The sequence below is a fragment of the Mesorhizobium newzealandense genome, assembly GCF_042682145.1.
GTDB lineage: Bacteria > Pseudomonadota > Alphaproteobacteria > Rhizobiales > Rhizobiaceae > Mesorhizobium > Mesorhizobium newzealandense.
This window is the reverse complement of the sequence record NZ_JBHUGZ010000031.1, coordinates 56083-110696: the sequence shown is the minus strand read 5'-3', so window position 1 is coordinate 110696 and position 54614 is coordinate 56083. Positions and strand designations below refer to the sequence as shown.

Annotated in this window: 54 protein-coding genes, 1 other RNA gene and 1 pseudogene (2 of these 56 only partly in view); 27 read left to right on the top strand and 29 right to left on the bottom strand. The window is 64.0% G+C overall.

Features of this window, described 5'->3' with window-relative positions; translation table 11 throughout:
• The 3 genes in view from modC to modA are tightly spaced (at most 25 nt apart) and all read right to left on the bottom strand, a layout consistent with a single transcriptional unit that may run on beyond the window.
• On the bottom strand, positions 1 to 806 hold the 5' portion of the coding sequence (gene modC / locus ACFSOZ_RS37765) for a molybdenum ABC transporter ATP-binding protein (protein WP_379106846.1). 307 nt of this gene lie to the left of the window's left edge; only the first 806 of its 1113 coding nucleotides appear in the window; the start codon lies at positions 804 to 806; its stop codon lies beyond the left edge, outside the window.
• Positions 803 to 1507: a molybdate ABC transporter permease subunit gene (gene modB / locus ACFSOZ_RS37760; RefSeq protein WP_379106844.1), complete on the bottom strand. Its 705-nt coding sequence runs from the start codon at positions 1505 to 1507 to the stop codon at positions 803 to 805. The genes modC and modB overlap by 4 nt, the downstream gene beginning before the upstream one ends.
• A 25-nt stretch (positions 1508 to 1532) precedes the next feature.
• A complete protein-coding gene (modA, locus tag ACFSOZ_RS37755; protein ID WP_379106842.1) occupies positions 1533 to 2327 on the bottom strand; it encodes a molybdate ABC transporter substrate-binding protein in 795 nt (264 codons plus the stop codon).
• Between the two features lie 160 nt (positions 2328 to 2487).
• On the opposite strand from modA, the gene ACFSOZ_RS37750 reads away from it, so the two are divergent.
• Complete coding sequence (locus ACFSOZ_RS37750) at positions 2488 to 2697, top strand: TOBE domain-containing protein (protein ID WP_379106840.1); 210 nt, start codon at positions 2488 to 2490, stop codon at positions 2695 to 2697.
• 41 nt (positions 2698 to 2738) lie between these two features.
• Here the strand turns inward: ACFSOZ_RS37750 and ACFSOZ_RS37745 are convergent, their stop codons facing one another.
• Complete coding sequence (locus ACFSOZ_RS37745) at positions 2739 to 3533, bottom strand: thymidylate synthase (RefSeq protein ID WP_379106868.1); 795 nt, start codon at positions 3531 to 3533, stop codon at positions 2739 to 2741.
• 229 nt (positions 3534 to 3762) lie between these two features.
• A complete protein-coding gene (locus ACFSOZ_RS37740) occupies positions 3763 to 4074 on the bottom strand; it encodes a DUF2853 family protein (protein ID WP_379106838.1) in 312 nt (103 codons plus the stop codon).
• Between the two features lie 168 nt (positions 4075 to 4242).
• On the opposite strand from ACFSOZ_RS37740, the gene ssrA reads away from it, so the two are divergent.
• Both ssrA and ACFSOZ_RS37730 read left to right on the top strand, forming a co-directional pair.
• Positions 4243 to 4602, top strand: a transfer-messenger RNA (tmRNA) gene (gene ssrA, locus ACFSOZ_RS37735).
• Between the two features lie 110 nt (positions 4603 to 4712).
• Positions 4713 to 5270 carry an AAA family ATPase gene (locus ACFSOZ_RS37730; RefSeq protein WP_379106836.1) on the top strand — a complete coding sequence of 186 codons (558 nt, stop codon included), beginning with the start codon at positions 4713 to 4715 and terminating at the stop codon, positions 5268 to 5270.
• A 42-nt stretch (positions 5271 to 5312) separates the two neighbouring features.
• Here ACFSOZ_RS37730 and ACFSOZ_RS37725 read toward each other — a convergent pair whose 3' ends face one another.
• Positions 5313 to 6518: a multidrug effflux MFS transporter gene (locus ACFSOZ_RS37725; protein WP_379106834.1), complete on the bottom strand. Its 1206-nt coding sequence runs from the start codon at positions 6516 to 6518 to the stop codon at positions 5313 to 5315.
• 185 nt (positions 6519 to 6703) lie between these two features.
• Between ACFSOZ_RS37725 and ACFSOZ_RS37720 the strand changes: the two genes are divergently transcribed.
• From ACFSOZ_RS37720 to ACFSOZ_RS37705, 4 genes are all read left to right on the top strand, one after another.
• Positions 6704 to 7393 (top strand): TetR/AcrR family transcriptional regulator, encoded by a 690-nt coding sequence (locus ACFSOZ_RS37720; protein ID WP_379106832.1) that lies wholly within the window; start codon positions 6704 to 6706, stop codon positions 7391 to 7393.
• Positions 7394 to 7511: 118 nt separating this feature from the next.
• The gene (locus ACFSOZ_RS37715; protein ID WP_379106830.1) at positions 7512 to 8051 is read left to right on the top strand and encodes an SspB family protein; all 540 of its coding nucleotides are present in this window, start codon (positions 7512 to 7514) and stop codon (positions 8049 to 8051) included.
• A gap of 15 nt (positions 8052 to 8066) precedes the next feature.
• A complete protein-coding gene (locus ACFSOZ_RS37710) occupies positions 8067 to 8312 on the top strand; it encodes a DUF4169 family protein (RefSeq protein WP_379106828.1) in 246 nt (81 codons plus the stop codon).
• Between the two features lie 20 nt (positions 8313 to 8332).
• A complete protein-coding gene (locus ACFSOZ_RS37705) occupies positions 8333 to 8551 on the top strand; it encodes a ribbon-helix-helix domain-containing protein (RefSeq protein WP_379106826.1) in 219 nt (72 codons plus the stop codon).
• Here ACFSOZ_RS37705 and ACFSOZ_RS37700 read toward each other — a convergent pair.
• On the bottom strand, positions 8548 to 10350 hold the full coding sequence (locus ACFSOZ_RS37700) for a chloride channel protein (RefSeq protein WP_379106824.1): 1803 nt from the start codon (positions 10348 to 10350) through the stop codon (positions 8548 to 8550). The genes ACFSOZ_RS37705 and ACFSOZ_RS37700 overlap by 4 nt on opposite strands.
• Before the next feature lie 158 nt (positions 10351 to 10508).
• On the opposite strand from ACFSOZ_RS37700, the gene ACFSOZ_RS37695 reads away from it, so the two are divergent.
• The 3 genes from ACFSOZ_RS37695 (at position 10509) to ACFSOZ_RS37685 (ending at position 12283) form a co-directional block, all read left to right on the top strand.
• Positions 10509 to 10940, top strand: coding sequence for a MarR family winged helix-turn-helix transcriptional regulator (locus ACFSOZ_RS37695; protein WP_379106823.1), 432 nt, complete (start codon positions 10509 to 10511; stop codon positions 10938 to 10940).
• A gap of 123 nt (positions 10941 to 11063) precedes the next feature.
• Complete coding sequence (locus tag ACFSOZ_RS37690) at positions 11064 to 11369, top strand: hypothetical protein (RefSeq protein ID WP_379106821.1); 306 nt, start codon at positions 11064 to 11066, stop codon at positions 11367 to 11369.
• A 26-nt stretch (positions 11370 to 11395) separates the two neighbouring features.
• On the top strand, positions 11396 to 12283 hold the full coding sequence (locus ACFSOZ_RS37685) for a sigma-70 family RNA polymerase sigma factor (protein WP_379106819.1): 888 nt from the start codon (positions 11396 to 11398) through the stop codon (positions 12281 to 12283).
• A 40-nt stretch (positions 12284 to 12323) separates the two neighbouring features.
• On the opposite strand, the gene ACFSOZ_RS37680 is transcribed toward ACFSOZ_RS37685, so the two are convergent.
• The gene (locus ACFSOZ_RS37680) at positions 12324 to 16277 is read right to left on the bottom strand and encodes an AsmA family protein (RefSeq protein WP_379106818.1); all 3954 of its coding nucleotides are present in this window, start codon (positions 16275 to 16277) and stop codon (positions 12324 to 12326) included.
• A gap of 133 nt (positions 16278 to 16410) precedes the next feature.
• On the opposite strand from ACFSOZ_RS37680, the gene ACFSOZ_RS37675 reads away from it, so the two are divergent.
• The gene (locus tag ACFSOZ_RS37675; protein WP_379106815.1) at positions 16411 to 17400 is read left to right on the top strand and encodes a Dyp-type peroxidase; all 990 of its coding nucleotides are present in this window, start codon (positions 16411 to 16413) and stop codon (positions 17398 to 17400) included.
• 147 nt (positions 17401 to 17547) lie between these two features.
• On the opposite strand, the gene ACFSOZ_RS37670 is transcribed toward ACFSOZ_RS37675, so the two are convergent.
• Complete coding sequence (locus tag ACFSOZ_RS37670; RefSeq protein WP_379106813.1) at positions 17548 to 17943, bottom strand: hypothetical protein; 396 nt, start codon at positions 17941 to 17943, stop codon at positions 17548 to 17550.
• Positions 17944 to 19362, bottom strand: coding sequence for an FAD-binding oxidoreductase (locus tag ACFSOZ_RS37665; protein WP_379106811.1), 1419 nt, complete (start codon positions 19360 to 19362; stop codon positions 17944 to 17946).
• Positions 19363 to 19484: 122 nt separating this feature from the next.
• On the opposite strand from ACFSOZ_RS37665, the gene ACFSOZ_RS37660 reads away from it, so the two are divergent.
• Both ACFSOZ_RS37660 and ACFSOZ_RS37655 read left to right on the top strand, forming a co-directional pair.
• On the top strand, positions 19485 to 19970 hold the full coding sequence (locus tag ACFSOZ_RS37660) for a thioesterase family protein (RefSeq protein ID WP_379106809.1): 486 nt from the start codon (positions 19485 to 19487) through the stop codon (positions 19968 to 19970).
• 144 nt (positions 19971 to 20114) lie between these two features.
• Positions 20115 to 20312: a hypothetical protein gene (locus ACFSOZ_RS37655; RefSeq protein WP_095087062.1), complete on the top strand. Its 198-nt coding sequence runs from the start codon at positions 20115 to 20117 to the stop codon at positions 20310 to 20312.
• A 27-nt stretch (positions 20313 to 20339) separates the two neighbouring features.
• Here ACFSOZ_RS37655 and ACFSOZ_RS37650 read toward each other — a convergent pair whose 3' ends face one another.
• Positions 20340 to 20819, bottom strand: coding sequence for an Lrp/AsnC family transcriptional regulator (locus tag ACFSOZ_RS37650; RefSeq protein WP_379106807.1), 480 nt, complete (start codon positions 20817 to 20819; stop codon positions 20340 to 20342).
• A gap of 89 nt (positions 20820 to 20908) precedes the next feature.
• Between ACFSOZ_RS37650 and ACFSOZ_RS37645 the strand changes: the two genes are divergently transcribed.
• Positions 20909 to 21811: an EamA family transporter gene (locus ACFSOZ_RS37645; RefSeq protein WP_379106806.1), complete on the top strand. Its 903-nt coding sequence runs from the start codon at positions 20909 to 20911 to the stop codon at positions 21809 to 21811.
• 5 nt (positions 21812 to 21816) lie between these two features.
• Here the strand turns inward: ACFSOZ_RS37645 and ACFSOZ_RS37640 are convergent, their stop codons facing one another.
• Positions 21817 to 22704, bottom strand: coding sequence for a dienelactone hydrolase family protein (locus ACFSOZ_RS37640; RefSeq protein WP_379106804.1), 888 nt, complete (start codon positions 22702 to 22704; stop codon positions 21817 to 21819).
• A 253-nt stretch (positions 22705 to 22957) separates the two neighbouring features.
• Between ACFSOZ_RS37640 and ACFSOZ_RS37635 the strand changes: the two genes are divergently transcribed.
• Both ACFSOZ_RS37635 and ACFSOZ_RS37630 read left to right on the top strand, forming a co-directional pair.
• Positions 22958 to 23116 carry a hypothetical protein gene (locus ACFSOZ_RS37635; RefSeq protein ID WP_379106802.1) on the top strand — a complete coding sequence of 53 codons (159 nt, stop codon included), beginning with the start codon at positions 22958 to 22960 and terminating at the stop codon, positions 23114 to 23116.
• Between the two features lie 2 nt (positions 23117 to 23118).
• Positions 23119 to 23556: a hypothetical protein gene (locus ACFSOZ_RS37630; RefSeq protein WP_379106800.1), complete on the top strand. Its 438-nt coding sequence runs from the start codon at positions 23119 to 23121 to the stop codon at positions 23554 to 23556.
• Between the two features lie 43 nt (positions 23557 to 23599).
• Here ACFSOZ_RS37630 and ACFSOZ_RS37625 read toward each other — a convergent pair whose 3' ends face one another.
• Entirely contained in the window at positions 23600 to 25915 is a 2316-nt protein-coding gene (locus ACFSOZ_RS37625) for a glucose/quinate/shikimate family membrane-bound PQQ-dependent dehydrogenase (RefSeq protein ID WP_379106798.1), read from the bottom strand.
• Between the two features lie 193 nt (positions 25916 to 26108).
• Between ACFSOZ_RS37625 and ACFSOZ_RS37620 the strand changes: the two genes are divergently transcribed.
• The 3 genes from ACFSOZ_RS37620 (at position 26109) to ACFSOZ_RS37610 (ending at position 30020) form a co-directional block, all read left to right on the top strand.
• A complete protein-coding gene (locus tag ACFSOZ_RS37620; protein ID WP_379106795.1) occupies positions 26109 to 26936 on the top strand; it encodes a DUF2059 domain-containing protein in 828 nt (275 codons plus the stop codon).
• 33 nt (positions 26937 to 26969) lie between these two features.
• The gene (locus ACFSOZ_RS37615; protein ID WP_379106793.1) at positions 26970 to 27218 is read left to right on the top strand and encodes a hypothetical protein; all 249 of its coding nucleotides are present in this window, start codon (positions 26970 to 26972) and stop codon (positions 27216 to 27218) included.
• Between the two features lie 141 nt (positions 27219 to 27359).
• Entirely contained in the window at positions 27360 to 30020 is a 2661-nt protein-coding gene (locus ACFSOZ_RS37610; RefSeq protein WP_379106791.1) for an ATP-dependent helicase, read from the top strand.
• Positions 30021 to 30077: 57 nt separating this feature from the next.
• On the opposite strand, the gene ACFSOZ_RS37605 is transcribed toward ACFSOZ_RS37610, so the two are convergent.
• From ACFSOZ_RS37605 to ACFSOZ_RS37585, 5 genes are all read right to left on the bottom strand, one after another.
• Positions 30078 to 31121 carry an ABC transporter permease gene (locus tag ACFSOZ_RS37605; protein ID WP_111547241.1) on the bottom strand — a complete coding sequence of 348 codons (1044 nt, stop codon included), beginning with the start codon at positions 31119 to 31121 and terminating at the stop codon, positions 30078 to 30080.
• On the bottom strand, positions 31118 to 31915 hold the full coding sequence (locus ACFSOZ_RS37600; RefSeq protein ID WP_379106789.1) for an ATP-binding cassette domain-containing protein: 798 nt from the start codon (positions 31913 to 31915) through the stop codon (positions 31118 to 31120). Before ACFSOZ_RS37600 ends, ACFSOZ_RS37605 begins: the two co-directional genes overlap by 4 nt.
• Positions 31916 to 31988: 73 nt before the next feature.
• Positions 31989 to 32996, bottom strand: a complete 1008-nt coding sequence (locus tag ACFSOZ_RS37595; protein ID WP_379106787.1) for a substrate-binding domain-containing protein — start codon at positions 32994 to 32996, stop codon at positions 31989 to 31991.
• A gap of 106 nt (positions 32997 to 33102) precedes the next feature.
• Entirely contained in the window at positions 33103 to 34008 is a 906-nt protein-coding gene (locus ACFSOZ_RS37590) for a sugar phosphate isomerase/epimerase family protein (RefSeq protein ID WP_379106785.1), read from the bottom strand.
• On the bottom strand, positions 34008 to 35042 hold the full coding sequence (locus ACFSOZ_RS37585; RefSeq protein ID WP_379106783.1) for a Gfo/Idh/MocA family protein: 1035 nt from the start codon (positions 35040 to 35042) through the stop codon (positions 34008 to 34010). Before ACFSOZ_RS37585 ends, ACFSOZ_RS37590 begins: the two co-directional genes overlap by 1 nt.
• 175 nt (positions 35043 to 35217) lie before the next feature.
• On the opposite strand from ACFSOZ_RS37585, the gene ACFSOZ_RS37580 reads away from it, so the two are divergent.
• Positions 35218 to 36285, top strand: a complete 1068-nt coding sequence (locus ACFSOZ_RS37580; RefSeq protein WP_379106781.1) for a LacI family DNA-binding transcriptional regulator — start codon at positions 35218 to 35220, stop codon at positions 36283 to 36285.
• Between the two features lie 3 nt (positions 36286 to 36288).
• Here ACFSOZ_RS37580 and ACFSOZ_RS37575 read toward each other — a convergent pair whose 3' ends face one another.
• The 4 genes and pseudogenes from ACFSOZ_RS37575 to ACFSOZ_RS37560 all read right to left on the bottom strand — a co-directional run bounded on the left by ACFSOZ_RS37575 (position 36289) and on the right by ACFSOZ_RS37560 (position 41489).
• Positions 36289 to 36603: a ferritin family protein gene (locus tag ACFSOZ_RS37575; RefSeq protein ID WP_379106778.1), complete on the bottom strand. Its 315-nt coding sequence runs from the start codon at positions 36601 to 36603 to the stop codon at positions 36289 to 36291.
• A gap of 55 nt (positions 36604 to 36658) precedes the next feature.
• Positions 36659 to 37414 (bottom strand): bestrophin-like domain, encoded by a 756-nt coding sequence (locus tag ACFSOZ_RS37570; RefSeq protein WP_379106776.1) that lies wholly within the window; start codon positions 37412 to 37414, stop codon positions 36659 to 36661.
• 98 nt (positions 37415 to 37512) lie between these two features.
• Positions 37513 to 39066, bottom strand: a complete 1554-nt coding sequence (locus tag ACFSOZ_RS37565; protein ID WP_379106774.1) for a trimethylamine methyltransferase family protein — start codon at positions 39064 to 39066, stop codon at positions 37513 to 37515.
• A 12-nt stretch (positions 39067 to 39078) separates the two neighbouring features.
• Positions 39079 to 41489, bottom strand: a pseudogene (locus ACFSOZ_RS37560) (GcvT family protein).
• 312 nt (positions 41490 to 41801) lie between these two features.
• Here ACFSOZ_RS37560 and ACFSOZ_RS37555 point away from each other — a divergent pair.
• Complete coding sequence (locus tag ACFSOZ_RS37555) at positions 41802 to 43283, top strand: esterase-like activity of phytase family protein (RefSeq protein ID WP_379106772.1); 1482 nt, start codon at positions 41802 to 41804, stop codon at positions 43281 to 43283.
• 98 nt (positions 43284 to 43381) lie between these two features.
• On the opposite strand, the gene ACFSOZ_RS37550 is transcribed toward ACFSOZ_RS37555, so the two are convergent.
• Positions 43382 to 44170 (bottom strand): L,D-transpeptidase, encoded by a 789-nt coding sequence (locus ACFSOZ_RS37550; protein ID WP_379106770.1) that lies wholly within the window; start codon positions 44168 to 44170, stop codon positions 43382 to 43384.
• 213 nt (positions 44171 to 44383) lie between these two features.
• Here ACFSOZ_RS37550 and ACFSOZ_RS37545 point away from each other — a divergent pair, with 213 nt between their 5' ends.
• Both ACFSOZ_RS37545 and ACFSOZ_RS37540 read left to right on the top strand, forming a co-directional pair.
• On the top strand, positions 44384 to 45856 hold the full coding sequence (locus tag ACFSOZ_RS37545) for an MATE family efflux transporter (protein WP_379106768.1): 1473 nt from the start codon (positions 44384 to 44386) through the stop codon (positions 45854 to 45856).
• 68 nt (positions 45857 to 45924) lie between these two features.
• Positions 45925 to 46500 carry a TMEM175 family protein gene (locus tag ACFSOZ_RS37540; protein ID WP_379106765.1) on the top strand — a complete coding sequence of 192 codons (576 nt, stop codon included), beginning with the start codon at positions 45925 to 45927 and terminating at the stop codon, positions 46498 to 46500.
• Between the two features lie 89 nt (positions 46501 to 46589).
• Here ACFSOZ_RS37540 and ACFSOZ_RS37535 read toward each other — a convergent pair whose 3' ends face one another.
• Positions 46590 to 46871 (bottom strand): hypothetical protein, encoded by a 282-nt coding sequence (locus tag ACFSOZ_RS37535; protein WP_379106762.1) that lies wholly within the window; start codon positions 46869 to 46871, stop codon positions 46590 to 46592.
• A gap of 239 nt (positions 46872 to 47110) precedes the next feature.
• On the opposite strand from ACFSOZ_RS37535, the gene ACFSOZ_RS37530 reads away from it, so the two are divergent.
• Positions 47111 to 47977 (top strand): SDR family NAD(P)-dependent oxidoreductase, encoded by an 867-nt coding sequence (locus ACFSOZ_RS37530; RefSeq protein ID WP_379106760.1) that lies wholly within the window; start codon positions 47111 to 47113, stop codon positions 47975 to 47977.
• 34 nt (positions 47978 to 48011) lie between these two features.
• Here the strand turns inward: ACFSOZ_RS37530 and ACFSOZ_RS37525 are convergent, their stop codons facing one another.
• The 3 genes from ACFSOZ_RS37525 to ACFSOZ_RS37515 all read right to left on the bottom strand — a co-directional run bounded on the left by ACFSOZ_RS37525 (position 48012) and on the right by ACFSOZ_RS37515 (position 49990).
• Positions 48012 to 48437, bottom strand: coding sequence for a low affinity iron permease family protein (locus tag ACFSOZ_RS37525; RefSeq protein WP_379106758.1), 426 nt, complete (start codon positions 48435 to 48437; stop codon positions 48012 to 48014).
• Positions 48438 to 48763: 326 nt separating this feature from the next.
• The gene (locus ACFSOZ_RS37520) at positions 48764 to 49405 is read right to left on the bottom strand and encodes a DapH/DapD/GlmU-related protein (protein ID WP_379106756.1); all 642 of its coding nucleotides are present in this window, start codon (positions 49403 to 49405) and stop codon (positions 48764 to 48766) included.
• Between the two features lie 78 nt (positions 49406 to 49483).
• A complete protein-coding gene (locus ACFSOZ_RS37515) occupies positions 49484 to 49990 on the bottom strand; it encodes a CreA family protein (protein ID WP_379106754.1) in 507 nt (168 codons plus the stop codon).
• A gap of 189 nt (positions 49991 to 50179) precedes the next feature.
• On the opposite strand from ACFSOZ_RS37515, the gene ACFSOZ_RS37510 reads away from it, so the two are divergent.
• The 3 genes from ACFSOZ_RS37510 to ACFSOZ_RS37500 all read left to right on the top strand — a co-directional run bounded on the left by ACFSOZ_RS37510 (position 50180) and on the right by ACFSOZ_RS37500 (position 53680).
• Positions 50180 to 50755: an SCO family protein gene (locus tag ACFSOZ_RS37510; protein WP_379106752.1), complete on the top strand. Its 576-nt coding sequence runs from the start codon at positions 50180 to 50182 to the stop codon at positions 50753 to 50755.
• A 65-nt stretch (positions 50756 to 50820) separates the two neighbouring features.
• Positions 50821 to 51693 carry a 50S ribosomal protein L11 methyltransferase gene (locus ACFSOZ_RS37505; RefSeq protein WP_379106750.1) on the top strand — a complete coding sequence of 291 codons (873 nt, stop codon included), beginning with the start codon at positions 50821 to 50823 and terminating at the stop codon, positions 51691 to 51693.
• A gap of 142 nt (positions 51694 to 51835) precedes the next feature.
• Positions 51836 to 53680: an aminopeptidase P family protein gene (locus ACFSOZ_RS37500; protein ID WP_379106748.1), complete on the top strand. Its 1845-nt coding sequence runs from the start codon at positions 51836 to 51838 to the stop codon at positions 53678 to 53680.
• A 187-nt stretch (positions 53681 to 53867) separates the two neighbouring features.
• Here ACFSOZ_RS37500 and ACFSOZ_RS37495 read toward each other — a convergent pair whose 3' ends face one another.
• Positions 53868 to 54164 (bottom strand): AzlD family protein, encoded by a 297-nt coding sequence (locus ACFSOZ_RS37495; RefSeq protein ID WP_379106746.1) that lies wholly within the window; start codon positions 54162 to 54164, stop codon positions 53868 to 53870.
• Positions 54161 to 54614, bottom strand: the 3' portion of a protein-coding gene (locus ACFSOZ_RS37490) for an AzlC family ABC transporter permease (RefSeq protein WP_379106744.1). Its footprint extends 275 nt past the window's final position; the window shows 454 of its 729 coding nt (coding positions 276-729); its start codon lies off the right edge, out of view — the gene reads right to left on this strand; it ends in the stop codon at positions 54161 to 54163. Before ACFSOZ_RS37490 ends, ACFSOZ_RS37495 begins: the two co-directional genes overlap by 4 nt.

Below are 54614 nucleotides of genomic sequence, written 5' to 3'. Positions count from 1 at the left end.
ATCGCCAGCCGCGGCACCCGGATCTCGCCGGCGGCCGAGCCGAGCACGGTCATGCCAAAAGTCTCATCATGACGCAGCACCCTGGTGTCCAGCACAGCGCCACCCTCGCCGCGCTCCTCCGCCGGCAGCAGGTCGAGCCTCTGCATCACCGCCTCGGTCGGGCCGCTGGCGATGACATGACCTTGCGCCAGCATCACCACGTCGCTGGCCAACCGCGCCACCTCGGCCACGGAATGGCTGACATAGACGATCGGAATTTTCGTCTCGTCGCGCAGCCGCTCGACATAGGGCAGGATCTCGGCCTTGCGCGCCTCGTCCAGCGAGGCCAGCGGTTCGTCCATGAGCAGCAATCCGGGGCTGGCCAGCAACGCCCGGCCGATCGCCACGCGCTGCTTCTCGCCGCCCGAGAGCTTTGCCGGTCGCCTGTCCAGCAGCGGGCCGATGCCGAGCAGTTCGACGACGGCATCCATATCCGCGTAGCGCTCCGCTGGCGGCGTGAACCAGCGGCCATAGCGCAGATTGCCGGCCACGCTCATATGCGGAAACAGGCGCGCATCCTGGAACACCATGCCGATGCGGCGCTTGTGCTTCGGCACGAAAATGCCGGTACTGGTGTCGACCAGCACGCGGCCATCGACCTCGATGCGCCCTTTGTCGGGCCGGATCAGCCCGGCGATCATGTTGATCACCGTCGTCTTGCCGGAACCCGAGGGTCCGAACAGCGCCGTCAGCCGCCCGGCGCTCTCGAAGCGGACGTCGAGGCTGAAGTCGCCGAGGCGATGGCTGATGTCGACGAGAACCGTCATTCGATGTCCATCCGCCTGCCGACACGCCGCGCCAGCACTTCCGAAGCGACCAGTGCCGCCATCGAGATGACGATGGAGATCAGCGTCAGCCTGAGCGCACCTTCATCACCGCCCGGCACTTGCGTGAAGGTATAGATCGCCGATGGCAGCGTCTGCGTCTCGTTGGGGATGTTGGAGACGAAGGTGATGGTCGCCCCGAACTCGCCCATCGCCTTGGCGAAGGACAGGATCGCACCGGCAATCAGCCCGGGCAGGATCAGCGGCAGCGTGATGGTGGCGAACACCCACAGAGGGTTGGCGCCGAGCGTTCCCGCCGCCGCCTCCATCTTGCGGTCCACCGCCTCGATCGACAGCCGGATCGCCCGCACCATCAGGGGAAAACCCATGATGCCGCAAGCCAATGCGGCACCTGTCCAGCGAAACGAGAAGACGATGCCGAAATGCTCCGCCAGGAAGGCGCCGGCCGGGCCGCGCTTGCCGAACGTGAGCAGCAACAGATAGCCCGTCACCACTGGCGGCAGGATCAGCGGCAGGTGCACAAGGCCGTTGAGCAGCGTCTTGCCCCAGAATTGTCCTCGGGCAAGCACCAGCGCAATCAATATGCCCGGTGGCAGGCTGGCGACCATTGCCACCGTCGCAACCTTGATCGACAGCCGAACCGCATTCCATTCGTCGGGAGTGAGGTCCAGCAGCCAGTTCATATTGCGATATCAGGCCCTTTCGAACTCAGTTGCTCGGCGTCAGGACAGTAAAACCCTGATCCTTGAACAGCGCGCCAGCCTTGGCCGACTGCAGGCATTTCAGGAAAGCCGGCGTATCCTTGTCCTTCGAATCGGCGGTCTGGGCAACCGGGTAGATGATCGGCGGATGCGAATCCTCCGGGAAGGTGCCGACCACCTTGACGCCCTTTTCGGCATGCGCGTCGGTGGCGTAGACGATGCCGAGGGCCGCTTCGCCGGTCGAAACCAGCTTCAGCGCCGCACGCACATTCTCGGCCTGCGCCACCTTGCCGTCGACCGACGACCAGACACCGAGCGATTCAAGCGCCGCCTTGCCGTATTTGCCGGCCGGCACCGCCTTGACGTCACCCATGGCCAGCTTGCCGTCGCCGATCAGCTTGGCCAGGTCGAAGCCTTTCTCGATACTGGTTTCAAGCGTCGAGTCCTTCGGCACCACCAGCACGATCTCGTTGCCAAGCAGCTTCACTTCGGTGTCCGGCTTGGTCAGCTTCTTGTCGGACAGATATTTCATCCAGTCGAGGTCGGCTGAAATGAAGACATCCGCCGGTGCCCCGCCTTCGATCTGCTTGGCCAGTGCCGAACTCGCGGCGTAGGAGACGGTCGCGGCTTCGCCGACATCGGCCTCGCAGGCTTTGTTCACCGCATCGAGCGCGTCCTTCAGGCTGGCCGCGGCAAACACCACCACCTTGTCTTGCGCATGCGCGGCCGGCACTGCCGCCATCAGCGTCGCCGCCAAACCGCCAATAGCGATCGCCCTCAATCTGAAACCTCTGCGCGTCATGGAAAACTCTCCCTCGGTTTGAAATCCGATCAGCTCGAAGCCTGCCAATCGATATATCCGGATGAATATAACAAGGGAAGGCCTGGTGCCCCGCGAAAGCGTCTGTTCGACGTCGATTGTTCTGGTAAGACGGGCAAAGAAACCTTGGAAAGAAACTCCGATGAAGATCAGCGCCCGCAACATTCTCAAGGGAACGATCACCGAGATCGTCAAAGGAGCCACCACCTCGCATGTCAGAATCGACATTGGTGGCGGCGCCATCGTTACCGCCTCGATCACCAACGAGGCGGTCGCCGATCTCAAGCTCGAAAAAGGCAATCAGGCCTATGCCGTGGTCAAGGCCTCGGACGTGATGGTCGGCATCGACTGACCGGTGCCTGATTTTCGAAGGGTGTGCTAAATCGGCGGGCTCTAGACCGCTATCGGCGCCTTGATCGACGCATCGGCGACGTAGTTTTCCAGCCGAAAATCCTCGAAGCGGAAGGCGAACAGGTCCTTCACTTCGGGATTGATCCACATCGTCGGCAGCGCCCTCGGCGTGCGCCGCAGCTGCTCGCGTGCCTGTTCGAAATGGTTCGAGTAGAGATGGGCATCACCGAGCGTGTGGACGAAATCGCCCGGCTTCAGCCCGGTCACCTGCGCCACCATCAGCGTCAGCAGCGCGTAAGAAGCGATGTTGAACGGCACGCCGAGGAAGATATCGGCTGAGCGCTGGTAGAGCTGGCAGGAAAGCCGCCCTTCCGAAACGTAGAACTGGAACAGGCAGTGGCACGGCGGCAACGCCATGGCTTCCACTTCGGCCGGATTCCATGCTGAAACGATCAGCCGCCGCGATTGAGGATTCCGGCGTATCTCCTTCAGAAGATTCGTTATCTGGTCGATGGAACCGCCATGGCCATCCGGCCAGGAGCGCCACTGCTTGCCGTAGACCGGGCCGAGGTCGCCATTCTCGTCGGCCCATTCGTCCCAGATCGAAACGCCATGGTCGGTGAGGTACTTGATGTTGGTGTCGCCGGCCAGGAACCACAGCAGTTCATGGATGATCGACTTCAGGTGCAGCTTCTTTGTGGTGGTGACCGGGAAGCCGCGCGCCAGGTCGAAGCGCATCTGGTAGCCGAACACGGAGCGTGTGCCGGTGCCGGTGCGGTCGCCGCGATCGGCACCATTGTCCAGTACATGCTGCAAGAGGTCGAGATATTGGCGCATCGGCTCCGGCTCGATTCGATATTTCACCGATAATAACGCATGTCCGCGCCGACGCCACGCTTGTTTGAAGTCTTCCCCATCCTGGCAGTGGAGACCTTTGCAGAATTCGCTCTGGCGAGCCGAATGTGTGGTTTTCTAGAACCGAAGCTGGGCGTACTTTGAAGTACGCTAGCACGGGAAGGGCAGAAATCCGCGCCGGTCGGCCGCCAGAAGTGAGTTATCAGAGGTCTCAGAGGGAGCCGAGCTTGCCCAGATCCTTCGCAACCAGATAATAGAAAGTCACCCGGTTCTTGGTGTTGTCGGTGGCCATCGCCTTGCAGACCTTCTCGATCGACGCGTCGGCCTTCTTGTCGTCAGTGACGCCGAGCTTCTTCGACACCCATCCCGCCTTGACGCGGTCGAGTTCCTTCGGGTCGGTGCAGGAGACCAGCGAGGAATCGCGGTTCCTGAGCGCAATGCCCAGGTGCTTCACGATCTTGTCGACCACGTCGGCGCTTGCCGCGGCGTCGTATTTCTTCACGTCTGCAAGATAGTCGGCCATCAAAATTCCCCTCGTCGGCGCCACGGATCCGATCGATGAGGGCTGTGGCGCGCTGCTGCAACCCTGCGCTAGGTCGGTAACTCCTCACCGTTGCAAAGCTTCGGTTGAGACCGCCCCCAAGTCAACCCTTGGCGATGCGGTTTTGGCGTCGGGACAAAGTGCCATTGCGGCCTTTCATTTCGCGCGATGTCCCCCTATATTCGTTTTGTCGGCTTGACCGACTATGGCGATAAATGGGCGATGAAATAAGCCGTTCGGACCCGGGGGCGGTACCCGGCGCCTCCACCAAAAGCCGCTGCTGACGACAGAGCGGTTCTTGCTGGGGGCGAAATAGGATCGACGAAGGTGTAAAGATCGTACTTTTGCCCGGCATGGTACCACCGTCATCGGGCTAAACCTGTAGTTGCAAATGACAACTATGCGGAAGCACGTCTCGCCGCGTAAGCGGTGCGATAGCTTCAATTCAAGCCCTAGGGGTTCGCACTTCTAGGCGGGGTTCGGAGGTACCTGGCAACAGAAACCTCCACTTCTCCCCTTCACTACGCGTCACCCCGCAACGGCAGCTCCCGCTGGCCAGCCTTGGTGCGGCTTTCGGGCCGCGAAGGCGCCGCGCCGCGCGCGCCCCCCCTGGACAAAAGATGCAAAACGATTCCGATCGATTCTTCGTGCTGACCGGCGGTCCGGGTTCCGGCAAGACCACCTTGATTGAGGCCCTGCGCCAGTCAGGCTTTGCAACCTCGCTCGAAGCCGGCCGCGGCATCATCCGCGATCAGTCCGCCATAGGTGGGGCTGCCCTGCCCTGGCGCGATCGCGCGCTGTTCGCCGAGCTGATGCTGTCGTGGGAGATGCGCTCCTATCAGGCCGCGCGCGAAGAGACTGGCCCGGTCTTCTTCGATCGCGGCGTGCCGGACACGCTTGGTTATTTGCGCCTGACCGACCTGCCGGTTTCCGAGCACGTCATGCATGCCGCCGAACGCTTCCGCTATGCCAGACGCATCTTCATTGCCCCGCCCTGGCCTGACATCTTCACGCAGGATGCCGAAAGAAAGCAGACGCTCGACGAGGCCGAGCGCACATACCATGCGCTGGTCAATACCTACACCGAACTGGGCTATGAGCTGGTCCCGCTGCCTTTGGCGCCGGTCAAGACGCGGCTTCGATTCATCCTGACCGAAACCGGGTTGGCCCGGACATGAAAAAGGCCGGGTCAATCCCGGCCTTTTGCTTGATTTGATTGCTTATTCCGCCGGTGCCTCGACGGCTTCGCGGGCACGGCCGAGCGTGAACTTGGCCAGCGTGAAGGAAATCACCGCGCACAGCGTGATGCCGGCGACCATCGGCAGCGGCGTGCCGTCGAAGAACACGCCGGCGACGCCCATGGCGAGCGCGCCGATGCCGAAGTGCAGCGTGCCCATCAGCGCCGAAGCGGTGCCAGCGATCTCGCCATGCTCTTCCATGGCCAGCACCGAGGTGGTCGGAATGACCAGGCCGAGGAAGCCGTAGCCGACGAACAGCAAAGCCGCCATCACGTCGAGCCGGTCGACGCCGGTCGCCATCACCGCGAACAGCACCACCATGGTCGTCGCATAGCCGGTCACCGCGACACGAACCACGCGTCGCAGCCCGAAGCGCTCGGACAGCAGACCCGTCAGCTGCGACATGCCGATGAAGGCGACCGCGTTGATCGAGAAGAACACGCTGTAGACCGACGGCGACAGACCGTAATGGTCGATCAGGATGAACGACGAGCTCGACAGGTAGACGAAGAAGCTGGCAATGCCGAAGCCGGCGATCGCCGTCAGCCCGAGGAAGTTACGGTCGCCCATCAGCAAGCGGTAGGCGGACAACGCGGTGCCGAAGGAGGAGCCGGCGCGTTCTTCCACCGGCCGCGTCTCCTTGAGCGAGGTCGCCAGAAGGATGGTCGCCAGCAATGCAGCACCGGTCACCGTCCAGAACACGGCGCGCCAGCCGAAACTCTCGATGATCACGCTGCCGGTCAGCGGCGCCAGGATCGGCGATACCGAAAACACCAGCATCAGCAAGGACATCAGCTTGGCGGCTTCAGTGCCGGTGTGCAGGTCGCGCACGATGGCGCGCGGTACCGCCATGCCGGCGCTGGCGCCAAGGCCCTGCAGGAAGCGGAAAGCGATCAGCCATTCAATGGTCGGCGCCATTGCCGAACCGATGCCGCCAACCATGAACAGCGCAAGACCGCCATAGAGCGGCAGCTTGCGGCCGACCATGTCGGAGATCGGCCCGACGACGATCTGGCCAAAACCCATCGACAGGAAAAAGATCAACAGGCTCATCTGCACGGCAGCGGTGCCGGCGTGCAGATCCGCGCCGATCGACGGCAGCGCAGGCAGATACATGTCGATGGCGAACGGGCCGATAGCGGACAACAGGCCGAGCACGACCGCGATGCGGAGGAATTTGGGACTCATGATCAAGGCTTCTTTCGAATCTGGTTGCCGCCGCAGCCGACGGGTAACCCAAGGACGTTCCATCCCCTGAAATTCCGACTCTCCGAGAGCGAATTCTCTTCGTCCCCGAGCGAAATCTCCTCAAGTTATGTCCACAAATTTAGACACTCTTGTCTAATTCGTCAATCACCTCTATATAGATTTCCATGAAGTTGCCCGTTTCTCCTGACACTTTCCCGCCACGCGGCCACGAGGCCAAGCGCATATCGATCGTCGACTCCGCAGCTGCCGTGTTTTGCCGTGAAGGCTTCGCCGGCGCCAACATCGATCTGATCGCGGCCGAGGCCGGCGTCTCGCGCCAGACCGTCTACAACCATCATGGCGACAAGGAGAAATTGTTCATCGCCGTGGTTCGTGATCTGACCGAACGCTGCAATGCCGGTATCTTCGCCACAATTGCCACCTTCCCCGATCAGCCCAAGGACCTCGAAGCCGATCTGATCGGCTTTGCCGTGCGCCTGAACCAGAACTGCATCTGCAACCGCGATGGAAAATTCCTGCGCAAGCTGATCCAGACCGAAGGCGAGCGCTATCCCGAATTGTTTGCCGAGTGGCTCGAACAGGGCCCGGGGCGGACATGGCCGGCAATCGCCGCGCGCTTCGCACGGCTGGCCTATGGCGGTTATCTCGCCATCGAGGATCCCGACGTGGCGGCACGCCAGTTCCTCGGCCTCGTCAATGCCGAACTGCAGACGACCTTCATGCTCGGCGGCACGCCGCGCGAGGACGAAGTGCTGCAATCGGCGACAAATGGCGTGCGCACCTTCCTGCGTGCCTTCGGCAAGCGCCGGTCAGTCGCCTCAGTGGAAAAGCAAACCGCGCTGGCCAGCGCCTGAGCGATCAAATCGTTGGCAATAGTGCTCGCCTCGGTGCGGCGGTGGTCTATATCCGGTTTACGCCGCCCTCAAGCTTGATTACAGCTATGCGGACGATTCAACGGAACCCGACCGCCACATGGCCGACGACCACATCCGCTACGACATTCTGGCCCAGGAGGCGTTGCGCGGCGTCATGCGCAAGGTCTTGGCCGAAGTCGCACGCACCGGCCTCCCCGGCAACCACCATTTCTTCATCACATTCCTGACCGGCGCACCGGGCGTGCGGGTGTCGTCGCGGCTGCGCGAGCGCTATCCCGAGCAGATGACCATCGTCATCCAGTTCCAGTATTGGGACCTGAAGGTGACTGACACCGGCTTCGAGGTTGGTCTGTCCTTCTCCGACGTGCCTGAGAAACTCGAAATCCCGTTCTCGGCCGTGCGCGGCTTCTATGATCCCTCGGTCAATTTCGAGCTCGAATTCGACGTCAAGACGGACGGGGCAGCCGAGGAACCAGCCGCTCAAGCCTCGCCGGAGCCGCTGACCGTCGTCTCCGAGAAAAAGCCGAAGGCCGAGAAGAAGGCCGCCGCCGAGCCGGAGAAGAAGCCCGCTGCCGCCGACGCCGCCGCCACCAAGGGCGCCGAAGTGGTCTCGCTCGACGCCTTCCGCAAGAAATAATTCACGTTTCGCGCCATGGCCGCTATCGTCAATCTCCGCCAGGCCCGCAAGCAGAAGGCGCGGGACGAGAAGGTGCGCGTCGCCGAGCAGAACCGGGCCCTGCACGGCCGTTCCAAGGCCGAAAAGGAACGTGACCGCATGATCGCCGACAAGAGCGACAAATTCGTCGCCGGCCACCGCCGCGAACCCTTTGGCGACAAAGACAGCCAGAGCATCGCACCGAAAAGTGCGCAGCGGTTTTCGGATGAATCCGATGCTTAGAGCAAAATGAGCGTCCTGCGGTGAGCGCGGTCGAAAAGCGCTCGGTGACCATTCGCGGTCACCGCACCAGCTACTCCTTGGAAAAGCCCTTCTACGACGATCTCGTCTCGATCGCGGCGACCAGAAAGCTGACGCTCGCCGCTCTTGTCGCCGAAGTCGACGAGACGCGCCCGCGCGACACCAACCTGTCCTCGGCTCTCCGGCTCTTCGTCCTGGAGTGGGCAAAGCGCGGCGCCTAGAGCCCCTCGAGAGCATCTTCCTTTTTCCGGCGTCTGGCGCCGAAGCCAAGCAAGGTCGAGCGATCGCGTTCCTCGGCCTGTTTCCTCGACCGCACGCGCATCAGATCCTTCCAGCCGACATAGCCGACCAGTTGCAAGTCGTCACGGGTGACGACGGGCAGATGGGACACATTGGCCATCAGCAGCTTGTCGGAGAGGCCTTCAAGATATTCATCCGGATAGGCCAGCGTCACCTTGCTGCCTGCCAGCAGTTCACCAAGCGTCGTGGTGCGGTGCGTGCCGGCGCGTCTCCAGCGCAGGATCGCCGGCGGATCGATGAGACCGAGCACATGCCCGCTCTCATCGACCACGGGAAAACTCGGATGCCGCGTTTCAGGCGCGGTCAGGAATGCCGCCGCGCCATGCAGGGTCATCTTCGCCGGCACGCTCTCGACCTTTGAGGTCATCACCTCGCGCACCCTGGTCAAGGCGAAGGGATCGACGCGATATTCGCGAACCAGATGGTGTCCCCTTCTGGCGATCTTCTCGGTCAGGATCGACCGCTTCATCAGGAGCACAGTGACGGCGTGCGCCGCCGCGCAGGCCGCGATCAGTGGCACCAGCATGTGCGTGTTGCCGGTCAGCTCGACCGCAAAGAAGGTCGCCGTCAGCGGCGCACGCATCGTGCCGCCCATGGTGGCGGCCATCGCCAGCAGCGCCCAGAAGCCCGGATCCGCGGCAGGCATAACGCCGGCAAGCACTGCTCCCATTGCGCCGCCCATGATCAGCAGCGGCGCCAGCACGCCTCCGGACGTCCCCGAACCGAGTGCAACCGACCAGATGATGGCCTTCACCACCAGCAGGGTCAGTGCCGCCGCGGCGTCCGTGCGACCATCCAGCATGTCGGCGATGTTGTCATAGCCGACGCCGAGCGCCCGCGGTTCGATCAACCCGCCTATGCCGACCACCAGGCCGCCAAGCATCGGCCACCACATCCAGTGAATGGGCAGCTTCTGGAAGCCGTCCTCGCAGGCATAGACCATCTGCGTCAGCAGCCCCGACAACAGGCCGGCAGCAACACCGATCGAGACCCAGCCGGCAAGGCCGACAAAGGACACTTCCATGCCGCCCTGGAACGGAAAGATCGGCCCGGGCAGATGCAGCATCGTCCGCTCGACCTCGGCAATGATTGCCGCGACCGCCACGGGAATGAAGCTGCGCGGGGTCCATTCGAAAAGCAGCAGTTCGACCGCCAGCATGATGGCCGCGATCGGTGTTCCGAAGACCGTCGTCATGCCCGCTGCCGCACCCGCCACCAGCAGCGTCTTGCGTTCATTGTCGCTGACCGGCAGCATCTGCGCGATCAGCGAGCCGATCGCACCGCCCGTCATAATGATCGGACCCTCGGCACCGAATGGTCCGCCGGAACCGATCGAGATTGCCGACGACAGCGGCTTCAGGATCGCAACCTTGGCGTCGAGCCTCGAACGTCCGAGCAGGATCGCCTCGATGGCCTCGGGAATGCCGTGCCCGCGAATCTTCTCGCTGCCGAAGCGCGCCATCAGGCCGATGAGCAGCGCGCCGATCACCGGGACGACGACAGAGGCATAGCCCAGCGGCGTGTCCTGCAGTTTCAGATCGGCCAGCGTGAACTGGCCAAAATAGGCAATGTTGGTGGCGAGCCGGATCAATTTCAAAAGCGCGATGCCGGCAAACAGCCCCGCCGTCGCCACCACCACGGCGATGGCGGCGACGAGCAGCACCCTGGCGTCGGTGGTGAAATCCCTGAGATGGCCGGGATTGGAATGATGGGACTTCATGGCGGGTTTTGCTTTCTGGCGGCAGTCGGATCTCGGATAGGCGGCACGGTCGAAGCGGCCAGCCGGCTTTGTCGGATGGATATGTATCGTAATACGATATAAATATTCAAGCCGGTTTTGCTGGAAATCTGTTTGAGCTTTCGGGGGGAAACGAACAAATGTCTGGTATGACGCAACCGCAGAAACTACGCCCCGCCATCAGCCGTGCCGACTACCAGCGGCTGTCCGAGTTTCGCTACCTGATCCGCTGCTTCCTCGAATTCAGCCAGTTGCAGGCAGAAGACGCCGGCCTGACCCCGCGCCAGCACCAGGCGCTGCTTGCAATCAAGGGATTCCCGGGCGGCGGACCGGTAACGGTTGGCGATCTGGCGGAGCGCCTGCGCATCCGCCATCACAGCGCCGTCGAGCTGGTCAACCGTCTTTGCGAGGCGGGACTGGTCGCAAGGGATCAGGACAAGGATGACCACCGACGCGTGCTGCTGCGGCTGACCGAGCGCGCCGACGATTGTTTGGCCGAACTGTCGGCCGCGCATCTCGACGAGCTGTCACGCATCGAACCCATGCTGAAACGCCTGCTCGTCCGCGAGTGAACACTCCGGCGTCCCAGCGGGTGCCGAAATCATTTCCCGGCACCCCGAATCCTTTGGCTTCATGGGAACGTCTCGGACAAGAGCGCGCCTGCAAGGCGAAATACGATCACAGGAACAACCAAAATGAAACGCCATCTGATACGCTACAAGATCAAGCCAGAACAGGCCGACGAGAACGAGCGGCTGGTCAAGGCTGTTTTCCAGGAGCTCGCCGAAAAAGCTCCGGACGGCGTTCGCTACATGACATTGCGGGCCGGCGACGGAACCTTTGTCCATCTGGTCGAAACGGAAACAGATGCCCATGCGGACCTTATCACCGGGCTGGCGGCATTCGAGGCCTTTCAGAATGGCTTCAGGGATCGTTGCATCGAACGCCCACAACGCGAGGAAATGACCGTGGTGGGCAGCTATCGGATGCTGGACCGGTAGGAGCCGACGACATCACGGGAACGCACATGAACATTCCCATTCCCGGCGGGACCCGCGAGCCCTTCGATCGCCTGTTCGGCGAACTGCGCCCCAAGCTGCACCGCTATTGCGCCCGCATGACGGGCTCGGTCATCGACGGTGAGGACGTGCTGCAGGAAGCCCTGGCCAAGGCGTTCGAAGCCCTGCCCAACGCCGGCCCGATCGGAAATCCGCAGGGTTGGCTGTTCCGCATCGCCCACAATGCGGCGCTCGACTTTCTGCGCCGGCGCGCCCGCGAAAAGGCCTTTTCCGATGAGGATCCGGACATGATCGTCGACCCGGCCAACCCCACCGTCGACCGTCAGGCCGCGGCCGCCGGCCTGCATACCTTCATGCGCCTGCCCGTCGCACAACGAAGCAGCGTCATCATGATGGACGTTCTGGGCTATTCGCTGCAGGAGATCGGCGCCATGCTCGACACCAGCATCCCCGCCATCAAGGCGGCGCTGCACCGTGGCCGCGGCCGCCTGCGCCAGCTCGCCGATGAACCCGAGGATCGCCCTTCCCCCAGGCTGAGTGCGTCCGAACGCCTGCTCCTCGACGCCTACATCGATCGCTTCAACGCCCGCGATTTCGACGCGGTGCGCGACATGCTGGCAGACGAGGTGCGTCTGGAGCTGGTGGCCAGGGCGCGGCTGGATGGTCGCAAGCAAGTGGGCACCTACTTCCACAATTATTCGCGGGTCCAGGATTGGCGTTTCGTGCCGGGCTTCGTCGAAGGTCGGGCGGCAGTCCTCGTCTGCGATCCCGGCGACCCTACGGCGCGGCCGTCCTACTTTGTGCTGCTGGGATGGCAGGAGGGCAGGCTTGCCGCCATTCGCGATTTTCGTCACGCCCGCTACGTCGCCGACAGCGCCGAGATGTCCCTTCTTTGAACAATTACCCCGTCGGATTGAACGACGGGAAGGGTCTGCCCTACTGCAACGACTTCAACAGATTGTCGATGGTGAACGGGTTGGACTTCGGCTTGGCCGGCGGCAGATTGTAGTTGACCCCCGGCAGCGGCGCACGCTCCACCTTCGGAGCCTGTTGCGCGGCCTTGCGTTCGGCCTCGAGCCTGGCCTTTTCCTGCGAAGCGATGCGCATCGCTTCTTCCGCCTTCTGCCGCTCCTGCTCGTCGGCTTGCGCCTTGGCTGCCTCGTCGGCGGCCTGCTGCTCGGCCGCAGCCTCGGCGTCGGCATCCGCCTTTGCTTTGGCCTCGGCATCGGCCTTGGCCTTCGCTTCCGCGTCGGCCTGAGCTTTTGCTTCGGCATCGGCTCTCGCCTTTGCGTCGGCTTCAGCCTGGGCCTGCGCCTCCGCTTCGGCCTTGGCCTTGGCGTCGGCCTCGGCTTTCAGCCGCGCCGCTTCCTCCCGTTGGCGAAGTTCCTCGGCGGCTTTGTCACGCGCATCCTGCAGCGCCGCGTAGTAGCGCACCTCGCGCCGCAGCCGCTGCTTTTCGAGCAGCGCCGCCTGCATCGCCTCGACGCGCTGCTGTTCCCTTTCCAGCGCGCGCTGGGTCAGGAACTGCGCCAGCGGCTCGCTGTCGAACTGCCGCTTCACGGCGCCGAACGGCCCCTCGGCAGTGAAATTTACGACCGGCTCGGAGCCGACCAGCGCCTCGTCGCCAGGCCGATAGGTGATCGCGCCCTTGGCGGAAACCATGGCTGCGTTGAGGTCGGCCGTGATGTCGGCGGACAAGGTCGCTGCCGGATTCTCCAGGTTGATCGGCGGTGCCCTGAGTGTGCCGCCGGCAACCGTGAAGGCGATGTCGGTATCCTTGGCGGCAAAGCTGCCATCGGCGGCGATCTGCGGCGCGAAGCCGGCGGTCTTGGCCGCATCGATGTCGCGCCCGATCGCATCCGCCTTGGCGAGAAACGCGTTGAACGCATCGGGATTGACGCCGGCGACCTGCAAGCTCTTCAGCGTCGCCGTGCCGGAGCCGGACAGGGCGGCCACCATACCATCGACCGATTTGCCGCTGGTCGAGAGTGCCGTCGAGAAATCGCCATTGCCGCTGATGCCGGCATCCGGCAGCACGCTCGCCAGATCGGCGCCGGCCAGTTTCATCTGGCCGCTGAAAAGCCCGGTGCCGTCATTGTTCTTCAGTTCGAACAGGCCCGTCAGCGCACCATTGAGGAATTTCGCCTTGAGATCCGAAACCCGGATGCCTTCCTGGTCGAGCTTGAGCGAAAAGGCGGCGTCATAGGCGGTGGCGAACGGACCGGCGGCAAGTGCGGCCGTCGTCAGGTCGAGATCGGCAGTGAACGGCAGGCTGGATTTCTGGCTGAACGGAGCAGCCGGCCACCCGCGATTCTTGTCGCCGAGGAACGCGGAATCGCCGAATAGCGCCACCGCCGTCGGATCGAGGTCGAGTTCGTCGAGCGCCAGCGCGCCGGCCAGATGCGGCACGCCGTCCTTGACGTCGACATTGACGTCACCCGACACCGCCGCCTCGTTGAGGGCGCCATTGAGATCGCCCAGCACCAGCAGGCCGTTGCCATAGTCGCCCTGCGCCGAAAACGACGCCGACATGCCCGCCCCCATGCCCGGCAGGCCGATGCCGGTCGTCATCAGCCACGGTTCGATGTCGGCGGCATCGAGGCTGAGCTTGCCCTTGGCGGCGAAGCCTTGCGACGTATCGGCGAGCGTCCCCTCGAAACCGGCCTTGAAGTCGTCGCCGGCAAGGCTGAAACTTGTCGCCAGGCCGCCGCCAAGCGTCCCCTTGGCCTGGATGTCCGTGCTTGCCTCGCCCAGCATGCCGAGCGGCAGCGCCGGCAGGCCGTAGAGCGCCAGCAGCGCGGTGGCGTCGGGGTTCTTGGCGTTGAAGGTCAGCCTCACCGGCGCTTCGAGAAGCTTGTCCGCAGCCCCCTTCCCCGACAGCGACGCCGAAAAGGCAGAGCCGCCGGCCTTGCCTTGTCCGCTCACCGCCAGCCCGGTCGTGCCATCGCCATTGTCGGCAGCACTTGCCACGAGGTCGACGCGTGCATCCTGGAACAGCTCGGGATAGGCCGCGGCGCGGCTTGCCAGCCCGTTCAGCACCGCATTGTCGCGATAATGCTGGGCGGCGACGTCGATCAGCGGCTTGAGATCGACGGCAACCACCGAAGCATCGAGCTTGCCGGTCGGGCTCGCTGGAAAATCCTTGATCCGGCCGGTGGCGCTGATCGAGGCGCCGGCAAGCCCGCCGATCGACAACCGGTCGATTTCAAGCAGCCCGTCGCGCAGCCTGAGCGCCGTGTCGACCGTGTCGGCGGTCAGGCCGCCGGCGCTGACCGGCCCGGCCTTGATCTGGAAATCGAGGTCGCGGTCGGCAAAGCGGTTGGCGCCCTTGTCGCTGACGAAGATGGAGGCGAAGGCCGCCAGCCCGTCGACATCGAGCTCGCCGCCTTCGAGCCGCATCAGCACCGACGGCTTGGCGTCGTCGGGCTGGCTGGAATCGATGCGGCCGGAAAACTTCGCCTTGCCCAGGATCAGTTCGAGATCGCTGAATGCCTGGCGCTTTTCCGAGAGATCGACCTTGGCCTTGAAGCCGGCGGCGGGCAGACGGCGGATCGCCTCGTCGACATCCTTCGACAGCCAGGCGGCAAAGCCGGAAGGTTGCGCCACTGCCAGCAGCAGCGAGCCGGTGAAGCCGAAATGATCCTCGACGCTGAGCATGCCATCGGCTTCCAGCGTGGTGCGACCGGGTAAGGTCGCGGCGAGCGATTTCACCGACCAGCCGCCATCGGTCGGCTCGGCGGAAAGGTGAACGTCGCGCACCGTGGTGTCGCCGGCGACCACTGCCGGCAGCTTGACCTCGACGGTGCCCGGTATGGTCGGCTTCGGCAGCTCGTGCAACGCTTGCTCGAGCGCTGCGATGCGCTGGTCCAGCGTCGCCCCGGCGCCGGCCTCGGCCCCCACCGCCTCGTCGAACTGCACCTGCGCGCCACTCGCCTCGATGGCGAAGCTCGGCTTCAGCCCGAGATCGACAGAGGCCTTGCCATCGGCGGTATAGGGATTGTCGAGCGGTCCGGTCTCGAAGCGGAATTCGTCGACGCCGAGCTTCTGGTGGTCGAGCGAAAACTTGCCGTTCAGCCGAAAGCCCGGATCGGGCTTGCCGGCGCTGACCTTCACCGTTTCGCCATCGGTGCCGCGCAGCGCGGCGCTGTTCTTGTCGGCACCGGAAATCTTGAACTGGCCGGAATAGACGGCTGCACCGTTGACGAGGCCGGCATTGCCATCGGTCTCGATGACCAGCGGATAGGCATCGGGATCGGCCTTCAGCCGAAGCCGCATCTGCCCATTGCCTTCGGCCTTGCCGGTGGAGGCATCGACCGTGGTGCGAAGACCGTCCAGCCGCAGCGTGCCGTCCATGCGCCACGGGCCGGCCAGCGACTTGGCCGAGATGGTCGAGTTGATCTCGGAGATGAGATGGCTGCGCCCACCGGCGGCATGGCGCAGTTCGATCTGCCCTTCCGTCACCGTCAGCTTTTCGATCGAGATCTGGTTGAGGTCGAAGGGCGAGGACGGCCGCATCGCCCAGTCGACCGTGCCGTTGTTGGCAATATCGATGGTCGCCTTTGGCCGCACCAGCCGCATGTCGAAGATCAGCACTTCGCCGCGCAGGAAGGGCGCCAGCTCGGCATCCATCGAAAACGTCTCGACGGTCATGGCCGGCTGGCCATTCGGACCGCCGGCGACCGCGACATTGGAGAAGGTCACCGAGGGGAACGGCAGCAGCCGCGCCGTGGCGTCGCCCTGCACGGTCACCTTGCGGCCGAGAATGGCGCTGGCCTCGCGCTCGAACTCGGCACGGTAGCCGGTCCAGTCGACAAAATACGGCACCACCAGCGCCGCACACAGCACCAGCACAAAGAGGCCACCAAAGATCACGAACAGGCGTGCGAGCATCAGCTCCGAACGAGTTGATTGAAATTCTGCCGCACTCTACCCGCATCCGCGTGTCGATAAAGAGGCAATTCATCCAGTGTTGCGCGATGTCGGATGATCTGAAACAAATCCGGGAAAAGCGGAGTGTTTTCGGATGTCGGGCAAGAACTGGGACCGCGTGCCGATCGACGCGCAAAGCGTCGACGCTCCACTGTCATTGTCGGCGGTCTTTCTTGTTGTCACCGTCGCCAGCGAGCAGAGCGCGCTCGCCAAGGTCGGCTCGGTGCTCGGCGGACTGGACGATCTCGTCAAGACTGTCGGCTTCCGCGACCTTTCCGGGCGCCTGTCGTGCATTGCCGGCATCGGCTGCGATCTCTGGGATCGTCTCTGCCCAGACCGAAGGCCGCTCGAACTGAAACCGTTTGCGCCGATCAAGGGGGCGGTTCATTCGGCGCCGTCGACAGCGGGCGACCTCCTCTTCCATATCCGGTCCGAGCGCCCAGACATGTGCTTCGAGTTCGAGCGAATTCTGCTCGATAGTCTTGGTGGCACGGTGACTGTCGTCGACGAGGTGTCGGGCTTTCGCTATTTCGATGCGCGTGACCTGCTCGGCTTCGTCGATGGCACGGCCAACCCGACCGGCCTCGATCTGCCCGCCTCGGCGCTGGTCGGCGACGAGGATGCCGATTTCGCCGGCGGCAGCTATGTCGTCGTTCAGAAATATCTGCACGATCTTAATGCGTGGGCGCGAACGCCAACGCCCCTCCAGGAAGAGATCATCGGTCGTACCAAGATCGACAACATCGAAATCGATGATGACGATGCGCCGCGCAAGTCGCACAAGTCGCTGGCCACCATCGAGGATGCCGATGGCAATGAATACGATATCCTGCGCGACAACATGCCCTTCGGCCAGCCGGGGCGGCAGGAGTTCGGAACCTATTTTATCGGCTATAGCAGGTATCTCTGGGTGATCGAGAAGATGCTGCAGCGAATGTACATCGGTGACCCGCCAGGCGCCTACGACCGGCTGCTCGATTTCTCCACGCCGCACACCGGCACGACGTTCTTCGCGCCAACCCGCCCCATGCTGCAGACACTTGTTCAGGGCGCGCAGGAGAAGCCTGCATCAACTGCGCCTTAGAAGCCTGTCAAGGTAAGCGAACCGGTTTGACCTGGCGCATGGGCGCCTGGTGTCCGGCCGCCTCCATCAAAACGCTCAAGACTGCCCCCTCGTGTAGGCTGGCCGAAAAACGCCCGGCAATGAATTCCAGCGTCGAATCGTGGAACGTCAGGATGAAATGCCGGCGTTTGAAAACATTTCAGGCCTGTGGGACGAATGAACTCGATTTGCCCGCTCCAGGGAAGCGATCCACGAGGAGTTGAGAACTTCAAATGACCCGTAGGGCCGCAAGCCCAGCGCGTAAAGACGGTGGCCGCTGATGGCTTCGTCGTTCGGCGGGCCGAATTGAAATGCCAGATAAGGGTCTGCCGTCAGGATCGCGACGGACTGGTTGCCCGTTACAGGCGAAACCGAGCGCGGATTCGTGCCATCGAATGACGGATCTGGAATGTTGACGATATAAGCAACGAGCAGTCTGCGTTCATCCGCGAAGACGTGAGGCAGGGGAGCGCCGGCAGACGATTGCGGCACCTCGATCGGCAGAAGGGTCTCGGCCGCCGACATCTATCTACCGGCGCCCGGCAGGATCTTGCCGGGGTTCATGATATCAAGCGGATCGAGCGCCTGCTTGATGGTGCGCATGATGTCGACGCCATGACCGAGTTCATGGCGCAGGAAGCCAATCTTGCCCTGGCCGATGCCGTGCTCGCCGGTGCAGGTGCCGTCCATGGCGATCGCCCGCATGTTGAGCCGCGCGACGAACTTTTCCGACAGCGCGATCTCCTTGGGGTCGTCGACGTCCATCAGCACCAGCACGTGAAAATTGCCGTCGCCGGCATGGCCGACGATCGGCGCGATCAATCCCATTTCGGCGATATCGGCTTCGGTCTCGGTGACGCATTCGGCAAAGCGCGAGATCGGCACGCAGACATCGGTCGACAACCCCTTGGCGCCCGGCCGCAGCGTCAGCGACGACCAGTACGCGTCGTGCCTCGCCTTCCACAATTTCGTCCGTTCCTCGGCGACGCTGGTCCACAGGAATGGCCCGCCGCCATTCTCCTCGGCGATCATGCCGAAGGTCTCTGCCTGCTCGGCAACGCCGGCATCGCTGCCGTGGAATTCGACGAACAGGCACGGGCTCTCGGGATAGTCGAGCTTCGAATAGATCTTCATCGCGCGCATCTGCAGCGCGTTGACCAGTTCGATGCGCGCCACCGGAATGCCCATCTGGATGGTTGCGATGACCGCGTTGCAGGCCGCCTCGACGCTCGGAAACGGGCAGACGCCGCCGGAGATCGCCTGCGGGATGCCTTGCAGCTTCAGCGTCAGCGAGGTGATGATGCCGAGCGTACCTTCTGAGCCTATCAGCAGCCGTGTCAGATCGTAGCCGGCCGAACTCTTTTTCGCGCGCTTGCCGGTCGTCACCGTCTCGCCGTCGGCCATGACGGCTGTCAGCGACAGCACGTTCTCGCGCATCGTGCCGTAGCGCACCGCATTGGTGCCGGACGCCCGCGTTGCCGCCATGCCGCCGAGCGAGGCATTGGCGCCCGGATCGATCGGAAAGAACAGGCCGGTGTCGCGCAGATGCCGGTTCAAATCCTCGCGCGTCACGCCGGGTTCGACGGTGCAGTCGAGATCCTGCGGATTGACCGCCAGGATGCGGTTCATCCCCGACGTATCGACCGAGATGCCGCCGCCCGGTGCGTTGGTGTGGCCTTCCAGCGATGAGCCGACGCCGAAGGCGATCACCGGTACCCGATGCGCGGCGCACGCGCGCACGATCTCCTGTACCTCGGCCGTCGTCTCCGGAAAAGCGACGCCGTCCGGCGCCTGCGTCGGGATATAGGTGGTGGTGTGGGCGTGCTGCGCGCGGGTCGCCTGGCCGGTCTGGAAGTGCTCGCCCAGCCTTTGCTTGAGGATGCCGAGCACCGCCGCGATGCCTTCCTCGTTGCGTTCGACCGGGTTGAGGTCGCTCAGGGCCATGAATTCCTCCGCGAATGGACCAGCGTCCACCCTTGTTATGCATTTATGGATGCGTAGTCTCACCGGCCACGCTCTGTCCAGACCAGCCCGCTGTATCCGAGCACCAGAACAAGGAAGTTTCGATGCCCATCTCCGCCCCCTTCGTCTCCCAACCCATGGACATCGAGAAGGACTGGATCGATTACAACGGCCATCTCAACATGGCCTATTACAACGTGCTGTTCGACCGCTGTTCGGACGATGCCTTCGAGGCGATGGGCATGGGGCCGAACTACGCCAGGGACCGCCGCCTCACCATCTACACGGCGGAAGTCCATGTCTGCTACGTGCAGGAGCTGCATCTGGAGCACAAGGTCACGGTCACCTTCCAGCTGATCGACCATGACGACAAGCGGCTGCGTGTCTACCAGGAAATCCGCCACGTCGACGGCTGGCTCGCCGCCACCTCCGAATCGCTTTCGCTGCATGTCGACATGTCCGGGCCGAAGGTGGCGCCCTTCCCCGCCGATGTGCTGTCCAAGGTCGAAGCCATGCGCGCCGCCCATTCGGCATTGCCGATGCCGGAGCGCGCCGGCCGTTCGATAGGGATTCGTCGCAAGACCGCTTGAAGCGACTCGACGCCCACGTTAACCTTACCGAGGTTTTAACGGGAAGAAGCCAATTGAGCCATTGAACGACTCAGCGGAGCGGTCGAAAACGATCCTCATGGGTTGTGATACGGGCGGCGGGCGAAGCCGGTTCGAGGGACGTGCATGAAAACCGACATCAAGGTCGAGGTGGACAGGCTTGTCGCCGATCCGCGCATCACCGACTATGATTTCTGGCGCTCGCTCAAGAACGTCAACAACGAGATCTTCCACATCGCCAACAACAACGAGCCGATCCCGTTCGACATGATCCGCTGGCGCGCCATCCTGAAACAGGCGCGCATGAAGCGCGGCCACGCCTAAAATCTTTGAACCGACGATTCCTCGCCCTCAAGTCGGGCGCTTCACCGCCGCCAGCGGCGATCGCGCCATCACCGGTGATGACTGGATGATCGCCGTGTTGGTCATCGCGTAGGGAATGATCCGGTCGATCACCCGTTCGAGTTCGGCCACCGAGCCGACATGCGCCAGCGCGATGAAACAATCCTCGCCGGTCACCCGGTCGCATTGCGCGATCTCCGGCAGCTCGCGGATGATCTCGGCCACGACAGCCAGTTGTCCCGGTACCGGTCGGATGCGCAGCCATGCCGACAGCGGCAGGCCAAGTGCGGCGGGGTTGATCCTGACCGAATAGGCCTCGATCACGCCGCTCTCCTGCAGCCGCTTGATGCGCTCGGCGACACTCGGCGCAGACAGGCCGACCGAGCGTGCCAGCTCGGCCGTGCTGATGCGTGCGTCCTTTTCCAGCACGCGCAGGATCTTCATATCCGCCGCATCGAGGTCGGCACCTTCAGTTCGAAGGCGTTTCATGGAAATCTCCTTGCTTCTGGGCGAAAGATAGCCAGAAGAGCCAACCACCATCCATGTAAATCAGCATATCTGCCTGCGATACTGATCCGATGGATGATCAAACGCAAGCTCTTGCGGCAAACCCTGCCCCTGCTGGCCATGTCCTTGGCGGACTTGCGGCAAGGCTGCCGCCGCATGTCTGGTTCGGTGTCAGCGCCGTTTTCCACTATCTCGGGCCGGCATTCGCCGTGCTGCTGTTCCCACATGTCGGCGTGCTTGGCATGGCATGGCTGCGCATCGCCACCGCCGCGCTGATCTTCGCGCCCCTGACCCGCCCATGGCGAACCTTCGCCCGCGCCGATCGCCCGACGCGGCTGCTGTTGCTGGCCTTCGGTGCCTGCCTGGCGGTGATGAACTGTTCTTTCTATCTGGCGCTCGACCGCTTGCCGATCTCGCTCGTGGCGGCGATCGAATTCGTCGGCACCATCGGGATTGCGTTGATCGGCCTCAGGAGCCCGCGCAATCTCGCCGCCCTTGCCGTTGCCGTCACCGGCACTTTGGTGCTCATCGATGTCAAGTGGTCAAGCGATCCCGTCGGGCTGTTCTGGGCCTTCATCAACGGCGCACTGTTCGTCGGCTACATCGTGCTCGGCCACCGCGTCGCCCGCGCAGGCGCAGGCGACGGCATCGCCGGCCTCGGCGCCGCCATGGCGATCGCCTTAATTGTCGTGCTGCCGATCGGCTTCACCGATGCGCTGCCGGCCTTTTTCTCACCGCTGCTGCTTCTCGCCGCCATCGGCGTCGGCATCTGCTCGTCGGTCATTCCTTACATCTGCGACCAACTCGCCATGTCGCGTTTGCCGCGCGCCAGCTTTGCACTGATGCTGTCGCTGCTGCCTGTCACCGCAACGCTGATCGGCGTCATCGTGCTGCGCCAGATTCCAAGCCTCAGCGATTGCCTCGGCATTGCGCTGGTGGTCGCCGGCGTTGCCTTTCACAAGCCGGCGCGCTGAAACAACTACGCCAGCTTCTCCTTCAGGAAAGCGATCGTGCGGCCCCAGGCGAGGTCCGCCGCTTTCTTGTCGTAGCGAGCCGCCGAGGTGTCATTGTTGAAGGCGTGGTTGGCGTCTTCATAGACAAAGACCGTGTATTCGACATGCGCCGCATCGAGTTCCTTCTTGAAGGCGTCGATGCCGGCATTGATGCGCTCGTCCAACCCGGCATAGTGCAGCAGCAATGCCGCCTTGATCTTCGACACATCGGCGGCCTTCGGCTGCATGCCGTAGTAGGCAACGCCGGCGCTGAGATCGGGTGCGTTGACGGCCATCGTGTTGACAGTGCCGCCGCCCCAGCAGAAACCGACGGCGCCGACCTTGCCGTTGCCGTCCTTGTCGCCCTTGAGGAAAGCGACTGTTGCCACGCCATTGGCCGCCATCTGCGCCGGATTGAGCTTGCCGAACATGTCCCGCGCCTTGTCCTCATCATCAGGCGTGCCGCCGAGCGGCGACAGAAAATCCGGCGCCAGTGCCACGAACCCTTCCAACGCCACGCGGCGCGCCACGTCGCGGATATGCGGGTTGAGGCCCCTGTTCTCATGCACCACGATGACGGTGCCGACCTTGCCGGTCTGGTCGGCCGGCCTGACCAGATAGCCCTTCATGTCGCCGCCGCTGCCGGGATAGCTGATGTCCTCGCCCTTCACGCGCGGATCGTTGTCGGCGACGATTGCCGCTTGCGCCGAATTCGCCGCCAAAAGCGGCACGATCGCGGCCGCCGCCGCGCCCGACCCGGCAAGCCTGGTCAGCTGTTCCATGAAGCGCCGGCGGTCGAGTGTCAGATGCGTGTATTCGTCATAGGCGTCGATCATCGCCTGGGTGATGGCAGGCTTGGTGTTGACGTCGGTCATGGGGCGCTCCTTCGATCTCGGATCTCGACTTCGGTGTCCTCGTCCGTCGCGAGATAGGGGCGAGCTTCGCATCGTCCAGTCACGGCTCGGTGACGCCCTGTATCGCGATGGCCTGAGGCGGTGGATCATCATATTTTGGTCATCGGCGCCAATCTTGATGGCGTTGCCACAATAGTGGGGGAGAGTGCTGGACCTCGGCCGCGCCATGGCGCGGTTACGATCTGAAAGGCCCGATCTGAAAGGAACAACGCCGATGACCATGCCTTCCCCGATCCTGGCAACCGCCTTCCTGGTTGCCGCGGCTGCCATTCTGGCGCTGCGCACGACGATCGTTGCCGCAAGCCGGAGGTCCATGGTCAAGGTTCGCAGCCGCCCGCGCCATCCGGCAAACACAAAAAAGGTTGAGGTCTGACCATGAACGTCCAGGATATCGTCAACACCGTCTCGCAGAAGGCGGGCCTCGACCAGGCGACGACGGAGAAGGTCGTCGGCACAATTTTCTCGGTGCTTGAACACGAGGCGGAAGGCACGAGCGCCTCATCGTTTTTCGCCAAGATCCCCGGCGCCGACGACCTTGCCCATCAATATGACGTCATGGCCGCCGCCCCGGCCGGCGGCGGCGGTGGCTTCCTGTCGTCGCTGCAGGGTGCGCTTGGCGGCGTTCTCGGCGAAAAAGCCGGCGCGCTGGTCGACGGGCTCGCCGCGCTCAAGGCATCGGGCCTCGACATGGCACAGATCCAGAAGGCCGGCACGACGCTGATCCAGCAGGCCGAGGCAGCCGCCGGCCCCGACCTGACCAATGAGGTGCTCGGCTCGGTGCCCGGCCTGAAGAGCCATTTTGGGCTCGGCTGAGGCGACGATCCATCAAGCCAATCTGGTCCTGAAGTAGCCCTCCCTATTTCGGCAGCGCGTAGGCCATTACATAATCCCCCGGCTTGGTGCCGACCGAGCCGTGGCCGCCGGCGACGATGACCACGAACTGGCGTCCGTCGCCGACCGTGTAGGTCATAGGCGTCGATTGCCCGCCGGCCGGCAGCCTAGCCTGCCAGAGCTGCTTGCCGGATGTCAGGTCATAGGCACGCAGATAATCGTCGACGGCTGCACCCAGGAACGCGACACCGCCGGCGGTGATCATCGGTCCGCCAATGCCCGGCACGCCGACCTTCAGCGGCAACGGCAGCGGCGTCATGTCGTAGACGGTGCCGTTGCGATGCTTGTAGGCGATGGTGCCGGTGCGCAGATCCACGCCCGCGACATAGCCCCAGGGCGGCGCCTGGCAAGGGATGCCGAGCGGCGACAGGAACGGTCCCATCACCACCGCATAGGGCGCGCCTTCGTTGCGGTTCAACCCTTGCTCACTGCCGCGCCCTTCGTCCGGGGGCGGCACCTGATCACGCGGAATGAGCTGCGACTTGAACGCCAGATAGGTCGGCATGCCGAACATCACCTGCCGCACCGGATCGACCGCGACGCCGCCCCAGTTGAAGGTACCGAAATTCCCGGGATAGATCAGCGAGCCCTCTACGGACGGCGGCGTGTAGCGACCCTCATAACGCAGGCCCTGGAATTCGATCCGGCACGCCAGCTGGTCGAACATGGTGATGCCCCACATGTCGGCACCGGTAAGCGGCTTCGGATTGAACGAGAGATCCGATGCTGGCTGTGTTGGCGACGTGTGGTCGCCCTCGATGGCACCGCCGGGCGCCGGCACTTCCTTGATCGCAACCACCGGCTCGCCGGTGCGCCTGTCAAGGACATAGAGGTCGCCCTGCTTGGTCGGCCCGACCAGCGCCGGCACGACCGTGCCATCGGCCTTGGTGATGTCGATCAGGCTCGGCTGCGCCGGCACGTCCATGTCCCAGAGGTCGTGGTGCACGGTCTGCCGCACCCAGCGCAACTGCCCGGTGTTGAGGTCGAGCGCGGTGATCGACGACGAGAATTTCTCGACATTGTCGCTACGCCCGGCGCCGAGCTGATCCGGCGTCTGGTTGCCGAGCGGCACGTAGAGCAGGCCAAGCTTCCCGTCGGCGCTTGGCGTCGACCACATGTTGGGCGAGTTGGCGGTATAGGTCTGGCCCGCGGCCAGCGGCGTCGTCTGGTCCGGATTGCCGGAATCCCAGTTCCACACCAGGGCGCCGGTGCTAACATCGTAGGCGCGGATGACGCCTGACGGCTCCTGCGTCGAATAATTGTCATTGACCGCACCGCCGACGATGATCTTGCCGCCTGATATCAGCGGCGCCGAGGTCGAGTAGTAATAGCCCGACTTCGGATAGGGCATGTTGGTCAAGAGGTTGAGCGTGCCGCCTTCGGCGAAGGCCGGGCAGACCTGCCCATTGGCGGCGTCGAGCGCGATCAGCCGCGCGTCCGAGGTCGGCAGGTAGACGCGGGTCGCGCAGGGCTGGCCGGCGGCGATGGCGGCATCGGCATAGTAGGACACGCCGCGGCAGGTCTGGTGCTGGCGATCCTTGTCGAGCTTGACCTTGGGATCGTAGCGCCATTTCTCCTTGCCGGTCGCCGCATCGACCGCGATGGCGAAATTGTGCGGCGTGCAGATATAGAGGGTGTCGCCGATCTTCAGCGGCGTCACCTGATAGGTGGTCTCGCCGATGTCATCCGGCCCCTTCACGTCGCCGGTGCGGTAGGTCCAGGCAGGCTGCAGCTTGGCCACATTGTCCGGCGTGATCTGGTCGAGCGGCGAATAGCGCTGGCCAAACTGCGTGCGTCCGTAATAGTGCCACTCGCCGGCCGGCACATCGTTGCCGAGGTTGGCATTGGCGACCACCTTGTCGGTGCCGAGTTCGCCGGCAATGTCCTTCGGATCAGCGGTCATCGAATAACCGGCGACGGCCAGCGATGCCAGCACGGCAAGGATGAGTGGCGCGCGCGCGTCGGGGCCGGCAAGACCCTGCCTCGCCCACGGCGTCAGCAGCCACAGCGCCACCAGCACGATGATGCCGCCGCGCGGCCCGAGTTCCCACCAGTCGAAGCCGGTTTCCCAGACAGCCCAGGCCAACGTGGCGAGCACGATCGCCGCGTAGAGCCACAGCGCGGTGGACCGGCGCCGATAGAGCAGCCAGGCGGCGACCAGGAAGGCGAGACCGGCAATAATATAGTACCAGCTGCCGCCCAGCGAAGCTAAGCGAATGCCACCGCCGCCAAGCGCCAGACCGATCAGGAAAAGGATGAGGGAGGTGATGGTGACAGCCAAGATGATACTCCTTCGACTGTTGCGCTTGCGACGCCCAAGGACAGCCAGATGCGCCGTTCCTGCCCTGGGCACAACTTTCTCCTGCCCGCCCCGCCTGTCAAGCTGACCCACACGCCAAGGTGGCAATCCAGCTTGCCTGCAGTCGACTTTTCCAGCAGTCTCAGTTGGATCATCTCTGCTCTGGAGCAAGCAAATGACGTCATTCGTTCCGCCGCTGACGCGCCTGGCGTTTGCGTTCTGCTGCCTTGTCTCCCTCACCGTGGCCGCGCCGGCGCAGACGCTGCATGAGATCAACAAGGCGAACGGCTTCCACGAGATGCTGACGGCTATCGGCCCGGGTTTCGTCGCGGCCGTGAAATCGGCGCCGGAAACGCCGCCGCAGAAAGTCCAGGACGCCCTGGCGGCGGCCATGGAAGGCGCCTTTGACGCGAACAAGATGGAAGCAGCCATCGAATCGCGAATGGCGGACAAACTGCCCGCCAAGGACCTGGCCGACCTGGCCTCATTCTATGCGTCACCCCTCGGCAAACAGGTCACGGCGCTGGAAATCCAGGCCTCCACTCCGCAAGAAAGGGAACGCAAGACGATCGAAGGCCCCAAAATCCTGGGCGAGCTTCCGTCCAGGGATCCGGCCCGGCTCGCACAGTACAGACAAATCGTCGATGACCTCAGCGCTGTCGACACCGGAGAAGCCGTGGCCTTGAATATGGGCTATGCGATGCTTTCCGAGATGTTGGGAGCGGCCGGGAAGCCCCTGCCCGACGATCAGATCATGGCCCTGCTGCGTCAGCGGTCCGAGGGTCTTCGTCATGACATCGAAACGGACGTCATGGTGTCGGTGGCCTACATCTACCGGGACCTGCCGCTTGACGATCTCAAACTTTACGGGGCTTTCCTCGCGTCACCGGCCGGCCGCCACTATTACGACCAGATGCAGGTCGCTCTCGGCGCCGTGATGACGGACGAGGCGCGCTCGTTCGGACATCGATTTTTCGTCGCCCTCGGTTACCGCAAGGCTTGAACGGCGGTATCGCGACCAGCACGAGGGACCTAAATGGCCAGCGAAAATCGATACTCTCCCATCTTAGTGGGCATCTTCCTGGTGCAGATGCTTATCGGCGCGCTGGTCGTGGCTGTTTTCCTATGGATGGGCAAAGCCATCATCCCAAAGCATGGTGGTGGTGTACACGTCTTCGATCGGGTCCAAGACCCGTATTTCTATTGGAGCCTGCTGGCCGGAATTTTGTTCGCTCTCGTCGTGTTGCCCATCTGGTATCTCTATCAAGGTCCACCGAAGCGCTAGGCGCTTTCCAGCCATAGGGGCCGCCCCATTCCCGTCCTGTTCTGTCTAATGGAAGCTCCATCCTTGCCGTATCGGGCACTTTAGCGGAACAAAACGTAGACACTTCTGGCCTTTCGCCGCCGAATCACTACATTCGGGGAGATGTCCGGCTTTTCCGAAGACATGCCCTTTTTCGACGAACCCAATGCGCGGCCCACGGCCCCGTCGGGCATTGCCGCGCGCGCCATGGCTGCCCGCAGCGGCCACAACAATGCACCCGACTATCTGAAGGGGCTGAACCCCGAGCAACGGCTGGCGGTGGAAACCACCGAGGGCCCGGTTCTGGTGCTGGCCGGCGCCGGCACTGGCAAGACCCGTGTGCTGACCACCCGCATCGCCCACATCCTCGCCACCGGCAAGGCCTTCCCGTCGCAGATCCTCGCCGTCACCTTCACCAACAAGGCGGCGCGCGAAATGAAGCAGCGCATCGGCATCCTGATCGGCGAAGGCAACGTCGAAGGCATGCCCTGGCTCGGCACGTTCCACTCGATCGGCGTCAAGCTCTTACGCCGCCATGCCGAGCTGGCCGGCTTGAGATCCGACTTCACCATCCTCGACACCGACGATGTCGTGCGGCTGATCAAGCAGTTGATCCAGGCCGAGGGGCTGGACGACAAGCGCTGGCCGGCCAAGCAGTTCGCCCAGATGATCGACGGCTGGAAGAACAAGGGGCAAGGCCCGGCCGACATTGCCGAGGGCGACGCCCGCGCCTTCGCCAACGGCAAGGGCCGCGAGCTCTACAAGGCCTATCAGGCGCGGCTGCAGACGCTGAACGCCTGCGACTTCGGCGACCTTCTGTGCCATCCGATCCGCATCTTCCGCGCCAATCCGGATGTGCTGAAGGAATACCACAAGCGGTTCAAATACATCCTCGTCGACGAATATCAGGACACCAACACCGCCCAGTACATGTGGCTGCGCCTCCTGGCGCAGCGGCCCCAACCGTCGCGCCAATCTTCGTCGACCGGCCTCCAACCGGCCGAAGGCCGCAAGGACGACCGTCCGTCCGAGCCGTTGCGAGGCCCTCGCGGAGGGCCCGCGCCAGCTGGCGCGGAACAGCCAGTGAGCGACAACAAAGTCAACATCTGCTGCGTCGGCGACGACGATCAATCCATCTATGGCTGGCGCGGCGCAGAGATCGACAACATCCTGCGCTTCGACAAGGATTTTCCCGGCGCCACCATCATAAGGCTGGAGCGCAACTATCGCTCCACCGCGCACATCCTCGGGGCGGCCTCCCACCTCATCGCTCACAATGAGGGCCGCTTCGGCAAGACGCTGTTCACCGACCGCGACGAGCCGGAGGACGGCAAGGTGCATGTCCACGCCGCCTGGGATTCCGAGGAGGAAGCCCGCGCCATCGGCGAGACCATCGAGGCCTATCAGCGCCAGAAGCACAATCTCAACGACATGGCGATTCTGGTGCGCGCCTCGTTCCAGATGCGCGAGTTCGAGGACCGCTTCGTCACGCTCGGCCTCAACTACCGCGTCATCGGCGGCCCGCGCTTCTACGAGCGCATGGAAATCCGCGATGCGCTGGCCTTCTTCCGCGTCGTCGCGCAAGGCGCCGACGACCTCGCCTTCGAGCGCATCGTCAACGTGCCGAAGCGTGGGCTGGGCGAAACCACCATCCGCCAGATCCACGACACGGCGCGGGCGCTCCGCGTACCGATGCTGGAAGCCGCCGCCAAGCTGGCCGAAAGCGACGAGTTGAAGCCGAAGCCACGCGCCGCCTTGCGCGAAGTGGCCGCCAATTTCGAGCGCTGGCAGAAGGCGCTGGAGACCACGCCGCATACCGAACTCGCCGAGACCATCCTCGAAGAGAGCGGCTACACCGACATGTGGAAGAACGACCGCTCGGTCGAGGCGCCCGGCCGGCTGGAAAACCTGAAAGAACTGATCCGCTCCATGGAGGAGTACGAGTCGCTGCGCTCCTTCCTCGAGCATGTCGCCCTGGTCATGGACGCCGAGCAGAATGCCGAACTCGACGCCGTCAACATCATGACACTGCATTCGGCGAAAGGCCTAGAATTCGAGACCGTCTTCCTGCCCGGCTGGGAGGAAGGCCTGTTCCCGCATCAGCGCGCGCTCGATGAAGGCGGCCGCTCCGGGCTGGAGGAAGAGCGCCGTCTCGCCTATGTCGGCCTGACCCGCGCCAAGAAGAACCTGCATCTGTGGTTCGTCTCCAACCGCCGCATCCACGGCCTGTGGCAGTCGACCATCCCGTCGCGCTTTCTCGACGAACTGCCGGAAGCCCATGTCGAGGTCGCCGAAAGCGGCAACTCCTACGGCGGCTACGGCAATTCTTATGGCGGTGGTTCCTTTGCCTCCGGAAGAGGCGGCCGGCAGACTCCGTATGGCGCCTCGCGCTTCGACAATGTTGGCGCCGACACCGAAAAATCCGGCGCCTTCTCAAACACCTACGCGACGCCGGGCTGGCAGCGGGCGCAAGCCAATCGCACTGAAGCGACCGACCGCAACTGGGGCTCGCGCTCCGGCCATCAGGTCGAGCGCATCGGCTATGGCGAGACCGATTCTGGCTACGGCGCCGGACGCACTTCCGTCAAAGGCCGCACCATCGACGGCGAACTGGTCGCCAAATCCGTCTCCGACACGCCGTCCGCCTTCAGCGTCGGCGACCGCGTCTTCCACCAGAAGTTCGGCAACGGCAACATTTCGGCCATCGAAGGCAACAAGCTGACCATCGACTTCGACAAGGCCGGCCAGAAACGCGTGCTGGACGGGTTCGTCGCGGCGGTGTGAGCACCCACCTGCCCGGTTGTCCTACAAGCGACCCGCCCGGCTAAAATCTCCCACCCTTCACCTATACCGCGCCTGGTTCCATTTGTGGCCGAGCAGCGACAGGATGATGATCAGCCCGTTGAAGAACTGGACGTAGAAGCCGCTCAGGCCCGCCGCGACGACGCCTGTCTGGATGAACGACACGGTGACGGCGCCGATGGCGCCGCCGACCACGGTGCCGATGCCGCCCCAGGTCGGCGTGCCGCCGACGAACACCGATGCCAGCACCGGCAAGAGATAGCCATCGCCGGCAGTCGGCCACCAGGTGAAGTTGATCATCACCGAGAAGGTGCCGGCGATCGCAGCACCAATGCCGACGAAGACGAACACCTTCACCCGCACGCGCTTGACGTCGATGCCCATCTGCTGGGCGCTGTCGGGATTGTCGCCGACCACCCTCACCTGCGCGCCGAAGCGGTGGCGGTTGTAGAGCATCGCCGACAGCACGACGAAGGCTATGGCCCAGAAGATCTGCACCGGGATGCCATAAACCTGGCTGGAGAAGATTTTGTAGGCCCAGCTGTCGGCAAGGCCGGTCAGCGACATCGACTTGCCCTCGTTGATGATCTGGATCAGGCCGCGGAGCAGGAAGTTCATGCCGAGCGTGGCGATCAGCGACGACAGCCCGCCATAGACCACCAGCGAGCCGACCAGGAAGCCGAGCAGCATGCCGGTGACGAGTGCCGCGGCTATGCCGAGGAACGGATCGTAGCCGGCCTGCACGACCAGCGCGAAGACCCAGGAAGCAAAACCCATCGTCGCCGGGAACGACAGGTCGATCTCGCCGCAGGTGACGACAAAGACCAGCGGCACCACCACGAACAGCGCCACCGGCAGCGTGGTCAGCACCGAGCTGTAGAGATACCAGGTGGTGAAGACGGTCGGGTTGGCGACCATGAACACCGCCATCATGACGATGAACACGCCGAGCGTGCCGAGCGACGCGCGGTTGTCGAGGATGAACCCGCGCAGCCATTGATCGGATGGGTGCTTCCACTCTTTCTGTGGGCGAGGAATGGCGGCGGACGGTTCGTGCAGATCGGGTTCCATGGTCTTGCTCATCGCACTGCCCCCTCGGCGTCGCCGGTGTCGTGCAACCCGGCCAACCCGCCGGGGTGTGCGACATCCTCCATGAAGTTGATGAGGTCTTCCGCCGACTTGATCTCGCCGCGGTCGGCCGTCAGCGCCACCTTGCCGCGATCGAGCACCACGAAGCGATCGGCGATGTCGAATACATGATGGATGTTGTGGCCGATGAACAGGATCGAGCGGCCGCTCGCCCGCACCTGGCGCACGAAATGGAAGACCTTGGCGGTTTCGGTCAGCGACAGCGCCGTCGTCGGCTCGTCGAGGATGATCAGTTCCGCCTGCTTGTAGATGGCGCGTGCGATCGCCACGCCCTGGCGCTCGCCGCCCGACAACTGGCCGACGATCGACTGCGGCGTGAACACTTTCGAGGTGAAGCCGATCTCGCGCATCAGCCGGCTCGCCTCCTCGATTTCCTTGTTCACCTTCAGCCAGCCGAGGAAGCCGGTGAGCTCGCGGCCCATGAAGATGTTGCGCACGATGGTCTGCTGCACGGCCAGCGCCCGGTCCTGGAACACCGTCTCGATGCCGGCGTCGCGTGAGCGTGCGGCACTCCATCCGGTCACCGGCTTGCCGCGCACGAGGATCTCGCCGCTGGTCGGCTTGACCACGCCGGAGAGGATCTTGATCAACGTCGACTTGCCGGCGCCATTGTCGCCGATCAGGCCGACCACCTCGCCGCGGTCGACGCTGAGATTGACTCCCCCCAGCGCATAGACCTGACCATAGGACTTGCTGATACCGCGCAGTTCGATGAGGCGTTCGGCCATGGCGATCCTCGCTTGGTTTGCCGATGATGTTGCCGGTCGGGATCGAGCCCGACCGGCATGCCGAGATTACAGGTCAGCGCAGCGCCTGCTTGGCGAGTTCGGCAACAATCTCATAGTTCTCAGGCGTGACGAAGCCGGCGCCGGTGTCGACATTCATCGGCGCGAGACCCAGCACGACCTGCTGGCAGAGGCTGAGGATCGGCAGATAGCCCTGCAGGAACGGCTGCTGGTCGGCCGTCAGCTGCACCCAGCCGCCCTTGAAGGCCTCGAAGATCTGCGGGCTGGTGTCGAAACCGAAGTTGAAGATGTCGCCGGCCTTGCGTCCCGCCGCCTGCATGTAGGTCGGCACATTGCCGAGCATCTGCCCGCCGGGATAACCGACCGCCTTGACGGTGGGATTGTTGAGCAGTGCTGCGGTGATCACCGGGATCGCGAGATTCGGATCGGCAGCCCACTCGGGCACCGAATTGATTTGAATGACGTCGATGCCGGCCTCTTTCAGCGCCGCGACTGTGCCACGCTCGCGCGCGCCGCGACTTTCGTTATCGAACGGACCGATCATGATCGCCTTGTCGCCGGCCTTCAGCTTGGCCAGCTTGAACGCCTCGGCGCCGAGCGCGCGGCCCTGCTGCTCCTGCTGGGCGCCGACATAGCCCCCACCGAACGCCGCCGTCACCGTCGGCACCGGCACGTTCTGGTACATCATCTTGATGCCGTCCTTGTGCGCCTGTTCGGCCAGCGGCATGATTGCCGCGTCGCCCGGGTGGCCCATCATGGCGATGCCGCCTGGCTTGACCGCGACCGCCTCGCGCAATTGCTGCACCATCTTTTCGACGTCCCAGCCGGAGAAGATATAATCGACCTTCGGCCCGAGATCGGCTGCCGCCTGCTTGGCGCCATTGTAGACGATGGTGCCGAAGGCGTCGCCCTCGGCGCCGCCGACGAAGAAGCGGATGTGGACGTCCTTGCACCATTGGGCGTCGAGCGCCTGCGCCGGCAAGGTGGAGATCGCAGCGGCGAGCATCGTGGCGGCGGCCACGATGGTCGAGCGCGGAAGTGTCCTTCTCATCGTCATGCTCATGCACTTATCCTCCCTTTTTTCCCTGGCCAGGCCGAGGGGTTTTCGATGATCGCTTCGGCAGTGCGCCGCAATCTTGGCCAGCCGGCACCTCCCGCCGGCTCGCTTCTCACACCGGGTTAGGCAGGTAGCTGGCACCTCCCCGGCATTGCTTCAGATAGTCCAGCGCGCGTGCCTGGCCGGTGATTTCCAGATCGCCGCGATAGACCGGATCGTGCCAGCCCTCGATGTCGATGGCGCCCTTGTAGCCGGCCAGCCGCAATTCGCTGATCACCCGCGTCCAGTCGCTGTCGCCGAAGCCCGGCGTGCGCATCTGCACGAACGGCAGCCGGCCGAACACGCCGTGTTCGCGGATCACGTCCCAGCGCACCGTCGCGTCCTTGCCGTGGACATGGAAGATGCGCGGCGCCCATTTGCGGATCTGCGGCAGGGGATCGATCAGGTAGACGAGCTGGTGGCAGGGCTCCCATTCCAGGCCGAGATTGTCGTCCGGCAATTCGTTGAACATCAGCTCCCAGGCGTCCGGATTGTGGGCGATGTTCCAGTCTCCACCAGCCCAGTTGCCGTCCATCGCGCAGTTCTCGAAGGCGATGCGCACGCCCTTGTCGGCGGCGCGTTTGGCCAGCGGCCCCCAGACTTCTTTGAAGCGCGGCAGGCTTTCTGGCAACGGCTTGCCGCGGAGGCGGCCGGTGAAGCCGCTGACGATCGAGGTGCCGAACAGATGCGCGTTGTCGATCACCGTTTCCCAGGCCTGGAGCACGCCGCGATCGACATCGCCGCTTTCCAGCGGATTGCCGAACACACCGATCGAGGAGACCGTGACGTCGGCATCGCCGATCGCCTCGCGGATCTGGCCGGCAAGCCGCGGCAGATCCTTGCCGCCCAGAGTCTGCCAGAAGAAGGGCTGGATGCACTCGAAGCCAAGTGGCAGGATCGCTTTGATATAGGCGGCCGGGTCGTCGAGATTGGCCCGCACCATGGTGCCGATCCTGATGTCGAGAAGCGGGTTTGGCATTATTGTCCATCCTGTGTGGAGATCACCACCCGGCGCCCGGTCTCGGCGCTCTCGATGGCGCCGAAGACCATGGCCAGGCTCTTTATGTTGTCGGCGCCGCATGTCTCCGGCTCGGTGCCGGTCTCTATGGCACGCATGAAATCCTGGATGATGCCGAGATGGCCGCCGACACGGTCGACGGGATCGAGCGGCGGCACGGCAATCGGCTCGGTACGGTCGAACAGGCCTTCGCGGCCTGGCAGGACGACCTCGGCCTTCAGCTCGTCATTGCCGTCCCAGACCAGGCTGCCGCGCTCGGCGACGATGCGCCATGTGCTCTCCCAGCTGGTGCGGAAGCCGGCGGCGCACCAGGAGCCGGCATAGGTGAAGACCTTGCCGCCGCCGAGATCGAAGACCGCGCTGGCCGATGATCCCTGCCGGTACCAGGAACTCGCCGGCTCCCATTCCTGGCAATAGACGCCGGCCGGTTCGCCATTCACCATGTAGCGGGCGGCGTCGAATGTGTGGATCGCCATGTCGAGCAGCAGGACGTGGGCCATCTCCTCTCGAAAACCGCCGAAATGCGGCGCGACGAAGAAGTCGGCATGGATGCTGGTCGCGGCACCGATGGCGCCGGAAGAGAGAAAGCGCCTGATGCGCCGGACGTTGGCGACATAGCGGCGGTTCTGGACGACCGCATGAATACGCCCGGCCCGGCGGGCGGCCTCGACAATGGCGCGCGCATTCTCCGGACTGTCGGCGAGCGGCTTTTCCGTCAGGAGATGGCAATGATGGGCAAAGGCGGAAAGCGCAACCTCGCGGCGGGCAGCGGGAACCACCACGTCGAAGACCACGTCAGGCCTGGTCTGGTCGAGCACGGCGTCGAGGCTGGTGCCGATGACCACATCGGTGAGGTCGTATTCGCGCGCCCTCGCCCGCGCCCTGTCGGCGTCGAGATCGACAAGGCCGACAATGGCAAGCCCGTCGATCTGCCTCACGGCGTCGAGCCAGTGCTTGCTCATCGCTCCGCAGCCGACAAGGACGGCATTGATCATCCAGCACTCCTCCTCCGCTCGGTCCCTCCAGACCGATCGCTACGGCATGACCGTAAACGTTTACGAGAACACACCCGAAGGTGTAGAATGTCAACTGGCCGCTCGCGAAAAATCATCCTTGTCGCTTGGCCTGAGCGGCTACCGGTGCTAGCCAAGCAAGGGGGAGAACAGTCACTTGGCGTCCAGCATTCACGATCTTGCCCGTCACCTGAACATTTCGATCGGCACGGTGTCGCGCGCTCTCAATGGCCGCGCCGACGTCAATGCCGACACGCGTCAGCGCGTGCTCGATGCGGCCAGGACGCTCAATTATTCGCCCAACCAGTCCGGCCGCAGCTTGCGGCAAGGCGCCACCCATTCGATCGCCTTCATGCTGCAGCCGCATCCGGGCGACCAGCAATATGGCGAGCCGTTCTTCATTCCATTCCTGATCGGGCTGCAGGCGAAACTTGCCGAAAGCGGGCTCGACCTGATCGTGGTCATGGGCGCGCCGGGCGACTACCAGCAGGAGCGCCTGCGCCGTGTCGTCGAGACGCGCCGCGCCGACGCGGTGCTGCTGGCCTGGACGCGTCGCGAGGACGAGCGCATCGACTATCTCACCCAGGCCGGCTTCCCATTCGCCACGCTCGGCCGCAGCCGCTCCGGGGCCAAGTCCTACCCCTCACTCGATCTCGATTTCGAACAGGCAGGCACTGACGCGGTCGACCGCCTGGTGGCGCGCGGCCACCGCCGCATTGCCGCCATCCGCCCGTCGCTCGATCTCAACTTCGGCTACCTGTTCCTCGACGGCTATCGCAAGGCCTTGCGGCGGCACGGCATCGAAGTCGATCCCGAGCTGATCGTATCCGGCTTCATCAACGAGGCCGGCGGCTACGAAGTGACACCTCAGGTGATGCGTTCCAAGAAACCGCCGACCGCCATCATCTTCAACAATGACGCGATGGCACTTGGCGGCTGCAAGGCGCTGGCCGAGATGGGCATCAGACCGGGCCATGACATGGCGGTGACCGTCATCGTCGACACGCCGCTCTGCCGCTACTTCTCGCCAGCGCTGACCGCCTTCCGCCCAGCGCTGGAGCCAATGGGACAGCGGCTCGCCGAAATGCTGCTGGCCTCGATCCCGGCCTTCGCCGGCCCGGAGGGTCCGCGGATCATGCGCGAGGTCTGGCCGCTGGAACTGGTCGCGCGCGACAGCGACTCGATTGTGGTGGAGCCTGGTCCGCAGCGAAACTTGCCCGGGTAGACCTTAATCCACCTTCTTCTCGCCCGCCTCGCCGCGTTTGACGATATCGCCGGTGGTGAACAGTATTTCCTTCAGCTCCGCCCGCCAGTCCTTCTTCTGGCGCAGCAGGAATTCGAGATTCATGCCGAAATGCTTGAACTCCTCGCCTTGCGCGTTCTTCATGATGGCGCGGGCCTGCGGGTCCTTCTCCACCGACATGCGCTGTTCGTACCAGCCTATCGCTTCCGCCTCCTCGATCAGCGAGGTGATCATGCGGGCAAAGGTCCGCACCTTGTGCGACAGTTCTTCAGGCGGTTCATGATACTGGTCGAAACCCATGTCGTCCTCCTTCGAGCCATCTCCATGAATGCCCGGGAACGACGCCGGTTCCGCATCATTGCTGCAATTCCGCCAGTGCCCTCTGCAGCGGCGCCGGCGAAATCTGGATCGGACCGGAGAACGGCACGTCCATGTCCAGGATCAGGTAGATCGCCCCGGCGATCAGCACGGCCGAGACCATGAAGGTCGAAACCGTGATGGCGTTGCGGGGTGCCCTGAAGCCGAAACTGGCGAAGATCAACGCCAGCCAAGCAACCAGCATGGCGATCAGCGGCCAGGGGATCGCGCCCTCCGACTGCTCGATCAGAATCCATCGCAATTCCACCACTTTCTGCAGACGCTGACCGGCATCCTGCAACAGGGCGCCATGCGCCGCATCGGCCGGAGCCAGCGCGCTCAGCCGGGTTCCGATCTCCGTCAGCAGATGTTCGGACAGCCGGTTGGCGACCACTGGCGTCTCACCGGTCGGCGAGGCATCGCCCGCCACCCTCTGCGCATAGACGACCAGCGGCTGGCGAACCGCGTCTGTTTCCGGGCCATACTGGCGCAAGATCCGGTCGAGCAGGATCATCTCCGTCGCATAGGCGTGCACATTGTGGTCGATCGATTCGAAGGTGTTCTTGGCCGAGTTGATCATCAGGCCGAGCACCAGTGAGGTCATGACCCCGAAAAGGTTGGCGGTGAGCCTCACCACATTGTTCGTATCGTCGTCGCGATGTCTGGCCGGCATCCTGGGCCATACCGCCATGCTGACCAGCGGCGCCGCTGCCAGGCACAGGAAGATCACCACTGCGATCGAAGCTTCGCGCATGCCGCCCATTTCTGCACGGGATGCGCCGATTGCCAATGACCCCGGCACCGATCAGGCCGCGAAAGTTGCGTCAGGCGTCTTGTGCGATTGCCCGTGCCTCACGACACCGGTGCTGCTCCACCCTCTTGCGTGCGCCGGGCGATGAATTCGTCGAGCACGCCGGCGGTGGCGACGGCCGAAGCGGGAGGCACGAAATCGGCAAGCGCCCGTCTCCAGACACCGGTGGCGCGCTCGCTCGCCGTCTTCGAGCCGCTTTGCGTCCAGTTGCCAAAATTCGACCAGTCGGCGACCAGCGGCTCGTAGAAGGCAGTGCGGTAGCGCGCCATGGTGTGGCCGGCCGAAAAGAAATGGCCGCCCGGCTGCACTTCGGCGATCGCTTCGAAGCCGATGGAATCGCTGTCGCCGGGGGTTGGCGCGCAGAGTTCAGCGACCGTCTGCAACGCCTCGACATCGGTGACCAGTTTCTCGAAGGAAACGCTCAAGCCGCCTTCCAGCCAGCCGGCGGCATGGATGCACATCGTCGCCCCGGCCAGCACCGAGCCCCACAGCGCGAACTGCGTCTCGTGTGCCGCCTGCGCGTCCGAAATGTTGGCCGCACTGCCGCCACCGGACCGCCACGGCAGTCCGGTGAAGCGCGCCAGCTGGCCGGCGCCCAGCGTCGCCTTGACATGCTCCGGCGTGCCAAAGGCGGGCGCTCCGGACTTCATGTCGACATTGGAGGAGAAGGAGCCATAGACGACCGGCGCGCCGGGCCGCACGATCTGCGCCAGCGTCAACCCGGCCAGCGCTTCGGCATGCTGCAGCGTCAGCGCGCCGGCGACCGTGATCGGCGCCATAGCGCCCGCCAGGCAGAAGGGCGTGATGACGGAGACCTGTCCTGCCCTAGCGAAATCGATGATGCCTTGCGCCATCGGGATGTCGAGCTGGCGCGGCGAGTTAGTGTTGATGACAGTGTAGCAATGCGCATTTGCGCGGAATTCGTCCTCCGACAGGCCACGCGCCAGCCGCAGCATCTCGAAGCCGTCCTCGACCTGCGGCGTGCCGCGCGCGAACACGAATGGAAATTTGTCGGACAGCGTCAGCTGCGCGCGGTTGACGGCATAGTGGCGATAGCGGTTGTCGACATCCTGTGGCTCGATGCAGGGTCCCAGCATATGCAGCACGTCGAAATGCTGCACCAGCCGCATCAAATCCTCGAAATCGGCCAGTGTGCCCGGCCGCCGGCCGCGCTCGAGATCGGTGACATTCGGCGCCCCACATCCGGCCAGGAAGGTCATCGAGCCGAGCTCGAGCGTCAAATCGCGGGCACGAGTACCGGCACGGGCCTGGATCGACTTCGGCGCCGAGGTGAGTGCCGCCGTCACCATGTCGCGGCCAAGGCGCACCATGTCGGTGTCCGGATCGACCAGGGCGCCGGCACGGGCGAAAAGCTCGCGCGCCTGCGGCAGCAGCACCTTGATGCCGAGTTCTTCCAGCACCCGCAACGCCGTGTCGTGGATCGCGGCGACTTGATCGTCCGAAAAGATCGGCTGCGGCAGGAACGGGTTCTTCAGCGAACGGTAATCCGGCCGGCGGCTGGTTTCCGATCCGGCCTCGCCCGTCCGTCCACGCCGGCGCTCGCGCCTGCTGTCACGTGCCGCGTCATCGACCATCAGAAATCCTCCTCATTGCCGCATCGCTTTGCCCAGGGGATCGTAGGGCGAGGCCGCGATGACGCGCGCCGGCCGCTCCGTGCCGACGACATGCACCGACAGCGCGGTGCCCTCCCCTGCGAAATCGCGGTCGACAAGCGCCAGCGCCAGGCTTTTGCCGACCGTATAGCCATAGCCGCCCGAAGTGACGAAGCCGATGCGCCGGCCTTGATGCCAGACCGGCTCGAAGCCGCTGGCGTCGGCGTCGACGGCATCGACCTCCAGGGTCACCAGGCATTGGCCGCTACCGGCCTCCCGCTGTTTCAATGCCGCTTCGCGGCCGGTGAAGTTGCCCTTGCCGAAAGCGATGAAGCGGTCGAGACCGGTCTGACCCGCTGTGTAGCCCTGCGTGAATTCGCGTGACCAGATGCCAAAACTCTTCTCCAGCCGCAGCGCGTTCAGCGCATAGTAGCCAATCTCGGCAAGGCCGAGATCCTCGCCGGCCGCCAGCAGCGTTTCGCGCAGGCTGGCATGCATGGTCATGGGGCAACTGATCTCGAAGCCGAGCTCGCCGGCAATAGAGAGGCGGGCAACCCGTGCCTGCACCATGCCGATGTCGAATGCGCCGCAGGCCATGAACGGCAGCGCCGCAGCGGATACGTCCTGATGCGTCGTGCGCTCCAGGATCTTGCGCGCGTTCGGCCCGGTCAGCAGGAAGCCGCTCATCGTGTCGGAAAGGTCGGTGACCGTGACGCCCTCCGTCGCATGGGCCTCGAACCAGCGCATGTGGAATTCTCTGAGATAGTAGGAGCCCATCAGCCAATAGGTGCCATCGCCCCAGTTGAAGACGGTGAGGTCACCCTTCAGCCGTCCGTCATGGCCGAGCATCGGCGCCAGACTGGCCCGCCAGGGCTTCGGCAGCCTGCAGGCAAGCAGCCGGTCAAGCCATGCTTCAGCGCCAGGCCCCGAGACCGCATAGCGCGCATAAGCCGAGATATCGACCAGACCCGCCGCCCGCCGCACCTGCAGCGCCTCGTCGCCGACGATATCGAAGGCGTTGGAGCGTTTCAGCGCGGTGTTCTCGCGAAACCCCATCGGCGCGAAATAGGCCGGGATTTCCAGCCCCCATGACGCCGTCCATTCGCACCCCGCCGTCGTCATGCCGTCATAGGCGCCGGGGCGTTTCAGCGGCCGGCCGGCCGGCAGCCGCTCATTGGGAAAGGTCATGACGAAACGGCGCGAATAGAACTGGCGTGTCGTCTGCTTGAGATATTCGCGGTTGGCGGCGAAGGCGCCATAGCGGGCGATGTCCATGCCGAAAATGTCGGCCTGCGGCTCGCCATAAATCATCCACTCGGCCAGCGATTTGCCGACGCCGCCGCCCTGGCTGAAGCCGGCCATGACACCACACGCAACCCAGTAATTCTTCAACCCGCGCACCGGTCCGACGATCGGATTGCCGTCCGGGGTAAAGGTGAAGGCGCCGTTGACCCATTTGCGAATGCCGGCCGTCGCCAGGCAAGGAAAGCGCTCATAGGCTTTGGACAGTTCCGGGCTGATGCGGTCGATGTCTTCCGGGATCAGCTCGATGCCGTAGTCCCACGGCGCGCCATCCATGTTCCAGTGCTTTGGGTTCTGCTCGTAGACGCCGAGCAGCACGCCCTTGCGCTCTTGCCTGAGGTAGGAAAAGCCATCGAGATCGACCGCAAGGCCGAGTTCCTTGTCGAGGGCGGCAACCTCGGGAATGTCCTCGGTGATGAAATAGTGATGCTCCATCGGCGTCACCGGCAATTCGACGCCGGCCATACGGCCGAGTTGCTTTGCCCACAGCCCGCCGGCGTTGACGACATGTTCGGCGATGATGGCGCCTTGCTCGGTGATGACATCCCAGCGCCCATCGGCGCGCGCCTTCAGTTCGACGACCCGATTGCGCAGGACGATATCGGCGCCACGCTTTTTCGCTGCACCGGCATAGGCATGCGTCGTTCCATAGGGGTCGAGATGGCCTTCGTTGGAATCGTAGAGGCCGCCGAGCACACCGCTGACATCGACGATCGGGCAGATTTCCTTGATCTCTTCCGGCGTCACCAGGCGAGCCGTTTCGATGCCGACCGACTGGAACACGGCCCAGGCCGATTTCAGCCACTCCCAGCGCTGGGGATCGCTGGCCATGTTGACGCCGCCCGTCATGTGCAGGCCCGCGTTCTGGCCGGATTCCGCCTCGATCTCGCGATAGAGTTTGATGGTGTAGTCCTGCAGCGCCGCGACGTTGGGATCGGCGTTGAGCGCGTGGAACCCGGCCGCCGCATGCCAGGTCGAACGGCCGTCAGTTCGGCACGCTCGATCAGCGCCACATCGCTCCAGCCGAAACGCGTCAGATGGTAGAGCACCGAGGCCCCGACCACGCCACCTCCGATGACAACTGCGCGGTAGTGCGACTTCAAGGCTTCCCCTCCTCGGTTGGTCCGAAGGCCTCACCATATATCTACTGGACATAAGTGTCTAGTGCGATGCGAACACACCGCGCTTCGTCGACCTGATGCGTGCTGGGGTGATCAATTCTTTCGAGCGACCACGCGTTCTTATCGGCGTCCGAAGGAGCCGGCGGGCGAGCATCGCGCGCTGTCACGCAAGCATCATGTTCGCGCCGTAGACCGCTTTTCGGGGAGGCGCGCGCGGCATCATCGATGCCGCACCTCTTTCGGTTTTTCGTCCATCGGCGGCTCCGGCACGCTTTGTCACAAAGAGGATTATCCATGAAACACCCATACCGAACCGCGCCGCTCGGCGTCGCGCTGGCATTGTTCACTGCCTTGACGCCGGCGCTCGCCGACAGCACCGCGACGGTCGGCGGCACCAGCTTCGTCAGCAAGGGCCTGGTCGGCGTCGGCCGCATCCCGGCCAGCCAGAAGGACAAGTTCGGCGAGACCTTCGGCTCGGGCTCCGGCATGGCGATCGACACTGCCGGCTGGACGCATGGCGCCGACGGCTACAAAGGTTCTCTCTGGCTGCTGCCGGACCGCGGCTACAATGTCGTCGGCACCACCGATTATCGGCCACGCCTCAACACCATCGGCATCGAGTTTGCCCCGGTCGCGCCAGGCGCTGCACCCGCGGCCGGCCAGGAGCAGTCCGGCGTCAAGGCGACACTCGCCGACACGATGCTCTTGACCGACGACAAGGGCAACGACGCCACCGGCCTCGACCCGCTCAACGGCGCACGTGCAGCCGCCGGCGACATGCCGATCCTGCCCGAGGCCAACGGCAAGCTGGCGCTCGACAACGAGGCGATCGTGCGGCTACCCGACGGCTCGATGTTCATCTCCGACGAATACGGCCCGAACATCTATCGGTTTTCCGCCGAAGGCCGCCTGCTGTCGGCGACCCAGCCGCCGGCCGCCCTGGTGCCGATGCGGCACGGCGCGCCGAACTTCGCCTCCGACAATCCGGGGCCTGGTGCGGCCGAGCCCGATCCGAAGGATCCCGACACCGGCCGCCAGAACAACCAGGGCCTCGAAGGCATGGCGATGACGCCGGACGGCAAGTTCCTGATCGCCGTGCTGCAGTCGGCGCCCAGGCAGGATGGCGGCGATTCCGGCGCGACGCGCCAGAACACGCGCGCGCTGGTCTATGATGCTTCCGATCTCGCCCACCTCAAGCTGTCGCATGAATATGTCGTGCCGCTGCCGGTGTTCAAGGATGCCAAGGGCAAGACCAAGGTGGCCGCGCAGAGCGAGATCGTGGCCCTGTCGGACCAGACCTTCCTGATGCTGACGCGCGACAGCGGCAACGGTCAGGGGTTGAAGGGCGACACCTCGCTGCTTCGCCAGATCAACATCGTCGATCTCTCCGCCGCGACCGACATCGCCGGTGGCGCCTTCGACGCGGCCGACAAGCGGGTGGCGCCCAAGGGCGTGCTCGACCCATCGGTGACGCCGGCCAGGCTGACGCCGTTCATCGACCTCAACGACAAGGGCGAACTCGGCCGCTTCGGCCTGCACAATGGCGCGCCGAACGACAGGAACAACCTCTCGGAAAAGTGGGAGGCGATGTCGGTGGTCAGCGTGCTCGATCCTAAGCTGCCCGACGACTATTTCCTGTTCGTCGCCAACGACAACGACTTCCTCACCCAGGACGGCTTCCAGGTCGGCGCGCCCTACAAGGCCGAGGACGGCGCCGATGTCGACACCATGTTCCTGGTCTATCAGGTCACGCTTCCCGGCCTCGCCAGGAAGTAACGGCACCATGCAGGCGGGCGCGCCAAGCAGTTGCGGCGCGCCCGCGCAAGGGTGCATCTCGATCCGGTCTACGAGCAGTCCACGGATCGTGAAGGGACTTACTTCAACATCTCCGCGTCCCTTGGCACGCCAGCATCGATCGGCTCGGCCGTCCTGCTCGACACGGCCATGATCTTGCCGGCAGGCGACAGGTTCGCGCGCACGAAAACCGGCGCGACCCCGTTGACGCGGCTGTAGAGGTCGATGATGTCCTGGTTCATGAAGCGCACACAGCCGGATGAAGCGTTCTTCCCGATGGAATCCCATTCCGGCGTGCCGTGCAGCCGGTACATCGTGTCCTTGCCGTCGCGGAAGAGATACAGCGCGCGTGCACCTAGCGGGCTCTGCGGGCCAGGCGGCATGCCGTCCTTGTATTTCGCCAGTTCCGGCCTGCGCTGGATCATTTCCGGCGGCGGCGTCCAGACCGGCCACTTCTTCCTCGCCTGAACCACGGCGCTGCCGGTCCATCCGAAGCCGGCCTTGCCGAGGCTGACGCCATAGCGGATAGCCTTGCCGCCGTCGCGCACCAGATAGAGAAAGTGCTCGGAGACATCTACGACGATCGTGCCGGGTTTTTCCCCCGTCGGGTCGGACACGACCTGGCGCACGAACTTCGGATCGATCTTGGCCACCGGGATTGCCGGCAGCTGATACCCCTCGTCGACGCGCGCCGCGTACATGCTTTCGACATCGCCGAAAGCCGGATCGCTTGGCGCCGCTGCCACTGGCGGCGGCACCACGTCAGTCGTGGAGCACGCCGAAAGAGCCACGGAGGCCGCGCCCATAGCGGATGCACCGAGAAACGCGCGCCGGCTCAGGCGCTCAGACAACAGCGGAATATCGGACATGAACCCCCCGGCTTATCCATAAGATCTAGTAGGGAATACGTCCCCACACGGCCAGGATCACTATCCGATTTCGGAAGCTTTGAGAATGATTAGATCAAGGCACGCCAGGCGGAATTCGAGGCCGTGGCGAAAGACGGCATTCCCTGGCTTGCATCATGACAACGTCGGGCGCAGAAAGCTGCCGATGACGACCGCCTCGCCGAGTTGCCTGCCATGGACGACAATATGCCCACGCGCCGGCGTACCGCCGACCTGACCAGCGGCCCGATCCCGCGCACACTTCTGCTGTTCGCCCTGCCCGTGCTCGGCTCCAACGTGCTGCAGTCGCTCAACGGGTCGATCAACGCCGTCTGGGTCGGCCGTTTCCTAGGCGAATCCGCGCTGACCGCCACCTCCAACGCCAACCTCGTCCTGTTCCTCATCCTCGGCACGGTGTTCGGCATCGGCATGGCGGCCACCATCCTGGTGGCCCAGTCGGTCGGCGCCCGCGACCTGCCCGAGGCGCGCCGCATCGTCGGCACCAGCGCCACCTTCTTCTTCCTCGTCTCGGTGGTCTTGGCGGTCTGCGGCTGGATCTGGGTCGACGCCATCCTGGGCACGCTCGGCACCCCGGCCGATGCCTTGCCGCTGGCGCGCTCCTATCTGCGCATCATCTTTGTCGCCGTGCCGATGATGAACCTTCTGTCCTTCGTCATGACCGTGCTGCGCGGTGCCGGCGATTCGCGCACGCCCTTCTTCTTCATGGCGCTTGCCGTCGTCCTCGACATCGTGATCAACCCGCTGCTCATCCGCGGCAGCGGGCCATTCCCGGAGCTCGGCATCGCCGGATCGGCAACCGCGACGCTGATAGGCCAGACGGTGAGCGTGATCGCCATTCTGATCGTGCTCTATGTACGCAAGCACCCGCTGCGGCTGGCCGGCGCCAATCTCGCTCTGCTGCGGCCCGACCCCACCTTGCTGCGCATCGTCGTCTTCAAGGGCGTGCCGATGGGCCTGCAGATGATCGTCATCTCGGTGGCGGCACTGACGGTGATGGGCATCGTCAACTCCTACGGTTCGCAGGTCGCCGCCGCCTACGGCATTGCCGCGCAGCTCTGGACCTACATCCAGATGCCGGCCCTCGCCATCGGTGCGGCGGTCTCCTCGATGGCGGCGCAGAATGTCGGTGCCGGCCGCTGGGACCGGATCGGCCGCATCGCCGCCTCCGGCGTCGGCTTCAACCTGGTCCTGACCGGCGCACTGGTTGCGGTGTTGTCCGTCTTCGACCGCTCGGTGCTCAGCCTGTTCCTGAGCAGCGACAGCGCCGCGATCGACATCGCCGTCCACATCAACAGTGTCGCATCGTGGTCGTTTATCCTGTTCGGCATCACCATCGTGCTGTTCGCCACCGTGCGCGCCACCGGCGCGGTGATGCCGCCGCTGATCATCCTGGTGATTTCGGTGCTGATCGTGCGCACCGGCTTTGCCTATTTCATGCGCGGCGTGATCGGCGAGGAAGCGCTGTGGTGGAGTTTTCCGGCCGGCTCGATCACGTCGCTCGTGCTGGCCGCGGCCTACTACCGCTTCGGCCGCTGGCGCACCATGCACATGATCGAGGACAGGCCGGCCGCCGGCGAGCCGCCGGACACCGGCCTTGGCGTGCCGCGCCAGCGCGCGAACATGACGCCTGAGACGCCGAACGGCTGAACAGACCTCCACTTTCCCGATACCGCTCAGCTCATCTAGACTGGCAACCGCACCGCAAGGAGGCTCCATTGGGCAAAGGCAGGGTCGAGGCATTCACCGATGGCGTCGTGGCCATCATCATCACCATCATGGTGCTCGAGCTGAAAGTGCCGCATGGCGAGGATGTTTCCGCCCTGTTGCCGTTGTGGCCGATCTTCTTCTGCTACGTCCTGTCCTTCATCAACGTCGGCATCTACTGGAACAATCTGCACAACATGTTCCACACCGTGCAGCACGTCGACGGCCGCGTGCTGTGGGCGAACCTCAATCTGCTGTTTTGGCTGTCGCTGATGCCGGTAACGACGGCCTTCATGGGCGAAAACCATTTTGCGCCGGTGCCGGTCGCCGTCTATGGCGCCGATCTCGCGCTATGCGCCATCGCCTATAATATTCTGGCCGCAGCGTTGCATCGCCTGCACGGCAACAACACCGCCTTTGCCAGGGCACTGGGCAATGACCGCAAGGGCAAGATCTCGCTGGCCCTCTACATTGCAGCCGTCCTGCTGACCTTCGTCAATCAGTGGATCGGCGTCGCGCTTTATGTGCTGGTCGCGATGATCTGGCTCGTGCCGGACACGCGCTTCGCGCGGGTGATCGAAAAGTAGCTGTCATCTACTTGTTTGACCCAATTCCCAAGGGAAAGCGCCATGCGCTTTTCCCGGGAAAACCGCGACACACTTTTCCTGGAATTGCTCTATTTGCGCATCGCCTTCAGTTTTTCCGCCACCGAAGCAGCAAGGTCGGCATAGCGCTCCTCCAGCCGCGCCGCGGCCTTGATGATCGAAAAATCATGGCCGAACTTCTCCAGCGCCATGCGCAGCTTTTCGACGAACTCGGCTTGTTTCTCCAGGGCGGAAAAGAGCGTCTTCACCTGCACTTCGCTGATGTCGGGGTTGGCCAGCATCTGCGGCACCTCGCGGCCCATCTGGTCGCCGGTGGCGGTCTGTTCCTTCAGAATTGCAACCCAGTCCGTCAATCAGGAAATCTCCATTTGCCACGGCAACATGCGCAGCCTCGACCGGGCTGGTCAACCCGGACCGACGCATGTCGCCCGAAAGCACGCAGTGGTTCCGGGACGACGACGTGCATGAAAACAAAGCCTTGAGCGCGCCACATGTTTCTCTTCAAACGCGATGCGCTTTAGGCGCTGAGAGGCTTGCGCAAGCCCGTTCCAGCGCTAAGTTCGGCGCCATCGAAAGAAGGAACCCATCGCCCATGATCACCGACGCCGAAATCCAGACCGCCCTGCCCGCGCTTGGCCCGGGCAACACCGCCGTCATCACCGGCGCCGCCAGCGGTATTGGTCTTGCGGCCGCCAGGCGACTTGCATTGATGGGCATGAAGATCGTGCTCGCCGACATCGGCGGCGCGCGTCTCGACGATGCCTCCCGCGCCGTCTCCGCGATTGCCGGAGGCGATGCCGTGCTCGCCGTCGCGACCGACGTTTCGAAGGCGGATGAAGTGGACCTTCTCGCCGAAAGGGCGTTTGGCGCCTTCGGCGACGTGTCGCTGCTGATGAACAATGCCGGCGTCGGCAACAACCCTGGAAAGCCGTGGGAAAACCGCGACGCCTGGAAGCGGCTGCTGGACATCAATTTCTGGGGCGTCGTGCATGGCGTCGAAGCCTTCGCGCCGCGCATGCTGGCCTCGGCCAAGCCGGGGCTGATCATCAACACCGGCTCCAAGCAAGGCATCACCACGCCGCCCGGAAACCTTGCCTACAATGTCTCGAAGGCCGGGGTGAAGACCTACACCGAAGGCCTGGCACACGCGCTGCGCAACGAACCCGGTGCCCACCTCGCCGCCCATCTGCTCATCCCCGGCTTCACTTTTACCGGCCTTACAGAGGGTGCGACGGAAAAACCGGCCGGCGCCTGGACCGGCGAACAGGTCGTTGATTTCATGTTGGAATACCTGACCAGGGGCGATTTCTACATCCTGTGCCCGGACAATGAAGCGGCGCGGCCGCTGGATGAAAAGCGCATGGCCTGGGCGATCGGCGACATCATCGAGAACCGCCCCGCTCTGTCGCGCTGGCACCCGGACTACAAGGAGCCTTTCGCGGCCTACATGAAGCAATGAACGTTCTCGGAGACTGATCCTGAATTTCAGCCTTTCAGGCCGCGCGCTTTCTCGGCCCGCGCTTCTGCGCCACGGCCTTCTTCGCAGCCATGGCGGCTATCTTCTCGTCATGCCGCCTGGCCGCACGCTCGCATTTGTCGCGGATCTCCTCGACTTCGGATTCGGTCAGATGTTCGATGCCGATGAAGGTGTTGTGGCCCTCGCTGACCCGGATCAGTTCGTCGAGCTTGGCCTGGATCGCCGCGCCGTCGCGATTCTGGGTGTTCTGGATGAGAAAGACCATCAGGAAGGTGATGACGGTCGTGCCGGTGTTGATGACGAGCTGCCAGGTGTCCGAGAAGCCAAAGAACGGCCCGCTCACCGCCCAGACGACGACGATCAGGCAGCAGGCGGCGAATGTCAGCGGCAGGCCGGCTATATGGGCGACCCGGTTGGCGATCTTGGTGAAAAGCTTTTCCATCTATCGAAATCCCTCAATGCCGCGGCGCAATGAGAAACAACCGGCAGCCGTTTCAGGTTCCCGGCGCAAACAAATACGTCAGGCGCAATTGGACACACGCATGAAGAGAACAAGGCGGCAAACACACCTTATGGCTTCAATGCCACAGTAACCATGCAGGCGAGAGAACCTGTTCCTTCCGCTTCACGGCGGTTTATCTCCAGCCCCTTCCGCCGCGCCACCCCCGCATGGCGGAAGGGGTTTCAGTCCGCAGAGCGCGGAGCATGATTCCCCAAAGCGCACCGGCACAGACAGGCGGTCGCTGCGCTTTCGCGACGCAATTCAGGTCAGATGGCGTCATTCTCCCAGCGGTCGAGGAAAGCCTCGATCGGCATCGCCTGCATGTCGGGAACCGCCCTGGCGAGTTTTTCGACCGGCCAGTCCCACCAGGAGAGAGCTTCGATCCGTGACGCAACAGCGGCCGGGAAGCGTGACCTCTGCGGTCTGGCCGGTACCCCGGTGACGATGGCGTAGGGCGGTACGTCATGCGTCACCACCGCATTGGCACCGATGACGGCGCCATTGCCGATGGTCAGCCCGGGCATGATCACCGCGCCATGGCCGACCCAGACATCATGGCCGATGGTCACGGCTTTCGCCTGCCGCCGCTCGCGGAAGGCGGCGTCGACGCCCAGCCAGCGAAAATACTCGTTCGGTCGGTAGCTGACCTTGTGCTGGGTCAGCCGTTCGATGGGATGCTCCAGCGCGTTGATGCGGCTGTTGGCGGCGATCGAACAGAATTTGCCGATCGTCGTGTAGATCGCCTCCGAATGGCGTTCGAAATAGGAAAAATCGCCGACCGTCACCTCGCGCAGCACCACCCGCTCGCCGATCGAGGCATAACGGCCGAGCTTGCACGCCTTCAGTTCCGCGGTCGGATGGATACGCGGCTCGGAATCCTTCGGGACGAGATTTTCGGAACGGTCCATGCCGCGGCTTTACCCCCGAGCAATTGCTCCCGCAAGACGGGAGCAATTGTCCGTCATGTCAATTGCGAAGGACTTCGCCTATTTCGGCTTGCCGTTGGTCCACACCACGTTCTGGCCGTAGAGCGGCACGGTGGTGACCGACATCTTGGCCGAGCCATTCTGCACCTGGCGCGAATGCGACAGGTAGATCAGCGTCTCGTTGGCCTTGTCGTAGATGCGGTTCACCACCTGCTTCTTCCAGATCAGGCTGATGCCTTGCTTGAACACTTCCTCGCCGCCCTCGCCCATGTCGATGTCGCCGATGGTGATCGGGCCGGTCTGGCGGCAGGAGATCGAGGAATCGGAGGGATCCTCGAACCAGTTGCCCTTGTGCAGGCGATCGATGATGCCGCGATCGAAATAGGAGACGTGGCAGGTCACACCCTCCACCTTCGGATCCTTGATCGCCTCGACGATGATGTCGTTGCCGAGCCAGTCGACACCGACCTTGCCGACTTCATCGGCGACGGCCGTGCCAGCGCCAAGGACAACGCACGCAGCCAGCGCGCCGCCGATCAGTTTTCGCCCAATCAGTCCTTGCAACATAGCCTCCTGCGGTTCGAGTTTGCCGGTCACAGGTGGGGCGAGCAGCCCGGCTTTGCAAGCAGATACATGGACACCACCGCAGTTGCGGCAACGCGGCACTTTGCCTGGGCGGGGTCGAACCGCTAAGACTAGGATACTGCGCGGCATGTGGCCGGCGCCCCCGATGATTCCTGTGGACGGACCCTACTGATGATGCGTTCTATTCTGGTCGGCATTCTCGTCCTGATGGCCGCCGGCATCGGCTGGCTGACCTTCGACTGGTACCGCGGCCACTATGGCGGCGAGCCCTTCGGCGCCGCCTTTACGCTGGTCGACCAGAAAGGCGCGCCGATCACCGAGGCCGCCTTCAGGGGCCAGCCAAGCGTCGTCTTCTTCGGCTTCACCCATTGCCCCGAGGTCTGCCCGACCACGCTGTTCGAACTGGCCGGCTGGCTGAAGACGCTCGGCGACGATGGCAAGAACCTGCACGCCTATTTCGTCTCGGTCGATCCGGAGCGCGACACGCCCGAGATCATGAACACCTATGTCAGCAATTTCTCCGACCGCATCACCGGCATCACCGGCGACCTGGACAAGGTCCATGCCATGGCCAAGGCGTTCGGTATCTACTGGAAGAAGGTCGACACCGGCGACGGCGACTACACGATGGACCACACCGCCTCGGTGCTGCTGCTCAACGCCAAGGGCGACTTTGCCGGCACCATCGCCTATGGCGAAAGCTCCGACACGGCAATCGCCAAGTTGAAGCGACTGGCCGCGGGCTGACGCATGATCCCGAAAAGTGGGAACCGGTTTTCGGACAAGATCATGCTCAAACAAGAATAGAATACATGACCCAGACGCGACTTTATTTCACTGCCGGAAAGCTCGACGCTGACCGCATTTTCGCGACATTCGAGGCGGCCTTCGAGGATGAAGGCCTGCCGATCGCCGTGCTGGAGGTCGACGAGGATCGCGACATCTACGAAGTGTCGCTCTATGCCGATGGCGACGTCGATGCCGTCGAGGCGCGGGCCAAGGACATCCTCGCGGGTCTTTCCATAGCGAAGCCGATCGAGCGCGAATCCCTGCCCGACATCGACTGGGTGGCGCGCTCGCTGGAAGGCTTGAAGCCGGTGCGCGCCGGCCGTTTCTTCGTCCACGGCGCGCATGACCGCAGGAAGCGCCGCAGCGGCGAGCTTGCCATCGAGATCGAAGCGGGCCTCGCCTTCGGCACCGGCCACCACGGCACCACCGCCGGCTGCCTCGAAATGCTGGAAAGGGTGATGCGCCGCGAGCACCCGCGCAATGCGCTCGACCTTGGCACCGGCAGCGCGGTGCTGGCCATCGCCGTCGCCAAGCTGGCGCACATTCCGGTGCTGGCCACCGACATCGACCCCGTGGCGGTCAGGGTAGCTGCCGCCAATGCGCGGCTCAACCACGTCAAGGCGCTGGTGGAGACGGTGACCGCGCCGGGCTTTCACCACCCGATCTTCGACAAGCGCGCGCCTTTCGATCTCATCGTCGCCAACATACTGGCGCGGCCGCTGATGCGACTGGCACCGCAAATGGCCGATCACATCGCACTTGGCGGCTCGATCGTGCTCTCAGGCATCCTCGAGCGCCAGCGCGACGCCGTCGTCTCGGCCTATGTCGGCCAGAACTTCCGCCACGTGCGCACCTTGCACCGCGAGGGCTGGGTGACGATCCACCTCAAGCATTGAGGCCGACACGCCGGCAACGAGCTTGGACCAAGCCCGCCCGGTTGTCAGTCAGGCAGCGCTGTAGCAGGTTGCGCCAGCCGGAAATCGATTCCGATTTTCGGGGTCATGCGCTACGGTCGCACCGAATTCAGGGAGGCCCACAATGTTCCAGACCTTCGATTCCGCGGGCGACCCGGCCGTCGGCAAGCCGCGCGTTGCGCTGCTGCGCCAGTGGCTGGCGGCCAACGGGCTGGACGGCTTCATCGTGCCGCGCGCCGACGAGCACCAGGGGGAATATGTCGCCGACCGCTCGGCGCGGCTGAAATGGCTGACCGGCTTCAGCGGCTCGGCCGGTGTCGCCATCGTGCTGCGCGACCGCGCCTTCGTCTTTGTCGACGGGCGCTACACGCTGCAGGTGCGCCACGAGGTCGATCTCGACATCTTTTCGATCGAAAGCCTGGTCGACAACCCGCCAGCCGTCTGGCTGAGAGACAATCTTGGCAAGGGCGCACGGCTCGGCTTTGACCCGTGGCTGCACACGGTCAGCGAGGTCAAGGCGCTGCAAGCCTCGGCCGACAAGACCGGTGCGGTGCTGGTGCCGCTCGACAGGAACCCGATCGACATCATCTGGAAGGATCAGCCCGAGGCGCCGGTGGCGCCCGTCGAGCTCCACCCGATCGGCTTTGCCGGCGAACTCGCCAAGGACAAGCTGGCGCGGCTGGCCACGGCGATCGCCAAGGACGGCGCCACCCATGCGGTGCTGACCGACCCCTCCTCCATCGCCTGGACGTTCAACATCCGTGGCGGCGACGTGCCGCACACGCCGCTGGCGCTCGGCTTCGCCATCCTCGCCGCCGACGGGTCGCACCAGCTTTTCATGGACCGGCGCAAATTCTCGCGGCAGGTCGCGGCCTATCTCACGCAGCTCGCCGAGCCGCACGAGCCCGGTGAATTCGAGGCGGCGATCGTGGCCCTTGCCAAGGGTGGTGCGAAAATCGCGCTCGACCCGGTGCTGGCGGCCGACAGGCTGCGCATGCTGGTCGAGGACAATGACGGCACCGTGTTTGCCGCGCCCGACCCCGCCCGCATTCCGCGCGCCACCAAGAGCCAGGCCGAGATCAACGGTTCCCGCGCCGCGCATCGCCGCGATGGTGCCGCGGTGGCCAAGCTTTTGTGCTGGCTGGAGCGCCAAAAACCTGGGTCGCTCGACGAGATTGCCGTGGTGACCAAGCTGGAAGAGACGCGCCGGCAGACCGGCGAGGAAACCCAGATGCCGCTGCGCGACATCTCCTTCGACACCATTTCCGGCGCCGGCCCGAACGGCGCCATCATGCACTACCGCGTGTCGCGCGCCACCAGCCGCAAGCTGCAGGCCGGCGAGCTGTTCCTGCTCGATTCCGGCGGCCAGTATCAGGACGGCACCACCGACATCACCCGCACCGTGCCGATCGGCCAGCCGACCGAGGAAATGCGCGAACGCTTCACGCTGGTGCTGAAAGGCATGATCGGCATTTCCACGCTGCGTTTCCCCGCCGGCACGCGCGGCTCGGAAATCGATGCCGTCGCCCGGATGGCACTGTGGAAGCATGGCTGCGACTTCGCCCACGGCACCGGCCATGGCGTCGGCTCGTATCTGGCCGTGCATGAAGGACCCCAGCGCATCGCCCGCACCGGCACCGAAAAGCTGCTCGAAGGTATGATGCTGTCCAACGAACCCGGCTACTACAAGGAGGGCTCCTACGGCATCCGCATCGAGAACCTCGTCCTGGTGACACCGGCGGCACAGGTCGAAGGCGGCGACATCGCCATGCATGACTTCGAGACATTGACGCTGGCGCCGATCGACACGCGCCTGGTGCGCACCGATCTCCTGACGCGCGACGAGCTGCACTGGCTCGACACGTACCATGCCCGCGTGCTGGCCGAGATCGGCCCGATGCTCGACGGAGAAACGCTGGCCTGGTTGGAAAAGGCCACCGCGCCGCTGCCGCATGATGCGAAGATTTGATTTTCTGGAGCGCCCGAAGGCGTGTCGAGATTCAGGTCAGGACGAGCCGGAGTCGAAGACGGGCGCGAAGCGACCAAACAAGGTGGGTTCCGAGAACCGGAGCGGAGCGTACCTTTTTTGTACGTGAGCACCGGAAGCGCAGGAAACCGCCATTTGCAGGTCGTCATCACCTTAATAGCGACATGCCCTACCCGACGAACTGCCGAGCGATAATCAGCACCGCCGTGCCCGCCAGAAACATCGCCATCAGCCCGCCGCGCAGCGAAACCACGGCGGTGACGACCAGTGCTGCCCATTCCGCCGGTCCGGCATTCAGCAGCTCCGGCGCCACCAGCGTCGTCAGCACCGCCGCCGGCACGGCATTGAGGCCGGCCTCGACGCGCGGATGGATGTTGTCGAAGCGGGAGATCACCAGATGCCCGCCGATGCGCGTCAGATAGGTTGCGATCGCAGCGGCGATGATGATCCAGAAAGTCGTGCTCATGGCCGTGCCTTCACGCCGCTGTGGTGAGGCGGCAGGATGACGGCAAGCAGCACGCCGGCAACCGCACCGATCGAGACGTGCCAGGGTGAGCCGACCGTCTTGTAGGCGATGATCGAGGCAGCAGTGCTGGCAATGACCACCGGCAACCATAGCGGCCGCTTGCGAAAGCCCAGGACAAGACCGAGAAAATAGATCGGCAGCAGGAAATCGATACCCAGCGCATGCGTGTCGGGGATCAGCTTGCCGAATACCGCGCCAAGCGCGCTTTCGATCACCCAGAAGACGTAGACGGGCAGGCCAAGTCCCAGATACCAGGCGAAGCCGACCGTCTGGCCGGATAGCGCCCTCGCCTCGGCAACAGCGAACTGCGGATCGGTGAGGATGAAATAGCCAAGCGCCTGCTGGATGACGGGCCAGTGCGCGATGCGCCGGCCGATACCGGCGGAATAG

Bases quoted from the DNA above. Each gene is read 5' to 3' on its own strand.
- modB (WP_379106844.1), bottom strand. From the start codon at position 1,507: ATGAACTGGCTGCTGGACCTCACTCCCGACGAATGGAATGCGGTTCGG.
- modA (WP_379106842.1), bottom strand. From the start codon at position 2,327: ATGACGCGCAGAGGTTTCAGATTGAGGGCGATCGCTATTGGCGGTTTG.
- ACFSOZ_RS37750 (WP_379106840.1), top strand. From the start codon at position 2,488: ATGAAGATCAGCGCCCGCAACATTCTCAAGGGAACGATCACCGAGATC.
- ACFSOZ_RS37745 (WP_379106868.1), bottom strand. From the start codon at position 3,533: ATGCGCCAATATCTCGACCTCTTGCAGCATGTACTGGACAATGGTGCC.
- ACFSOZ_RS37740 (WP_379106838.1), bottom strand. From the start codon at position 4,074: ATGGCCGACTATCTTGCAGACGTGAAGAAATACGACGCCGCGGCAAGC.
- ACFSOZ_RS37730 (WP_379106836.1), top strand. From the start codon at position 4,713: ATGCAAAACGATTCCGATCGATTCTTCGTGCTGACCGGCGGTCCGGGT.
- ACFSOZ_RS37725 (WP_379106834.1), bottom strand. From the start codon at position 6,518: ATGAGTCCCAAATTCCTCCGCATCGCGGTCGTGCTCGGCCTGTTGTCC.
- ACFSOZ_RS37720 (WP_379106832.1), top strand. From the start codon at position 6,704: ATGAAGTTGCCCGTTTCTCCTGACACTTTCCCGCCACGCGGCCACGAG.
- ACFSOZ_RS37715 (WP_379106830.1), top strand. From the start codon at position 7,512: ATGGCCGACGACCACATCCGCTACGACATTCTGGCCCAGGAGGCGTTG.
- ACFSOZ_RS37710 (WP_379106828.1), top strand. From the start codon at position 8,067: ATGGCCGCTATCGTCAATCTCCGCCAGGCCCGCAAGCAGAAGGCGCGG.
- ACFSOZ_RS37700 (WP_379106824.1), bottom strand. From the start codon at position 10,350: ATGAAGTCCCATCATTCCAATCCCGGCCATCTCAGGGATTTCACCACC.
- ACFSOZ_RS37695 (WP_379106823.1), top strand. From the start codon at position 10,509: ATGTCTGGTATGACGCAACCGCAGAAACTACGCCCCGCCATCAGCCGT.
- ACFSOZ_RS37690 (WP_379106821.1), top strand. From the start codon at position 11,064: ATGAAACGCCATCTGATACGCTACAAGATCAAGCCAGAACAGGCCGAC.
- ACFSOZ_RS37685 (WP_379106819.1), top strand. From the start codon at position 11,396: ATGAACATTCCCATTCCCGGCGGGACCCGCGAGCCCTTCGATCGCCTG.
- ACFSOZ_RS37680 (WP_379106818.1), bottom strand. From the start codon at position 16,277: ATGCTCGCACGCCTGTTCGTGATCTTTGGTGGCCTCTTTGTGCTGGTG.
- ACFSOZ_RS37675 (WP_379106815.1), top strand. From the start codon at position 16,411: ATGTCGGGCAAGAACTGGGACCGCGTGCCGATCGACGCGCAAAGCGTC.
- ACFSOZ_RS37670 (WP_379106813.1), bottom strand. From the start codon at position 17,943: ATGTCGGCGGCCGAGACCCTTCTGCCGATCGAGGTGCCGCAATCGTCT.
- ACFSOZ_RS37665 (WP_379106811.1), bottom strand. From the start codon at position 19,362: ATGGCCCTGAGCGACCTCAACCCGGTCGAACGCAACGAGGAAGGCATC.
- ACFSOZ_RS37660 (WP_379106809.1), top strand. From the start codon at position 19,485: ATGCCCATCTCCGCCCCCTTCGTCTCCCAACCCATGGACATCGAGAAG.
- ACFSOZ_RS37655 (WP_095087062.1), top strand. From the start codon at position 20,115: ATGAAAACCGACATCAAGGTCGAGGTGGACAGGCTTGTCGCCGATCCG.
- ACFSOZ_RS37650 (WP_379106807.1), bottom strand. From the start codon at position 20,819: ATGAAACGCCTTCGAACTGAAGGTGCCGACCTCGATGCGGCGGATATG.
- ACFSOZ_RS37645 (WP_379106806.1), top strand. From the start codon at position 20,909: ATGGATGATCAAACGCAAGCTCTTGCGGCAAACCCTGCCCCTGCTGGC.
- ACFSOZ_RS37640 (WP_379106804.1), bottom strand. From the start codon at position 22,704: ATGACCGACGTCAACACCAAGCCTGCCATCACCCAGGCGATGATCGAC.
- ACFSOZ_RS37635 (WP_379106802.1), top strand. From the start codon at position 22,958: ATGACCATGCCTTCCCCGATCCTGGCAACCGCCTTCCTGGTTGCCGCG.
- ACFSOZ_RS37630 (WP_379106800.1), top strand. From the start codon at position 23,119: ATGAACGTCCAGGATATCGTCAACACCGTCTCGCAGAAGGCGGGCCTC.
- ACFSOZ_RS37620 (WP_379106795.1), top strand. From the start codon at position 26,109: ATGACGTCATTCGTTCCGCCGCTGACGCGCCTGGCGTTTGCGTTCTGC.
- ACFSOZ_RS37615 (WP_379106793.1), top strand. From the start codon at position 26,970: ATGGCCAGCGAAAATCGATACTCTCCCATCTTAGTGGGCATCTTCCTG.
- ACFSOZ_RS37610 (WP_379106791.1), top strand. From the start codon at position 27,360: ATGTCCGGCTTTTCCGAAGACATGCCCTTTTTCGACGAACCCAATGCG.
- ACFSOZ_RS37605 (WP_111547241.1), bottom strand. From the start codon at position 31,121: ATGAGCAAGACCATGGAACCCGATCTGCACGAACCGTCCGCCGCCATT.
- ACFSOZ_RS37600 (WP_379106789.1), bottom strand. From the start codon at position 31,915: ATGGCCGAACGCCTCATCGAACTGCGCGGTATCAGCAAGTCCTATGGT.
- ACFSOZ_RS37595 (WP_379106787.1), bottom strand. From the start codon at position 32,996: ATGAGCATGACGATGAGAAGGACACTTCCGCGCTCGACCATCGTGGCC.
- ACFSOZ_RS37590 (WP_379106785.1), bottom strand. From the start codon at position 34,008: ATGCCAAACCCGCTTCTCGACATCAGGATCGGCACCATGGTGCGGGCC.
- ACFSOZ_RS37585 (WP_379106783.1), bottom strand. From the start codon at position 35,042: ATGATCAATGCCGTCCTTGTCGGCTGCGGAGCGATGAGCAAGCACTGG.
- ACFSOZ_RS37575 (WP_379106778.1), bottom strand. From the start codon at position 36,603: ATGGGTTTCGACCAGTATCATGAACCGCCTGAAGAACTGTCGCACAAG.
- ACFSOZ_RS37570 (WP_379106776.1), bottom strand. From the start codon at position 37,414: ATGCGCGAAGCTTCGATCGCAGTGGTGATCTTCCTGTGCCTGGCAGCG.
- ACFSOZ_RS37565 (WP_379106774.1), bottom strand. From the start codon at position 39,066: ATGGTCGATGACGCGGCACGTGACAGCAGGCGCGAGCGCCGGCGTGGA.
- ACFSOZ_RS37555 (WP_379106772.1), top strand. From the start codon at position 41,802: ATGAAACACCCATACCGAACCGCGCCGCTCGGCGTCGCGCTGGCATTG.
- ACFSOZ_RS37550 (WP_379106770.1), bottom strand. From the start codon at position 44,170: ATGTCCGATATTCCGCTGTTGTCTGAGCGCCTGAGCCGGCGCGCGTTT.
- ACFSOZ_RS37545 (WP_379106768.1), top strand. From the start codon at position 44,384: ATGGACGACAATATGCCCACGCGCCGGCGTACCGCCGACCTGACCAGC.
- ACFSOZ_RS37530 (WP_379106760.1), top strand. From the start codon at position 47,111: ATGATCACCGACGCCGAAATCCAGACCGCCCTGCCCGCGCTTGGCCCG.
- ACFSOZ_RS37525 (WP_379106758.1), bottom strand. From the start codon at position 48,437: ATGGAAAAGCTTTTCACCAAGATCGCCAACCGGGTCGCCCATATAGCC.
- ACFSOZ_RS37520 (WP_379106756.1), bottom strand. From the start codon at position 49,405: ATGGACCGTTCCGAAAATCTCGTCCCGAAGGATTCCGAGCCGCGTATC.
- ACFSOZ_RS37515 (WP_379106754.1), bottom strand. From the start codon at position 49,990: ATGTTGCAAGGACTGATTGGGCGAAAACTGATCGGCGGCGCGCTGGCT.
- ACFSOZ_RS37510 (WP_379106752.1), top strand. From the start codon at position 50,180: ATGATGCGTTCTATTCTGGTCGGCATTCTCGTCCTGATGGCCGCCGGC.
- ACFSOZ_RS37505 (WP_379106750.1), top strand. From the start codon at position 50,821: ATGACCCAGACGCGACTTTATTTCACTGCCGGAAAGCTCGACGCTGAC.
- ACFSOZ_RS37500 (WP_379106748.1), top strand. From the start codon at position 51,836: ATGTTCCAGACCTTCGATTCCGCGGGCGACCCGGCCGTCGGCAAGCCG.
- ACFSOZ_RS37495 (WP_379106746.1), bottom strand. From the start codon at position 54,164: ATGAGCACGACTTTCTGGATCATCATCGCCGCTGCGATCGCAACCTAT.